Annotated in this window: 49 protein-coding genes, 1 tRNA gene and 7 pseudogenes (2 of these 57 cut by a window edge); 27 read left to right on the top strand and 30 right to left on the bottom strand. The window is 29.0% G+C overall.

Annotation, left to right across the window (positions count from 1 at the left end; genetic code table 11):
• The 19 genes from CD56_RS06540 to CD56_RS06450 form a co-directional block, all read right to left on the bottom strand.
• Nucleotides 1–70: the start of a Y-family DNA polymerase gene (locus CD56_RS06540; protein WP_047208565.1), read on the bottom strand. The gene continues 1,400 nt to the left of window position 1, outside the view; only the first 70 of its 1,470 coding nucleotides appear in the window; it begins with the start codon at nt 68–70; the stop codon falls past the left edge of the window.
• Between the two features lie 84 nt (nt 71–154).
• Nucleotides 155–244, bottom strand: a tRNA-Ser gene (locus CD56_RS06535).
• 49 nt (nt 245–293) lie between these two features.
• Nucleotides 294–848, bottom strand: a complete 555-nt coding sequence (locus CD56_RS06530) for a membrane protein (RefSeq protein WP_039619073.1) — start codon at nt 846–848, stop codon at nt 294–296.
• Between the two features lie 63 nt (nt 849–911).
• A complete protein-coding gene (gene pssA, locus CD56_RS06525) occupies nt 912–1,622 on the bottom strand; it encodes a CDP-diacylglycerol--serine O-phosphatidyltransferase (protein ID WP_047208564.1) in 711 nt (236 codons plus the stop codon).
• A complete protein-coding gene (locus CD56_RS06520; protein WP_047208563.1) occupies nt 1,619–2,236 on the bottom strand; it encodes a phosphatidylserine decarboxylase in 618 nt (205 codons plus the stop codon). Before CD56_RS06520 ends, pssA begins: the two co-directional genes overlap by 4 nt.
• Complete coding sequence (ftsH, locus tag CD56_RS06515; protein ID WP_047208562.1) at nt 2,236–4,155, bottom strand: ATP-dependent zinc metalloprotease FtsH; 1,920 nt, start codon at nt 4,153–4,155, stop codon at nt 2,236–2,238. The genes CD56_RS06520 and ftsH overlap by 1 nt, the downstream gene beginning before the upstream one ends.
• Nucleotides 4,155–4,991 carry a 50S ribosomal protein L11 methyltransferase gene (locus CD56_RS06510; RefSeq protein ID WP_047208561.1) on the bottom strand — a complete coding sequence of 279 codons (837 nt, stop codon included), beginning with the start codon at nt 4,989–4,991 and terminating at the stop codon, nt 4,155–4,157. Before CD56_RS06510 ends, ftsH begins: the two co-directional genes overlap by 1 nt.
• Before the next feature lie 12 nt (nt 4,992–5,003).
• A complete protein-coding gene (locus tag CD56_RS06505) occupies nt 5,004–5,381 on the bottom strand; it encodes a chemotaxis response regulator CheY (protein WP_039619063.1) in 378 nt (125 codons plus the stop codon).
• A gap of 111 nt (nt 5,382–5,492) precedes the next feature.
• Nucleotides 5,493–7,256 (bottom strand): UDP-N-acetylglucosamine 4,6-dehydratase (configuration-retaining), encoded by a 1,764-nt coding sequence (gene pglF / locus CD56_RS06500; RefSeq protein WP_047208560.1) that lies wholly within the window; start codon nt 7,254–7,256, stop codon nt 5,493–5,495.
• Between the two features lies 1 nt (nt 7,257).
• Nucleotides 7,258–8,418 carry a UDP-N-acetylbacillosamine transaminase gene (pglE, locus tag CD56_RS06495; RefSeq protein WP_047208559.1) on the bottom strand — a complete coding sequence of 387 codons (1,161 nt, stop codon included), beginning with the start codon at nt 8,416–8,418 and terminating at the stop codon, nt 7,258–7,260.
• On the bottom strand, nt 8,415–9,011 hold the full coding sequence (gene pglD, locus CD56_RS06490) for a UDP-N-acetylbacillosamine N-acetyltransferase (RefSeq protein WP_047208558.1): 597 nt from the start codon (nt 9,009–9,011) through the stop codon (nt 8,415–8,417). The genes pglE and pglD overlap by 4 nt, the downstream gene beginning before the upstream one ends.
• Nucleotides 8,998–9,600, bottom strand: coding sequence for an undecaprenyl phosphate N,N'-diacetylbacillosamine 1-phosphate transferase (gene pglC, locus CD56_RS06485; RefSeq protein ID WP_047208557.1), 603 nt, complete (start codon nt 9,598–9,600; stop codon nt 8,998–9,000). Before pglC ends, pglD begins: the two co-directional genes overlap by 14 nt.
• Nucleotides 9,593–10,720: a N,N'-diacetylbacillosaminyl-diphospho-undecaprenol alpha-1,3-N-acetylgalactosaminyltransferase gene (gene pglA, locus CD56_RS06480; protein ID WP_047208556.1), complete on the bottom strand. Its 1,128-nt coding sequence runs from the start codon at nt 10,718–10,720 to the stop codon at nt 9,593–9,595. Before pglA ends, pglC begins: the two co-directional genes overlap by 8 nt.
• Nucleotides 10,717–12,855 carry an undecaprenyl-diphosphooligosaccharide--protein glycotransferase gene (pglB, locus tag CD56_RS06475; protein ID WP_047208555.1) on the bottom strand — a complete coding sequence of 713 codons (2,139 nt, stop codon included), beginning with the start codon at nt 12,853–12,855 and terminating at the stop codon, nt 10,717–10,719. The genes pglA and pglB overlap by 4 nt, the downstream gene beginning before the upstream one ends.
• Before the next feature lies 1 nt (nt 12,856).
• A complete protein-coding gene (gene pglJ / locus CD56_RS06470; protein ID WP_047208554.1) occupies nt 12,857–13,957 on the bottom strand; it encodes an N-acetylgalactosamine-N,N'-diacetylbacillosaminyl-diphospho-undecaprenol 4-alpha-N-acetylgalactosaminyltransferase in 1,101 nt (366 codons plus the stop codon).
• Between the two features lies 1 nt (nt 13,958).
• Complete coding sequence (gene pglH / locus CD56_RS06465) at nt 13,959–15,023, bottom strand: GalNAc-alpha-(1->4)-GalNAc-alpha-(1->3)-diNAcBac-PP-undecaprenol alpha-1,4-N-acetyl-D-galactosaminyltransferase (protein ID WP_047208553.1); 1,065 nt, start codon at nt 15,021–15,023, stop codon at nt 13,959–13,961.
• The gene (pglK, locus tag CD56_RS06460; RefSeq protein WP_047208818.1) at nt 15,020–16,714 is read right to left on the bottom strand and encodes a BC-type lipopolysaccharide transporter PglK; all 1,695 of its coding nucleotides are present in this window, start codon (nt 16,712–16,714) and stop codon (nt 15,020–15,022) included. Before pglK ends, pglH begins: the two co-directional genes overlap by 4 nt.
• The gene (galE, locus tag CD56_RS06455; RefSeq protein WP_039626879.1) at nt 16,708–17,694 is read right to left on the bottom strand and encodes a UDP-glucose 4-epimerase GalE; all 987 of its coding nucleotides are present in this window, start codon (nt 17,692–17,694) and stop codon (nt 16,708–16,710) included. The genes pglK and galE overlap by 7 nt, the downstream gene beginning before the upstream one ends.
• A 58-nt stretch (nt 17,695–17,752) precedes the next feature.
• Nucleotides 17,753–18,532, bottom strand: a complete 780-nt coding sequence (locus CD56_RS06450) for a 3'-5' exonuclease (protein WP_047208552.1) — start codon at nt 18,530–18,532, stop codon at nt 17,753–17,755.
• Between the two features lie 66 nt (nt 18,533–18,598).
• Between CD56_RS06450 and waaC the strand changes: the two genes are divergently transcribed.
• The 4 genes and pseudogenes from waaC to CD56_RS06430 all read left to right on the top strand — a co-directional run bounded on the left by waaC (nt 18,599) and on the right by CD56_RS06430 (nt 23,220).
• Nucleotides 18,599–19,618, top strand: coding sequence for a lipopolysaccharide heptosyltransferase I (waaC, locus tag CD56_RS06445; RefSeq protein ID WP_047208551.1), 1,020 nt, complete (start codon nt 18,599–18,601; stop codon nt 19,616–19,618).
• On the top strand, nt 19,615–20,487 hold the full coding sequence (locus tag CD56_RS06440; RefSeq protein WP_047208550.1) for a lipid A biosynthesis lauroyl acyltransferase: 873 nt from the start codon (nt 19,615–19,617) through the stop codon (nt 20,485–20,487). The genes waaC and CD56_RS06440 overlap by 4 nt, the downstream gene beginning before the upstream one ends.
• An 8-nt stretch (nt 20,488–20,495) precedes the next feature.
• Nucleotides 20,496–22,043 (top strand): glycosyltransferase family 2 protein, encoded by a 1,548-nt coding sequence (locus tag CD56_RS06435; RefSeq protein ID WP_047208549.1) that lies wholly within the window; start codon nt 20,496–20,498, stop codon nt 22,041–22,043.
• A 3-nt stretch (nt 22,044–22,046) separates the two neighbouring features.
• Nucleotides 22,047–23,220 (top strand): annotated as a pseudogene (locus CD56_RS06430) (glycosyltransferase family 2 protein).
• On the opposite strand, the gene CD56_RS06425 reads toward CD56_RS06430, so the two are convergent.
• On the bottom strand, nt 23,204–24,199 hold the full coding sequence (locus CD56_RS06425; protein WP_047208547.1) for a capsular polysaccharide synthesis protein: 996 nt from the start codon (nt 24,197–24,199) through the stop codon (nt 23,204–23,206). The pseudogene CD56_RS06430 and the gene CD56_RS06425 overlap by 17 nt on opposite strands.
• Before the next feature lie 57 nt (nt 24,200–24,256).
• Between CD56_RS06425 and yibB the strand changes: the two genes are divergently transcribed.
• Both yibB and CD56_RS08475 read left to right on the top strand, forming a co-directional pair.
• Nucleotides 24,257–25,195, top strand: a complete 939-nt coding sequence (yibB, locus tag CD56_RS06420; RefSeq protein WP_047208546.1) for a protein YibB — start codon at nt 24,257–24,259, stop codon at nt 25,193–25,195.
• An 854-nt stretch (nt 25,196–26,049) separates the two neighbouring features.
• Nucleotides 26,050–26,142, top strand: coding sequence for a glycosyltransferase family 4 protein (locus CD56_RS08475; protein WP_141071507.1), 93 nt, complete (start codon nt 26,050–26,052; stop codon nt 26,140–26,142).
• Between the two features lie 778 nt (nt 26,143–26,920).
• Here CD56_RS08475 and CD56_RS08385 read toward each other — a convergent pair.
• The gene (locus CD56_RS08385) at nt 26,921–27,418 is read right to left on the bottom strand and encodes a hypothetical protein (protein ID WP_200897085.1); all 498 of its coding nucleotides are present in this window, start codon (nt 27,416–27,418) and stop codon (nt 26,921–26,923) included.
• A 116-nt stretch (nt 27,419–27,534) separates the two neighbouring features.
• A complete protein-coding gene (locus CD56_RS06405) occupies nt 27,535–29,052 on the bottom strand; it encodes a phosphoethanolamine transferase (protein ID WP_047208544.1) in 1,518 nt (505 codons plus the stop codon).
• Nucleotides 29,053–30,414: 1,362 nt separating this feature from the next.
• On the opposite strand from CD56_RS06405, the pseudogene CD56_RS08375 reads away from it, so the two are divergent.
• From CD56_RS08375 to CD56_RS06365, 8 genes and pseudogenes are all read left to right on the top strand, one after another.
• Nucleotides 30,415–31,211 (top strand): annotated as a pseudogene (locus CD56_RS08375) (alpha-2,3-sialyltransferase).
• Nucleotides 31,212–31,217: 6 nt separating this feature from the next.
• A complete protein-coding gene (locus CD56_RS06395; protein ID WP_080956340.1) occupies nt 31,218–32,231 on the top strand; it encodes an NAD-dependent 4,6-dehydratase LegB in 1,014 nt (337 codons plus the stop codon).
• Between the two features lie 7 nt (nt 32,232–32,238).
• On the top strand, nt 32,239–32,802 hold the full coding sequence (locus tag CD56_RS06390; protein WP_047208542.1) for a PglD-related sugar-binding protein: 564 nt from the start codon (nt 32,239–32,241) through the stop codon (nt 32,800–32,802).
• A gap of 2 nt (nt 32,803–32,804) precedes the next feature.
• A pseudogene (locus CD56_RS06385) lies at nt 32,805–33,927 on the top strand (N-acetyl sugar amidotransferase).
• Nucleotides 33,914–34,925, top strand: a pseudogene (gene neuB, locus CD56_RS06380) (N-acetylneuraminate synthase). Before CD56_RS06385 ends, neuB begins: the two co-directional pseudogenes overlap by 14 nt.
• Nucleotides 34,915–36,074 (top strand): annotated as a pseudogene (neuC, locus tag CD56_RS06375) (UDP-N-acetylglucosamine 2-epimerase). The pseudogenes neuB and neuC overlap by 11 nt, the downstream one beginning before the upstream one ends.
• A pseudogene (locus CD56_RS06370) lies at nt 36,071–37,101 on the top strand (nucleotidyltransferase family protein). Before neuC ends, CD56_RS06370 begins: the two co-directional pseudogenes overlap by 4 nt.
• Nucleotides 37,088–37,804, top strand: a complete 717-nt coding sequence (locus tag CD56_RS06365; protein WP_047208541.1) for an acylneuraminate cytidylyltransferase family protein — start codon at nt 37,088–37,090, stop codon at nt 37,802–37,804. The pseudogene CD56_RS06370 and the gene CD56_RS06365 overlap by 14 nt, the downstream one beginning before the upstream one ends.
• On the opposite strand, the gene CD56_RS06360 is transcribed toward CD56_RS06365, so the two are convergent.
• A complete protein-coding gene (locus tag CD56_RS06360; protein WP_047208540.1) occupies nt 37,784–38,608 on the bottom strand; it encodes a glycosyltransferase family 2 protein in 825 nt (274 codons plus the stop codon). The two genes, CD56_RS06365 and CD56_RS06360, sit on opposite strands and share 21 nt — an antisense overlap.
• Before the next feature lie 52 nt (nt 38,609–38,660).
• Between CD56_RS06360 and waaF the strand changes: the two genes are divergently transcribed.
• From waaF to CD56_RS06330, 7 genes and pseudogenes are all read left to right on the top strand, one after another.
• Nucleotides 38,661–39,581: a lipopolysaccharide heptosyltransferase II gene (waaF, locus tag CD56_RS06355; RefSeq protein ID WP_047208539.1), complete on the top strand. Its 921-nt coding sequence runs from the start codon at nt 38,661–38,663 to the stop codon at nt 39,579–39,581.
• A pseudogene (locus CD56_RS06350) lies at nt 39,582–41,080 on the top strand (MBOAT family O-acyltransferase). It begins immediately after the preceding gene.
• A gap of 8 nt (nt 41,081–41,088) precedes the next feature.
• Nucleotides 41,089–41,433, top strand: a complete 345-nt coding sequence (locus tag CD56_RS08120; protein WP_052768387.1) for a hypothetical protein — start codon at nt 41,089–41,091, stop codon at nt 41,431–41,433.
• A 146-nt stretch (nt 41,434–41,579) separates the two neighbouring features.
• On the top strand, nt 41,580–42,206 hold the full coding sequence (locus CD56_RS08115; RefSeq protein ID WP_144411996.1) for a hypothetical protein: 627 nt from the start codon (nt 41,580–41,582) through the stop codon (nt 42,204–42,206).
• 91 nt (nt 42,207–42,297) lie between these two features.
• Nucleotides 42,298–42,600, top strand: a complete 303-nt coding sequence (locus CD56_RS06340; protein ID WP_039619003.1) for an HU family DNA-binding protein — start codon at nt 42,298–42,300, stop codon at nt 42,598–42,600.
• A gap of 97 nt (nt 42,601–42,697) precedes the next feature.
• Nucleotides 42,698–43,600 (top strand): cysteine synthase A, encoded by a 903-nt coding sequence (gene cysK, locus CD56_RS06335; RefSeq protein ID WP_047208538.1) that lies wholly within the window; start codon nt 42,698–42,700, stop codon nt 43,598–43,600.
• A gap of 12 nt (nt 43,601–43,612) precedes the next feature.
• Nucleotides 43,613–44,998 carry a replicative DNA helicase gene (locus tag CD56_RS06330; protein WP_047208537.1) on the top strand — a complete coding sequence of 462 codons (1,386 nt, stop codon included), beginning with the start codon at nt 43,613–43,615 and terminating at the stop codon, nt 44,996–44,998.
• Here the strand turns inward: CD56_RS06330 and tpx are convergent.
• The 3 genes from tpx to CD56_RS06315 are packed head-to-tail and all read right to left on the bottom strand — an operon-like array spanning nt 44,995 to nt 48,030.
• A complete protein-coding gene (tpx, locus tag CD56_RS06325; RefSeq protein ID WP_047208536.1) occupies nt 44,995–45,513 on the bottom strand; it encodes a thiol peroxidase in 519 nt (172 codons plus the stop codon). The two genes, CD56_RS06330 and tpx, sit on opposite strands and share 4 nt — an antisense overlap.
• A 14-nt stretch (nt 45,514–45,527) precedes the next feature.
• Nucleotides 45,528–46,871, bottom strand: coding sequence for a magnesium transporter (gene mgtE, locus CD56_RS06320; RefSeq protein WP_039628803.1), 1,344 nt, complete (start codon nt 46,869–46,871; stop codon nt 45,528–45,530).
• Nucleotide 46,872: 1 nt separating this feature from the next.
• Complete coding sequence (locus CD56_RS06315; protein ID WP_047208535.1) at nt 46,873–48,030, bottom strand: peptidoglycan DD-metalloendopeptidase family protein; 1,158 nt, start codon at nt 48,028–48,030, stop codon at nt 46,873–46,875.
• A gap of 125 nt (nt 48,031–48,155) precedes the next feature.
• Here CD56_RS06315 and CD56_RS06310 point away from each other — a divergent pair, with 125 nt between their 5' ends.
• The 3 genes from CD56_RS06310 to CD56_RS06300 are packed head-to-tail and all read left to right on the top strand — an operon-like array spanning nt 48,156 to nt 51,060.
• Nucleotides 48,156–48,866: a plasminogen-binding N-terminal domain-containing protein gene (locus CD56_RS06310; RefSeq protein WP_080956355.1), complete on the top strand. Its 711-nt coding sequence runs from the start codon at nt 48,156–48,158 to the stop codon at nt 48,864–48,866.
• Nucleotides 48,866–50,248 carry an FAD-linked oxidase C-terminal domain-containing protein gene (locus CD56_RS06305; RefSeq protein ID WP_047208534.1) on the top strand — a complete coding sequence of 461 codons (1,383 nt, stop codon included), beginning with the start codon at nt 48,866–48,868 and terminating at the stop codon, nt 50,246–50,248. The genes CD56_RS06310 and CD56_RS06305 overlap by 1 nt, the downstream gene beginning before the upstream one ends.
• Nucleotides 50,248–51,060 (top strand): YihY/virulence factor BrkB family protein, encoded by an 813-nt coding sequence (locus CD56_RS06300; protein WP_047208533.1) that lies wholly within the window; start codon nt 50,248–50,250, stop codon nt 51,058–51,060. The genes CD56_RS06305 and CD56_RS06300 overlap by 1 nt, the downstream gene beginning before the upstream one ends.
• On the opposite strand, the gene CD56_RS06295 is transcribed toward CD56_RS06300, so the two are convergent.
• The 4 genes from CD56_RS06295 to CD56_RS06280 are packed head-to-tail and all read right to left on the bottom strand — an operon-like array spanning nt 51,007 to nt 54,938.
• The gene (locus tag CD56_RS06295; protein ID WP_047208532.1) at nt 51,007–52,263 is read right to left on the bottom strand and encodes a ComEC/Rec2 family competence protein; all 1,257 of its coding nucleotides are present in this window, start codon (nt 52,261–52,263) and stop codon (nt 51,007–51,009) included. The genes CD56_RS06300 and CD56_RS06295 overlap by 54 nt on opposite strands.
• Nucleotides 52,260–52,823 carry a DedA family protein gene (locus tag CD56_RS06290; protein WP_039618983.1) on the bottom strand — a complete coding sequence of 188 codons (564 nt, stop codon included), beginning with the start codon at nt 52,821–52,823 and terminating at the stop codon, nt 52,260–52,262. The genes CD56_RS06295 and CD56_RS06290 overlap by 4 nt, the downstream gene beginning before the upstream one ends.
• Before the next feature lie 8 nt (nt 52,824–52,831).
• The gene (gene rny, locus CD56_RS06285) at nt 52,832–54,385 is read right to left on the bottom strand and encodes a ribonuclease Y (RefSeq protein WP_047208531.1); all 1,554 of its coding nucleotides are present in this window, start codon (nt 54,383–54,385) and stop codon (nt 52,832–52,834) included.
• A complete protein-coding gene (locus CD56_RS06280) occupies nt 54,309–54,938 on the bottom strand; it encodes a 5-formyltetrahydrofolate cyclo-ligase (protein WP_047208530.1) in 630 nt (209 codons plus the stop codon). Before CD56_RS06280 ends, rny begins: the two co-directional genes overlap by 77 nt.
• A 67-nt stretch (nt 54,939–55,005) precedes the next feature.
• Between CD56_RS06280 and CD56_RS06275 the strand changes: the two genes are divergently transcribed.
• The 3 genes in view from CD56_RS06275 to radA are tightly spaced (at most 3 nt apart) and all read left to right on the top strand, a layout consistent with a single transcriptional unit that may run on beyond the window.
• Nucleotides 55,006–55,551, top strand: coding sequence for a TlpA family protein disulfide reductase (locus CD56_RS06275; RefSeq protein ID WP_047208529.1), 546 nt, complete (start codon nt 55,006–55,008; stop codon nt 55,549–55,551).
• Complete coding sequence (gene ftsY / locus CD56_RS06270) at nt 55,551–56,417, top strand: signal recognition particle-docking protein FtsY (protein ID WP_047208528.1); 867 nt, start codon at nt 55,551–55,553, stop codon at nt 56,415–56,417. Before CD56_RS06275 ends, ftsY begins: the two co-directional genes overlap by 1 nt.
• A gap of 3 nt (nt 56,418–56,420) precedes the next feature.
• On the top strand, nt 56,421–57,671 hold the 5' portion of the coding sequence (gene radA / locus CD56_RS06265; RefSeq protein ID WP_047208527.1) for a DNA repair protein RadA. Its footprint extends 90 nt past the window's final position; the window shows 1,251 of its 1,341 coding nt (coding positions 1–1,251); it begins with the start codon at nt 56,421–56,423; the stop codon falls past the right edge of the window.

Genomic DNA, 57,671 nt, shown 5'->3' with positions numbered 1-57,671 from the left:
CTAGATTTCTTAAAACACATTCAGCTGAAGCATAAAAAGATTTCAAATCAATAGAAGCGTAAATTTGCATAGTATTTGAGCTTGCCTTTAAATTTATTATAATTATAACAGTAAAAATTATTAAAATAGATGAAAGGAAATGAATTTTATAAGGTGGCGGACAGAGAGGGATTTGAACCCTCGAGACCCGTTAAGATCTGCACCCTTAGCAGGGGTGTGGTTTCAGCCACTCACCCATCTGTCCGTATTAAAAGGGAAAGTATATCTTATTGTTTATAAGATATACCTTAAATTTATACACTAAGATAAGCTATGATTAAAGTTATAACAAAACCAGCACCTAAAACCGCTATTTGTTTACCTCTGTCTTTGCGTATAGCTATGATAGTGATTAAAAGTCCTGAAATATAAAGGATTATCATAGCAAGTGCAAAAGCCAATCCAAGCACAGAAAAGTACCACATACCTTTGTCTTTATGAAGTAAAATCATATTACCAAGTAAGCTTCTTTCTTTTGTAATAATTTCATAGTTATTTTCATCTACTTTAACAATACTTGCAGTATAGTTTATGGCACCAAGCTCTATACCATCACCTTTTTTATTAAGTTTTGGTTCTAAAGATGAAGGAAGTTTTAAGTTATTTTTCTTTAAAAAATCAATTAAAAATTCAGCTTCAGCACCTTCTTGGATAATGGCTTGAACTTTTTGACTTTGAATTTTAGCTCCACTTTCTCCATCAAAACCAGCTATATAGGCAAAACCAGTAACAGCGTATAAAAATGCTAGTGGCAAGAAAAATAAGCTAATGTAAATGTGAATTTGTCTGAATAATTTGTTCTTATTCATTTTTTAACTCCTTTTTTAAAATAATAAAAAGTATATTATTAAAAAATGAAGTGAAAATAAAATTTAATCTTTTTTAAATTTACGTGCTAAGGTAAAAAAACTGCGTGCGATTCCATAAAACACATATAAGCTTGCAACGATTAATGCACTTTCTAAAAAATACAAATAAAGCATAGAAAATAAGACTACCAAAAGGATTAACACTTTTAAAACATTTGCACGTTTTAAATCGATTTTTTTAAAACTAGGGTATCTTATATTACTTACCATTAAAAAAGCTAAAAGTATTTGAATGCATACTATCATTAAAGAAAAATCATGTAAAAAATCATAATATAAATAAGCACTAACCCATAAAGAACTTACAACTGCAGCTGTTGGTATGGGAAGTCCTATAAAAACTGAAGGCTCATAAGTGCCTGTGGTGACATTAAATCTTGCTAAGCGTATGGCACCAAAAACTACAAACAAACCTGCTATTAAGGAGCCAAAACGACCATATTCATAACCTATGCTCATATAAAAAAGTATAGCAGGTGCAACACCAAAGGCTATTAAATCTGCTAATGAATCAAATTCAACTCCAAATTTAGAAGTTGAATTTGTAGCTCTTGCAACGCGTCCATCTAAGCCATCGCAAATTAATGATAAAATGATATAAATTAATGCTTTATCAAAATTTTGATTAATAGAAGCAATCACTGAAATAATGCCTAAAAATATAGAAGCAGCTGTAAAAAGATTAGGCAAAATATAAATTAGTTTAAAATTCATGGATTTAAATACCCTATCAATGCACCAATGCGTACTTTGTCATTTTCATTTACACAAATTCTAGTATCTTTTGGAAGCAATAAACTCACGCTACCATCAAACATAAAACCTATATTTTGTCCATGGTTTAAATGATGGCCAAAATCATCAATATGAGCTTTTCTATTTAAAGCACCAAAAATGATGCGTAATGCCCATTGTTTGCCTTTAGAGCGTGCTAAAAATAGCATTCTTTCGCCCATTAAATTTGTATTTTTCATAAATGGACATAAAAAAAGTCCGTGTCTTAGTCTAGTTTCTTCTATATCCATATCAAGTGGAGCTATGATATTGCCTTGATGAACGATATTATTTATAATTTGTACTTCTATACATTCGCCAAGCTCTTTATATGAGCTTGTTTTAATGCTTTTTATTTTTCCTTCTATGGGTGCTATGATAGTATTTGGATCTGCTATATAATCAACTTTACTAGTTCTAAAAAGACAAGCAAAAAGTATAAAAATACACCATAAAAGCCAAGAAAATCCCCATATAAATTGAGCTATTGCAAAAACTATAGCTAGAACTATGAGTAAATTCCAGCCAGCCTTTGCAATAAAATTTGTTTTCATTAGTTATCCTTAGTAGCTTCTTGCTCTTTTTCTTCTAAGCGCGTTGGAAGATTATTTTCTTCTTCATAGTTTTTAATAATCTCTCTTACTTTAGCACCATCAATAGTTTCTTCTTCATAGAGTGCTTGCACCATTACTTCTATAGCACCACTATAAGTTTTTAAAATTTCTTTTACACCCGCATAGCGTTCATCTAAGGTTTTCTTTACATACTCATCTAAATCTTGAGCCATTTTATCAGAATAATCTTTGATGGTTTGTCCGCCACTTAAGAAAGTATTTCTTTGTTTTTCAAGCACCATTAAACCCGCGATTTCACTCATACCATACATAGAAATCATAGCTTTTATGATATCAGTTGCACGCTCAAGGTCATTGCTTGCACCAGTTGAAATTTCTTTAATGAAAATTTCTTCAGCTGCACGCCCACCTAAAAGCACATCAACTTCAGCTAAAAGCTCATGTTTTTGCATTAAAAATTTATTTTCTTCAGGGGTATTGAGTGTATATCCTAAAGCTGCCAAACCACGCGGTATAACAGAAACTTTACTTACTTTTTTGGCACCTTTTGTGGTTTCAGCGATTAAAGCATGGCCGCATTCATGATAAGTTACGATTTTTTTCTCTTTATCGTTAATTCTACGTGATTTTTTCTCAAGTCCCGCTATAGCTCTTTCTACTGCTTCAACCAAGTCTTTTTGTTCTACATGTTTTTTAGAATCCCTACCTGCAAGTAAAGCTGCTTCGTTAATGATATTTGCTAAATCAGCACCCGCAAGTCCTGCTGTTAATCTTGCGATATCTTCTACCTTTACTTCAGGTGAAATTTTAACATCTTTCATATGAACTTTTAAAATATCACATCTACCTTTAAAATCAGGCTTATCTACTAAAACTTGTCTATCAAAACGTCCCGGTCTAAGCAATGCCGCATCTAAGACTTCAGGACGGTTTGTCGCTGCTAGTACGATTACTGGTGAGCTTTCAGTGCCAAAGCCGTCCATTTCTGCTAGAAGTTGATTTAAGGTTTGCTCTCTTTCATCGTTTCCACCCATCATGCCACTTGCGGCACGTGATTTACCTATAGCATCAATTTCATCTATAAATACAATAGCTGGAGCTTCTTTTTTAGCATTTTCAAATAAATCTCTAACCCTACTAGCTCCAACACCCACAAACATTTCTATGAAAGATGAACCTGATACGCTAAAAAATGGTACATCAGCTTCGCCTGCCACTGCTTTTGCAAGTAAAGTTTTACCCGTACCTGGAGGACCTACAAGCAAAAGTCCTTTTGGAATTTTTGCTCCAAGATTGATATATCTTTCGGGATATTTTAAAAAATCAACTATTTCTTTAACTTCTTCTTTTGCTTCTTCAACACCTGCAACATCATTGAATTTAACTTTTGGTTTTTCTGAATTTACAAGTTTTTTAGAGCTTCCTATACCAAGTATGGATCCGCCCATGTTTTTTTGCATACGAGAAGCTAAAAACATCCATATACCAAAGAAAATAAATACCGGTAAAACCCAAGAAAGCAAGATATCTATAAACCAATTACTTTCATTAAAAGCTCCATAAGAAACGCCTTTTGAATCAAGCAAAGGTACAAAAGTAGCATCATTTGGAACTTTTTTAGTAATATATACCATATTTCCTGTTTTAGATACAGCTTTTATAGTAGTTTGACCTATGTTAACTTGGGCAATTTGATTGTTTTCGATTAAAGTTTTTAATTCAGAATAAGTAACTTTTTTGGTATTTTCTCCGCCCATAATACCCATGCTACCATCATCTGAAAATCCTTTAAATAAAAGAATCATCACAATGGCAAAAATAGCGAAAATAAAAATAGGATTTTTATTAAAAAAGCTATTATTTGGATTATCTTTTGGTTCGTTTGGTTTTTTATTCATTATTTGTTTCCTTGTTTGTAAGCTAAACTCAACCACTCTCCTTTGTGTTTGCATTCTAACAAAGTCAAATCTTTGAATTTATCTTTAATTCTTTCTTCGTATTTGTTTAAAATACCAGATAAGATTAAAATTCCACCTTCTTTGGTTTTCTCTTTAAGATCTTTTTCTAGTATGATTAAAATATCAGCAATGATATTTGCCACAACTATATCATATTTATGTAAGCTTTTATTAATAGAACCTACCCAAATATCATCAAAGCTAACTTGATTTAATTTTGCATTTTCCTTGCTTGCAACTATGGCTAACTCATCTGTATCGCAAGCTTGCACTTTAGCTCCAAGCTTTGTCATGATGATGCTTAAAATCCCACTTCCACAGCCTACATCTAAACAAAATTTGGAATCATCTGTGTATTTTTGTAAAAATTCTATACAAGTATAAGTGCTTTCATGGTGTCCTGAACCAAAAGCTAAGGCAGGATCTATAATGATATTGATCTTATCTTGCATAGGTTTTTGCCAAGTGGTATGAATGTGAATATTGTCAATAGTTAAAGCTTGTATGCCTTTTTTATACTCTTCTATCCAGTTTTTATTTTCTTTTTTTTCTAAAGTAGAGTGAAAATAAATCTTAGTGTTAAATTTTTCACATAATTTTTGATGAAAATTTTGCAAGGCTATTTGAATGAGTTCTATGTCTTCTTCTGATCGTATATAAATACCATCGTTTTTTTCTTCTATGGCGTCTATATCTAGAGAAAAAATAAGATCAAGGAATAAATCTAAATATTCCTTGTCTGTTTGAAAAAAAAGTTCGTAATAATGTGTTTGCATAAAAACTTATAATTAGCCTTCGTTTGTTCCTAAAACATCTTCAAGTTTTTCTTTTAATACTTGAGGTGTAAAAGGTTTTACGATATAGTTATTTACACCTGCTTTTAAAGCTGTAATAACTTCTGCCTTACCACCTTCTGTAGTTACCATGATAATAGGCATATCAGCATATTTTTCTTCCGCTCTTACTTTTTTTACTAATTCTAAGCCATTCATTTCAGGCATATTCCAGTCGGTAATTAAAATTTTAATATCATCATTTTGTGAAAGTAAATCCCAAGCTTCAACCCCATGTTCAGCTTCTAAAACATCTTTATGACCTAATCTTACAAGAGTGTTTTTGATTATTCTTCTCATGGTAGAACTATCATCAACTACTAATAACTTCACTTTTTTTCCTTTATTTCGATGTAATTACATAAACGCAATTGTATCGTTTTTATTTTTATTAATCAATTAAAAGTATATATTATACCATTTTAAAATAAAATTAGAATTTAATTACTCTCCATTTTTGTTATGGTTAAACTCAGGCACAATTTCCTTTAAAACTTTTGCAGGATCTGTGCTTTGGAGTAATTTTTCTATTTCTTGATTTAAAATTTTCAAATCTTTAATTTCGCTAGTGGTAACAAAAATACTTTCATATTGAGTTTTTAAATCATCTTCATGGATTAAAAGTTCTTCATAAAGTTTTTCACCTTTTCTAAGTCCGGTGATTTTAATTTCTAATTTTTTATTAGAAAGCAAAAGCATTTTTTTAGCTAAATCCATGATTTTAACAGGCTCACCCATATCAAGTACAAATAATTCTCCGCCTTTTGCAATAGCCGCAGCTTGTAAAACAAGTTGCACAGCCTCATCTACTAGCATAAAATAACGCACTATATCAGGATGAGTAAGAGTAAGTGGCTCATTAGCTGCAATTTGAGCTTTAAATTTAGGTATAACGCTTCCACTTGAACCTAAAACATTACCAAAACGTACACAAGCTACTTCAAAATTTTCACAACTTGAACTTAGCGCATAAAGCTCACAAATTCTTTTTGTACAACCCATGATATTAGTCGGTCTTACAGCTTTATCAGTACTTATCATAACAAATTTAGCAACCTTGTAAGCTTTTGCAAGATCGATTAAATTTTTAGTGCCAATGATGTTATTTAAAATAGCTGAATGTGGATTTTGCTCACACAAAGGTACATGCTTATAAGCTGCTGCATGTAAAATCAAATCTATGTTTTTTTCTTGTAAAAGTTTTTCTAAAGCTTCTTTGTCTAATATACTCATCATAATAGGTTCGATTTTTTCTTTATGTAAGCTTAATTCTTCATTGATTTTATATAAATTATACTCACTATGATCAAGCATGATTAAGTGTTTTGCACCAAATTTAATGCATTGTTTGCAAAGCTCGCTTCCTATAGTTCCACCAGCCCCACTAACTAAAACTACCTTATCTTTGATAAAATCAATCACGCAAGCATTGTCTAAATCTTTTGGCTTACGTGCTAATAAATCTTCAATGCTTATATCTCTTGCTTCATTTTGCGTAAAAGAAAAAAGTTTTATATCATTAATCCCATAAGCAATAAGCTCATCAAAAAGCTTTTTGAGTTCTTCTTGTTCAAGTTTTAAAGCAATGATAGCAGTATGAATTCCTTCAGCGGTATATTTTCTAATAGCTTCTTTTTCTTCAACTATAAATTTATCACAATAAGTACCTATTAAATTTTTACGTTCATCTACCACAGCAACAGGGAAAAGTCCTAAGCTTCCTTCTTTAGCTCCTTTTAATAAATGTAAAGCCTTTGAAGTGGCACCAACTACTATACAAGGATGTTCTTCGTTGTATTTTGGCTTTCTAAAATCAACAATCATTCTTTTGCTTATACGCAAACTTCCAATTAGCATACAAGATAAAACAAAATCTATCCCTATAACGCTTCTTGGAAAAGGGTTAAAAAAATTATCATAAAAATAATAAATTGCTAAAAATACAAGCTCAGCTAAAGCTAAAGCGATAACTAATTTACGTGCCTCATTAAGTGAAAAAAATCTCCAAGCAACTTGATAAATTTTAAAAAAAGCTAGAAAAATGATTTTAAGTAAAATCAAAATCACAGCACTTTTAAACATACCTTCATAAAATTCACTTGGGATGTCTGCGCTAAAGCGTAAAGAAAAAGACAAATAAATACTTATAACAAAAAGTAAAATATCAGCGCCTAGGAAAAATCCTAAGCGTTTGCTTTTATAATCCATCTTAGTCCTTTAAGGTGTTTAAGATTAAAGTAGAAACTTCCTCTACATCAGCTTTACTCATAGTAGTTGCGCTTGGAAGACAAATTCCATTGCTAAAGAAAAATTCACTATTACCATTTAAGTAAGCATCGCAGCCTTTGTAAAGTTCTTGTAAATGCATTGGTTTCCAAAGCGGGCGACTTTCGATTTTGTTATCTTTTAAAACTTGTATGATTTTTAAAATTTTATCTTGAATTTGAACATTCTTATTTTCACATATACAATGTTTTTCATAAGTATTAAGTTTATTTAAATCAAAATCAAGTAAAGCAGTACTTAGCCAGCGATTTGACTTGGTATTTTCAAGCTCATCTAAAAAAGTAAAGGTGCCACTTAAAAATTCTTTATACCAGCTATAAATTTCACGCTTTTTATTCACTCTTTCTTCTAAAACTTCCATTTGAGCAGTGCCGATTGCACCTAAGATATTGCTCATTCTATAATTATAGCCGTATTCTTTATGCTCATAATGAAGGCAATTTTCTCTAGCTTGAGTGCTATAAAATCTTGCTTTTTCAAGATTGGTATGATTTTCACTTACAAGCATACCACCACCACCTGTTGTGATGATTTTATTACCATTAAAAGAATATACTCCAAAATCCCCAAAAGTACCTAAAGCTTTATTTTTGTAAAAACTTCCCAAAGCTTCAGCGGCATCTTCGATTAAAAAAATCTCATTTTCTTTACAAATTTGGACAATCTCATCCATTTTAGAAGCATTACCATAAAGGTGTGTTAAAATGAGAGCTTTTGGCTTTTTAGGACTTTCTTTGATAGCTTTTTTTAATAAATTGACATCTAAATTATAAGTTTCATCACAATCAATAAACACAGGCGTAGCATTCATGTAAGAAATGGGTGCTACTGAAGCTATGAAAGTAAAACTTGAAGCTAAAACTACATCACCTTCTTTAATACCCAAAACTCTTAAAGCTAGATGAATGGCTGCAGTGGCTGCATTTAGAGCAAGTGCATTAGAGCTTTTTGTATAATCTTTAATACTTTGTTCTAAGGCATTAACAAACTCGCCCAAAGGTGCTATATAATTACTTTCAAAAGCTTTGTGTATGTATTCTAATTCTTTTCCACTCATATGTGGTGCTGATAGAAAAAATCTCATTTTGCCTCCTTTATTTTCTTAGCAGGAACTCCAGCATAAATACCTTTAGAAGTTAAGTTTTTAACCACAACTGCTCCTGCACCTAAAGTTATATCATCATTTAAACTCATACAAGGAATAACGCTTGAATTAACTCCCAAAAAACAACGCTTTCCTATTTTTACATTTCCTGTTAGCTTAGCTCCAACGCTAATATGGCTAAACTCATCTACAAAACACTCATGCTCAATCACACAAGCAGTATTTAAAATCACACCTTTTGCAATGCTAGCTCTAGCATTAACTACGACATTTGGCATGATCAAAATACCCTCATCATCTAAAAAAGCACTTGAGCTAATAATAGCACTTTTGTGTATCAAATTTACTAATCTAAATCCATCTTCTTTTGCTTTTTTGAAAAGTTTTTCTCTAATAGAGTTTGCACCAATAGCAATAAACATATCGTGTTTTTCTAAGTTGGAGTGATATTTTAAGCCTTTATTGTCATCTAAAAAGATGATTTTTTCATACCCTAAATTTCTAGCTACATCAGCACAGACTAAACCATGCCCACTAGAGCCATATATATAAATACTTTTAGTTGTGTCCATTGAATTTATCCGTTGTAGCTACTCCTTCTTTATTAACCCCACTTCTTTTTAAAACTTTAACAATGGTCATAAAAAAGATTTTAAGATCAAATAAAAAAGAGCAATTTTGCACATATTCTACATCATATTTAAATTTTTGCTCCCAAGAAATAGCATTGCGTCCATTAATCTGAGCCCAACCTGTAATGCCTGGTCTTACATCGTGGCGTTTTTTTTGCTCTTGATTGTATAAGGGTAAGTATTCTACAAGTAAAGGTCTTGGGCCTATGAAGCTCATATCGCCTTTTAATACATTAAAAAGCTGTGGTAATTCATCCAAGCTCAAGCTTCTAACTAGCTTACCAAAAGGCTTTAGGCGTAATTCATCAGGAAGTAATTCTCCATTTTCATCGGTTTCATCACTCATAGTTTTAAATTTATAAATATAAAAAATTTTTTCATTTAATCCTGGTCTTGCTTGTTTAAAAAGCACACTTCCTTGAACGATTTTTAAAACAATGCCAATAAGCACTATAAAGGGTAAAAAAATAATCAATAAAATCAAAGCCAAAAAAAAGTCAAAAACACGTTTTAAACCATTTTTATACATTTGCAAAACCCCTATAAAAGTCAAGATATTTCAAAGCTATGATATTTTCATCATAATTTTGTGCTCTAAGAAAAGCATTTTGCGCTAAAGTATTTTTTAGTTTTTCATCTTCTAATAAAACTGCGATTTTTTCAGCTAAATCTTTACTATCTTTGCATTTGCAAATTAAACCATCTATGGCATTATCCACTGCCTCAATGCAACCTTCGGCATCACTTACCACACATGCTTTTTTACAAGCTTGTGCTTCTAAAACCGTTCTTGGATAGCCTTCTTTATAACTTGGTAAAACAAAAATATCACACAGGTTTAATAAATGTGCAATGTCACTTCTTGCACCAAGATAAAAAACATCACTTGAGTTTAAAAATTCTAATGGTGCGCAAGATTTATTATCATCTCTTCCGCCTACCAAAACAAAATTTGCCTTATCTTTTAAAATTTGGCTTGCCTCATAAAATTCTTTAATACCTTTATGCCAAAGTGCTCTTGAGATCATTAAAACTATAGGTTTATCAGGCATATTATGCTCTTTTAAAAAAGCTTGTTTTTCTTCTGTGTTAATTTTTAAAGGTAAAAATTGTTTTAAATTTAGTCCTACGGATTTGATGATTTTGATTTTTTCTTCTTTTAAGCCTAAATTTTTCATAAATAAAGCATTGCTTTCATTGACAAAAATAAAACCATTAGCAAGTTTAAAAGAAATTTTATAAAGTAAATTAATGCTCATTCTTACTAATTTGCTTTTAAAATCATCATCTATATAAAAACTTCCTAAGCCCTCAACCAAACCAAAAGTATATTTAATACCCGCCATTTTAGCTGCTATGATACCTGTTGTATTGCTTTTGTGGGCGCTTGTTTGTAAAAGATCTAAATTTAAACTTTTGAGTGTATTTTTTAAACTAAGTAGATTTTTAAAAACGACTAAAGGATTAACGCTTGATCTGGCTAAATCATAAAAGCAAACCTTATAGCCTAGCTCTTGTAATTTAATAGCAAAATCATCTTTTGGAGTGATGATTATAACTTCATGATTGTTTTTTTCTAAAGCCCTAATGAGTGCAAGACGAAAATAATACACACTCATTGCGCTATGGGTTAAAATTCCTATTTTCATCTTTTTAGCCTATAAATTTTTGCTCTTGCATCATTAGTGACTTGCTCAAATAAATCTTGATCATATTGATTTAATAAAAACATTTGTATATAAGCACTATTATAAAGACTTTCATCTAAAATCACAAAGCTTTTGTATTCTCTTAAAAAGAGCAAATAAATTTGAGCTTTTGAATCAATTTCATTGTAATAAAATTTGCCATTAGTGATGGATTCTATATCCACAAAAGCTTTTAAAGGTATGCTTGCACCTTCTACTTTTAAGGCTCTAAAATCATTAATAATTTCTACTCCATTATCAAGCATAACAGAACCTGTGGTTTTATCTTGAGCTATGGCATTAGCTTGAGAGAAAAATAAACTTTTTTCTTGCTCTCCATTGTCAGGATTTGTATTTGCAAATTGTGCCACCACAGGCATGATACGCAACATTCTATAAGGCATATAAATATATACATCTCTAGTTTTATTCGTATCAAATTTAAAATCTTTATCATTTAAACTTTCTAAAAAATCTTTAGCACTTGTTTGGTTATAATCTTTAACCATGGCTTTTAAAACATCAGGATAGTTTTCTTTGAAAGATTTTTCAGTGTATTCTACGCTAAGTCTTGCCATGTTAGCTGCTGGAATTTGCTCTTTACTTAAGACAAAAGATGAGAAAAAATTATCTTTTCCTAGGTGTTTTCCACCATCGATTAAGGTTTTTACATCGCTATAATAGCGTATTGGATAACCATAATCCCACCAAGCAACGACATAATCTTCTCTTTGAGCTTTATTTTTTAAATCATTTAAAATACTAGCTTCATAAGAAGTAAAAACAGTAGAGGATTTATAATAATAAATATGCATCAAAGCAGGGCTTATACTAAAAAATGCAATGAGTATGAGTAAGATATTTTTATTTCTTAAACTAAGTTTGATTTGTTTTTTTTCTAAAAAATTAAAAAAAGTATATAAAAAATACCCAAAACCCAAAGCCATCACAGGAACTGCATAAATGGTAAATCTAAGTCCAGCTCTTAAAGCCATAAAACCTAGTGCAAGCATAGGTAGAGCTAAAAGCATGCTTTTATGATCTTTACAAAGTAAGATAAAACCTATAAAAGAAAGGATAAATACTAAAACACTAGAGCTAATCCTTTGCATAAATACTTCAGGATCGATAGTATTTACTTCCATAATGGTTTCATTGACATTAAAATACACAAAGGCAGCATCTTTTAAATTTTGCACATCTGAAGCTTTAAAAACATAAAATTTAAGTTGATATAAAACAGGATCTAAGCCACCGCTTAAATGTAAAATCAAAATGCTAATAAAAATCAAAGCCCAAATCATATAAAAATTAATTTTTTCTTCTTTAAAAGCAAAAATAGCAAATAATAATACAATCAAAGCAAGTTTATATTGCCATGCTAGCATACTTAAAGCTATGATCATCAAAGCAATAGCTAGATAAAAAATCTTTTCTTTTCTATGAAATACTAAAGTATAAAGTCCAAAAAGTCCTATCATGGCAAAATTTAAAGAATAACTTGATGGATACCACCACAAATAAATCATGATAAAAACCGGACTTAAAAGTAGGGTGAAAATGTCTTTATTAATAGTTAAGCGTATAAAAGTAAGTAAAATAAGCATTGGTAAAACTAACACTAGCATATCTGTATCATAATATCCACTCATAGTGCGGTTATAATAACTATTTGCAATGCTTCCAAGTAAGGCTGCTATAAAGCCATAAGTAGTGAGTTTATACTCTCTTGCGATTAATATAATAGGCACAACAATTAAAGAAGCAAAAAAAGTACTCATATATAAAATAATACTTTCAAAGCTAAAAGGCAAAATACTATAAAGCCAGTAAGTCAAAGTAGAAAGTGAGCTTCCAAAATAAGACAAGTCATTAGGTTGATGAAAACCTGCTATCATATCCCTTGCACCTTCTGCAAAAGCATAGCCATCGTTAGTGGTAATCATGAGTTGATCATTAAAGAAAAACTCATAAAACTCACTTGCCCAAGCCACCCAGTATAACCTACACAAAACACTAAAAGCAAAAGCTATAAGGATTAAAATACAGGTATATTTTATAGAATTATTATCAGTGAAATTTTGTTGCAGTTTCATTTTATGCCTTGTTGAAAAATTCAAATAATTGCTTTGCTATGCTAATTTTATCAAATTCTTTTGCACGCATAAAAGCCTTTTGTCTATATGAAGCTTTTAATGCTTCATCATTGCACATTTTTTCTAAGCCTTCTTGCATGGCTTTTTCATCATCTACTTTTACTAAAAGTCCAAACTCATCATCTAAAAATAACTCCCTTGCGCCACTTTTATGATCAGTGCAAAGCACGGCAGTATTACAAGCTAGGCATTCGATTAAAACATTAGAAAAGCCTTCAAAACTTGAAGCAAAAGCAAAAAAGTCACATTTGCTCATGTATTTATAAGGATTTTTATCAAAACCTAGTAAAAAGACTTTGTTTTTTAAATTTAAAGTTTCTATTAAAGCTAAAAGCTCATCTTTTAAAATGCCCTCGCCTAAAATGACTAATTTTAAATCAGTTTTAACTTTTGCATAAGCTCTTATAAGCATAGCATGATTTTTACCATGATCAAGCCTGCCAACGCTTAGTATAAAAGGATCTTTAAAGTTTATTTCTTCTTTAGATTTTTCTATAATACTTTCTAAATCTATGGCATTGTATAAAATATCACATTTTTTTGCTTCTATGTTGAAATTTTGTATTAAATCTTCTTTGTTTCCTATGGAATTTGCCAAGATTAAATCTGCTTTATTGTAAAGTTTTTTAATAAGAAATTTATTGATAAAAGAATTTAGATTATTATGCTTGTAAATCACACTTGGAGTAGTGCATTCATTGATAATAAGGGTTGATTTAAGTCCTAGAGATTTTGCCATTAACGCAATATAATTAGGTCTATTTAGTAATACAAATTGCAAATTGATTTTTAAATCTTCACAAAGCTTTTTGTATTTCATAGCTAGCAAGGGTAGTTTTAAAAATTTAGCTAAGTTACTTTCGCTTGGATTTGATTTTTCAAGGTAGTGGATATTGACCTCAGGAATATCATATGATATTTTATCATTCATTAAAATCAAATGTACTTCATATTTTAAATTTAACACAGGCAATAGAGTAGATACAACCCTTTCAGCACCACCACTTCCTAAAGAATAAATAAAAATTGCTAGTTTTTTCATGTTAAACCCTTACTTCTTTGATCAAATCAAGCCATTTTTGTGCTACATTGGCCACTTCATAATCTTTACATCGCTGCTGTGCATTAAGCGCTAGTGTTTTTCTTAAATTTTCATCTTGCATTAAAAGGGCGAGTTTTTCGCTTAAAGCCTTTTCATCATCTAAATCTACTAAAAATCCATCTTTTCCATCATTAATTAAATCTTTATGGCCACTTGTATATTTAGTGCTAATGCGCGCTACTTGATAATATAAACTTTCAAGTAAAACTGTTGGTAAGCCTTCTATGAAAGAGCAAAGGCAGATTATTTTTGCTTTTTCATAAAGTTCTTGCATATTTTCAACTTTACCTAAAAAATTAACTTTAATATTTAAATTCTTAGCTTCTTGTTCTAAATCTTGTCTTAATTCTCCATCGCCTGCTATAAAAAAACGATATTGATTTTGTAGATTGATGTCTAGCCTTGCTATGGCTTTTAAAAACATAGAAGCATTTTTATTATGATCAAGCCTGCCTACAAAGATGACATTGTTTTCTTTTTCTAGCTTTTCTTCTGTGAGGTTAAAATGGCAAGGATTTGGCATATTGACAACTTTTTTGACAAAGTTTTCATAATAGCTTTTATCATCATTACTTAGCACGGTTAAAGCATTTGCATATGGAAAGCTAATACGACGTAAAAATTTCCAAATTTTGGATTTTAAATAAGTATGAGAGCTATGTTCGCTGATGATTAAAGGTGTGTTTGAGCCTTTATTCGCCCAAATACAAGCGATATTGGTAGTGTCTAAAAATGAGATAAAAACATCACTCTTATGCTCTTTGAGTGCTTGTTTTAAGGCATTGAATTTTTTAATACGTGAAGCTATTTTGTTATAAAGCGTAGAAAAATCAAACTGTTCTAGAGTAAAAAGTTTGATTTTTGGATCAAGCTTATAAAATGAGTCTTCTTTATGAAATTTGATAATATTTATTTCATGGTTTTTACAAAGTTCATTAGCCAAAGTAACCAAAACCCTTTCAGCGCCACCTGAATTTAAAGTAGCTATAATGAAAGTGATTTTCATATTTTTTCCTTTAAATACCCATGATTTACTTCAAATACTCTATCACAACCTTGTATAGTTGAAAGTCTATGAGCTATGATGATAAGGGTTTTGTCTTTTGAAATTTTATAAATTTCTTCCATGATTTTTGCTTCACTTTCTTGATCAAGTGCGCTAGTTGCTTCATCCAGAACTAAAATTTCAGGTTGTTGGTAAAGTGCTCTTGCTATGGCTATTCTTTGTCTTTGACCCCCGCTTAAAAAAGAACCCGAATCACCCACTTTTGTATGTATTCCCTCTTCAAGCGAATTCACAAAGCTTTCAAGATTAGCTTGTTTGATCACCTTGTGTAAAAGCGCTTCATTGATTTCTTCTCCAAAGCTAATGTTTTTTGCAATAGAATCATTAAAAAGATAAATTTGTTGAGGTATGTAGCCAATTTTACTTCTAAAACTTTTGATGTTATTTTCATCGAGTTTTACCCCATCTACTAAAATAGCTCCATCACTTGGTTTTAAAAGTCCTATGATAAGATCAACTAAAGTACTTTTACCACTACCGCTTTTGCCTATAAAAGCGATTTTTTCATTTTTCTTTAGCTCAAAATTTAAATTTTTAAATAAATTTTTCTTACCCTTATAGGCAAAGAAAAGATTTTTTAAAGTGATTTTTTCTTTAAATTCGATACTTTCATCGCCTAACTTTTCTTCTTTTTCATTAAGCATATTATAAATAATATCTAAAGAGTTTTTATAATATGTGATTTCATTATAACTTGTGATGATGCGATTAGCACTTGGCATAAGTCTATAAAGAGCCACTACAAAAATAGTAATGGTTGCTAAGATAGAGGAAATATCACTTTCATATCTTAAAACCAAATACACCACAATAAAACAAAGCATACAAAAACCTATACCTTCAAGGTAAATTCTAGGTATGCTTGCCATGCTTTCGTTGCTAATGTTTGCTTTGGCAAAGAGTCCACTTTGAATTTCATAAAGTTTTTGCGTGCTTTGTTCTTTGGTTTTGAGTTTGATGATTTTAAGATTGTTTAAATTTGCATTTAAAATTTCAAAATAATTTTTCATCGCTTCTTCTCTAGCTATGGAAGCTTTTTTTACTAAGGGCGAGAGGATTTTGATCAAAATAAAAGCATTTAAAAGTAAAAAAGCACTTAAAGCTAGGGTGATTTTATAGTTGATAATTAACAATAAAGCATAAAGTAAAAACACCACAAAACTTTCGCTTAACATAAGCAAAAAAGCACTAATTAAAGTACTTAAGTGAAAAACTTCTTGAGTAATGGTTTTTAAAAGTTCTGACTGGTTTTTATTGGTGAAATTTTCATATTCAAGATGTAGATATTTGTCAAAAATACGACAAGCAAGGCTGTGATAACGCCCTTTAGAAAAGCGTGCTAGTAAATGAAAATAAAAAGCATTTAAAAAGGCTCTAAAAATATAAAAGGCAATTAATATACAGCCAAAATAAGCAACGATCTTGTAACTTGGTAAATTAAAATACTCATATATAGGTTGAAAATAAGAGCTTTTTTCTAAAAGCTCAAAATTACTTGCTACTGATACAAAAGGCATGATCAAAGAAATAGCAAAGCTTTCTATAAATCCTATAAAAATAGAAAAAATTAGCAAAGCAAATAAAAATCTTTTATCGTGAGCATTGAGTATAAAAAAAAGTTTTTTTAACACTGTTTTTCCCACTCATAAGCACTTTTGCAGATTAGTTCTAAATCATCATATTTTGGTTTCCAGTTAGTTAGAGTTTTGATTTTATCCGCATTTGAAATAAGCACAGAAGGATCTCCGGCTCTTTTTGGTGCAAGTTCTACTGTAAAATCTACCCCGCTTACTTTTTTCATGGTTTCGATCACTTCTTTTACGCTAAAACCGTGTCCATATCCTACGTTGAAGATGTTGCTTTCGTTGTTTTCTAAGTATTCTAAAGCAGCTAAATGTGCGCTTGAAATATCATCAACATGGATAAAATCTCTAATACAAGTACCATCTTTGGTATTATAATCATCGCCAAAAATATAAAGTTTTTCTCTTTTTCCTGTGGCTACTTCAGCAGCAACCTTGATAAGCAAAGTAGCTTTTGGATAGCGTTGACCTATAGGATAACTCATGCAAGCACCCGCTACGTTGAAGTATCTTAAAATGCAGTATTTAAATTCAGGATTTGCCATATTAGCATCTTGTAGGACTTTTTCGCTCATAAGTTTGCTTTGTCCATAAGGATTGATCGGTGCTAATGGGCTTTGTTCATCTACGATAGGAGTTTGTGGCTCTCCATAAGTCGCTGCGGTTGAAGAAAAAATGAATTTTTTCACACCTGTTTCTAGACAAGTTTGGATTAGATTACTTGTGTTTGCAGTGTTGTTCATATAGTATTTTAAAGGATTTTCCATGCTTTCAGGAACTTCAATGCTTGCTGCAAAATGCACAATTGCATCAAATTTTTCTTCTTTAAAAAGTTTTTTAATCCCAGCATAATCGCTTAAATCTTGCTCAAAAAATTTAAAAGGTCTGATTTTAGAAAGTTCATCTAAGCTTTTTTTACTACCTTTTGAAAGATTATCTAATACACAAATTTCATGATTTGTTTCTAAAAACTGTTTTAAAGTATGAGAGCCTATGTATCCTGCGCCACCGGTGATTAAAATTTTCATTTTTATCCTTTTTGTGATATTTAATAATAGTTATTTTAATATACTTTTCTTAATTAATTTAAAACTTGCTCTTTTCTTTTTCTATGGCTTCTAAAAATGGCTTTTGATAGCTTTTATCACTATGTTTTTGCAAAAGCTCTTCTTTGAAATTTTCTAAAATATTAAGATAATCTTCTTGGGTTAAATTAGCTTTGATGAGTTCGTATTTTAAAAATAACATATAGGTGTTTAATACATCACTCTCGCAATACTCGTGAATTTTTTCTAATTTGTTTTGATAAAAAAGTTCTAATACTTCATTTCCATGTACATCATACTTTCCAGGAAGTCCTGCCATAGCACAAAGTGTGTCAAGTCTTAAGCCTTTTTGGCCAAAACTTCCTAAAGATTCTAATAAATCACAATGTTTATTTTCTACAAATTTACTTTTATAATTATTCCATTTATCGCTTGCATCTAAATAAGCACTTGCGTTGATATTGTATTTTAATGCTCTTATAACAAGCAAAGGCATGTCATAGCTTTTGCCATTAAAACTTACAAGGCGGGGTTGGTGCTTGTCTATGAAGTTAAAAAATTCTTCTAGCATTTGTTTTTCGTTGTCGCCTTTGATTTTATTGACTTTGATGAAATTTCCAAATTGATCTGCAATCACTGCGCAAATGCTTACAACTTTATGAAAAGGCAGGGGTAAAAATTCACTTCCGCTTTCTTCTTTTTGTCTTTCTAAAGCTTGCTTGCTAATGCTTAAATCATCGCCATTAAAGCCATAAAGATGTTTTATCAATTCTACATCAGGAATGCTCTCACAATCAAAAACGCAAATATATTCTTGCATGATAAACCTTTTTTTAAAAAAATCTTTGTTAAAATCATAACAGAAAATTTAAAAATAAAGTAGCATATGAAAATAGGTTTGGTTAAGTTATCCGCACTTGGAGATATCATCCATGCGGTAATTGTTTTGCAATTTATTAAAAAGCATTATCCTAAGGCGAGTATTGATTGGTTTGCAGATGCAAGATTTGCAGGATTATTGCAAGATCATCCAATGATCAATGAGGTATATGCCCTGCCTTTAAAAGATAGAAAATTCAAAGAAGTTTTTGCTATGCTTTTTGAAGCTAGGCAAAATAAATATGATGTTGTGATTGACTTGCAAGGTTTGATTAAATCTGCTTTAGTAAGTAAATTTTTATGTGCTAATACTTTTGGTTTTGATCAAGAAAGTATCAAAGAGGGTTTTGCGAGTAATTTTTATACGCATAAATTTGCGTGTAATTATGAAGAAAATATTATCGTGCGTAATCTTTCTTTGGTAGCTTATGTGTTAAATGAACATTTTGATCATAGTGACATAGAGTTAAAACAAAGTTGTTTTAGCGTAGATGATGAGTTAAAAGAAAGCTTAGAACAAAGACTTTCTTTAAGTGAAAGTGCGCCAAATATACTCATACATGTAGGCTCATCTATGCCTAATAAAATTTACCCAAAAGAGCGTTTGATACTACTTTGTAGAATGCTTTTGGAGTATTTTACTAGTGCAAAAATCATGCTTGGTTGGGGCAATGTTAATGAGTTTAATTTTGCTAAAGATATAGTTTTAAATTTAAAGCATTTGAAAATAGAACTTGCGCCAAAATTAAGCTTAAGTGAGCTTTGTGCTTTAACTAAGGCAAGCGATTTGATTATCGGAAATGATAGTGGGCCCACTCATTTAGCCTTTGCACTAAACAAGCCTTCTATAACGATTTTTGGTGCTACTCCTAGTCAAAGAAATGCTTATGAAACAAATATCAATAAAACAATCAATGCAGGTAAAAAAATACTGCATTCAAAACATATAGATAAAAGTGATTTTTGCATACAAAATATCGATGAAAAAGATATTTTTAAACTAGCTTGTGAGCTTTTAGAAAAATGATAAATTATGTATATCTAAGCCTTTTTTACATGTTAAAAGTTCTTGTGAAGATTTTACCTTCAAAACTTTTAAGCTCTTTTGTAAATTTGGTTGCTTTAATCACTTATAAGTTAAATCATAAGCACCGTAAAATCATTGACACAAACTTAAAAATTTGCTTTCCTGAAAAAGATCAAAAATGGCGCGATGAAACTAGTCTTAATATTTATAAAAATTTTGCTAAATTTGGGATTGATTTTATCAAAAATCAAAATGCAAGCAAAGAAGAAATCATCAATAAAATTTGCTTTGATGATGAGGAGCAAATTTTAAATATAATGCAAAGTAAAAGACCCTTGATCGTAACTACGGCTCATTATGGTAACTGGGAACTTTTGGCTTTATCTTTTGGAGCTAAATTTCAAGGAATTTCCATAGTTGGAAGAGCGCTTGATAGTGTGATAATGGATAAAATTTTAAGTAAAAATCGCACGCAGTTTAACATAGAACTTATAGAAAAAAAAGGCGGGCTTAAAAAAATGCTAAAAGCCTTAAAAGAAGGTAGATCACTTGGAATTTTAACCGATCAAGATGCGGTAGATGGTGAAAGTGTAAAAATACAATATTTTAACCAAGAAGTAAATTTTATAGCAGGTGCAAGTGTGCTTGCTAAAAAAACAAATGCTATGATTTTACCTTGTTTTGTGTATCAAAAAGATGGGAAATTTTTTGTAAAAACTTTTAAGGCTTTAGACGCAAGTAAAGCAAGTGTAGAAGAGCTTACTAAGTATCAAGCAAAGTGTTGTGAAGAGATGATTAAAATTAAACCTGATGAGTATTTTTTCTTTCATAAGAGATTTAAAAGATACAATCATGAGTTGTATTTATAGGATATAAAATGGATTTAAAGCAAATTAGTGTGATAATGATTGTTAAAAATGCTCAAAAAACTTTAAAGGCTTGTTTGGAGTCTTTGCAAGAATTTGGTGAGATAGTTTTAATAGAAAATGATAGCAATGATGATACTTTAAAAATTGCTTATGAGTTTAGTAAAAACTATAAAAATATCAAGATTTATCAACATAAATTTATAGGTTTTGGACCTTTGAAAAATTTAGCCATAAGTTATGCTAGTAATGATTGGATTTTTAATATTGACGCAGATGAGCTTGCTAGGAAAGAATTTTTACAAGAGCTAAGGAAAATCGAGCCTAATAAAGAAGATATCATAGCTTTGCCAAGAGAAAATTTATACAATGGAGAGTGGATTAAAGCTTGTGGGTGGTGGCCTGATTATGTAATGCGGGTGTTTAATAAAACCCATACAAGTTTTAATGAAAATTTGGTGCATGAGAGTTTGATTTTACATGAAGATAGCAAAAAGATTAAGTTGCAAAATGGTTTGAGGCATTTTGCTTTTGAGGATATCGATAGTTTGTTAGATAAGCTTCAAAAATACTCTAAGCTTTGGGCTTTGCAAAATTTACACAAAGAAAGTAGTGTTTGCAAGGCATTGCTAAGAGGAATTTGGACTTTTTTTAGAAATTATGTTTTGAAAAAAGGGATTTTTTATGGTTATAAAGGCTTTATTATAAGTACTTGCAATGGACTTGGAGCTTTTTTTAAATATATGAAATTATATGAACTTAAAAAGCAAAAGCCAAAAACTTGTGCTTTAATCATCACAACCTATAATCAAAAAGAAAGGCTTGCTTTAGTGCTTGATAGCGTTAAAAACTTAGAACCTTTACCAGATGAGGTTTTAATAGCTGATGATGGAAGTAGGGAAGATACAGTTAAGCTTATACAAGCTTATCAAAAAGATTTTCCTTGTAAGTTGGAGCATATTTGGCAAGAAGATGAGGGATTTCGTGCTGCGGCAAGTCGCAATAAGGCAATTAATGCTTCTAATAGCGAATATATTATCTTAATTGATGGGGATATGATTTTAGAGAAAAACTTCATCGGTGATCACTTAAAATTTGCTAGTTTAAAGACTATTTTACAAGGCTCAAGAGCTATTTTAAATGAAAAAGAAAGCAAAGAACTTTTAAGCAAAAATGATTTTAGTTTGGCATTTAACAAAAAGGGTTTTAAAAATCAAAGAAATATTTTTTTAGCTAAATGTGTATATAAATTTTCAAAGTTAACTAAGAAATTTTTTAAAAAATCACAACTTGTTAAAGGTAGTAAAACTTGCAATATGAGTTTTTATAAAAGTGATTTTGAAGCCATTGAGGGATTTAATGAAAAATTTATAGGCTGGGGTAGGGAAGATAGCGAGTTTGTAGCTAGGTTTTTATTTAATAATGGAGTGTTTAAAAGACTTAAATTTAATGCCCTAGCTTATCATATTTACCATGAAGAAAATAGCAAAAATATGCTTGAAATCAATCATCAAATTTATCTTGAAACTATAAAAAATGAAAAAACAACTTGGAGATAAAGTATGAAAAAAGTAGGCGTAGTAATCCCCATATACAATGTAGAAAAATATTTAAAAGAATGTTTAGACAGTGTAATCAATCAAACTTATACTAATTTAGAAATCATACTAGTAAATGATGGCAGTACAGATGAAAACTCACTCAATATTGCAAAAGAATATACTTTAAAAGATAAAAGAATTATTCTTTTTGATAAAAAAAATGGTGGTTTGAGTAGTGCAAGAAATGTAGGTATAGAATATTTTTATGGTGAATATGAAACACAATATATTGAAAAAGAAAATGAATTAAATGTTTTTAAGATTATTGGCGATAATCCACAAAATATTTATAAAATTTATAAGTACAAAAATGCTTTAGCGAGTGATAAGCTAGAAATTTCAAAGATTGATTATATTATCTTTTTAGATTCTGATAATTATTGGGAGTTAAACTGCATAGAAGAGTGTGTTGCGAGAATGCAAAATGTAGATGTATTATGGTTTGACCATGCTTGTATTTATGATGATGGTATAGAAGATAAGGGTCAAAAAACAAGAATGAATGTATTTAATTTTACTCAAGAATGCACTATCACTCCAAGAGACTATGCTAAGCAAGCTATAAAAGTAGGTTCGAGGGATATCTCATTTAGCTGGGGTGGTATGATAGATTTTTCATTTTTAAAACAATTAAAACTTAAATTTATCAACAAAATCATCAATGAAGATATTCATTTTGGCATGGTTTTGTTTGCGAGTGCTGATAGTATCTATATTTTACCAAAAAGATTGTACTTATGCCGTTTGAGGGCAAATAGTATATCAAATCATGATAAAAAAGTTACAAAGGCAAATGTGTCAGAGTATTTTAAAGACTTGTATGAATTTTTTGGAGATAATGCTAAAGAGGCAAAAAACTATTTAAAAGCAGCAAGTAGGATGATAACAGCTTTGGAGTTGATAGAATTTTTTAAAGATCAAAAAAGTGAAAATTCTCAAGCCATAAAAGAGGCTTTTTTGCCTTTTTATGTAAAAAAGGCTTTGATGATTAAAAAATTTAAAAAAGATCCTTTAAATTTAAAGGAAAAATTACCTATAATCAAACCTTTTATCCAGACAAAAATCCCTTATGATCTTTGGAAAATTTGCCAAAAAATAAAAGGTATTTTTAGATAAAATCAACTTTGCAAGATGATTTTATCTATCATTGAATCTTTTTTTATAGATTTAAAATGCGTGAGTTTGTGTAAAAAACTTTGTTTTTGAATTTCTTCCCAAAGAGTTGAATTAAATTTTTCTTTGGCGCTAAATTGCAATAAATGACATTCTATATCGCTCATGTTTTTATAAGTATCATTTATAAAGCCATGTTCTTTTAAAAGTTCAAAGATAATTTGAAAAGTAAAATAATAAAAGTTATTAGAATTTTTCTCATTTGACCAATAGTATATAAGTATGTCTTTCATAGCTTGGATATTTTTATGATGAGATTTTGAGATTATAAAACTATTTAGCATTTTAACCTTAAAATCATCATTCCAATTAAAATATCCATAAGAAAAATATCCACTTTTAATAAATTTTTTCAATTTTTCTTTGCTAGGTTTTATTTTTGATCTTTCAAAGGTAAAAAAGTCTTTATCGCAAAGTTCACTAGGAATTTTAGAGCTTAAAAATATACTTGCATCACACCATATGCCACCATAAGTTGCAAGCAAACATACTCTTAAAAGATCTGAAAAAAAAGTTATAGTTTTTTCTCCAAAAAAATTATTTTCTAATTTTTCTATAACAAATGGTGGAAAATCAAGGTAATCTTTTATATTATCTTTATCTAAAATGATGATTGTGTAGTCATCTTTCATTTGATTTTGCACTGAATTGAAACATTGTTGTATCATATGTGAAGCTTGATTTTTACCTTGATACCAAAATTGCCAAATAATTTTATCGTTTTTAAAATGATGTTTTTTTTCAAAATCAAAATGAGGAATTCTCCCTTCTAAAAAAGGATTGACATAATTTTTTGAAAGATAACTAGCTACTTTAGGGTGTTCTAACTTATATTGGATATGATTTCTTAATTTTCTTCTTGTTGATTTAATGGGTATAAATGAGCTTAATTTTTTTGTTAGATTATTATAAAGCAAATGGTTGTTTTGATATATTTGCATAATAAATTCCTAAAAAGTTTTTTTGATATAATATCAAAAATAATTAAGGTGTATTATATGCAAAATGAAATTACTATTGTTACAGCTTTTTATAATATTGGTAGAACTACAAGGAGTAATGATCAGTATTTATCTTATTTCGATTTTTGGTCAGGGCTTAAAAATCATGTAATTATTTATACTACAGAAGATATGAAAGAATTGATTTTAGAAAAAAGAAAACAATATTATTTAGAGGGTAAAACCACAATTATTGTAAAAGAATTAAATGAATTTGATCTTCAAACTTTAAACAAAATCAAGGAAACATTTAAGAATTATAATCAAACTTTACATCGTAAAAATCCTAACAATATAGAGTGTATTTCTCCGCTATATTGCTATCTTATGTATTTAAAACCGTTTTTTGTTTGTGATGCAATAGAAAGAAATCTTACAAGCGAAAATATAATGTGGCTTGATTTTGGTTTTAATCATGGAGATGGCTTTTTTATTAACAAAGAGCAGTTTAATTTTTTACTTGAAAAACAAGAAAATATAATAGATGATAAAATCAACTTTTTTTCTATAAAAGATCAAGAAGCAAACACTATTCCTGAAATTTATTACAACATGGAACCATTTTTAATAGGTGGTTTAATATATGGGGGTAGTAGAGCTTGGAGTAATTTTAAAAAAAATTTGTATGAATGCATGCAATGTTTTTTATCGTTTAACATAGTAGATGATGACCAAATTATGTTTTTGTGGTGTTCAAGAAATTATCCACAAAACTATAATATAGTTAGATGCTACGAATGGTTTGACTCATTGTTTAATTTCATACCTAATGATATTAAGCATACTATTTTGTTTAAAAGACAAAGTAGTAAATATTATAAACTTATCAAAGAAAAAATAAAAAACTCCAAGGATAAAGATTTTATACAAAAAATGAAGTTATATTTTGAATATATATATTATAAATTTATAAATAAAAAAAATATAAAGCTGTAATCTAGAGGAAAATTATGAAAATTTTATTATTAATACACGATTTAGGTCGTTCTAGGTGGAGGTGGTAGAGTAGCTTCTAATACGGCAAATGCTTTTTATGAAGATGGACTTGAAGTTCATATTTTAAGTATATAAAGAAAATAAAAATAAATCATGTTTTTTATTCATCCTGATATTAAGGTATTGTTTTATTATGATTTTGGTGTAAGTTATTTTGATAAATATAAATACAGAAATTCTAAAAATATATTTAAAAGTTTATATTTTAGAAGTATTCAAAAGAGAATTAGGGATTTTAAAGTAAAAAAATAGCAAACCAATATGATATGGTAATTTCTAATAATGTATTTTTATACAACTCTTTTTTAAAAATAAAAACACTTGATGTATAAAAATTATGCATGTTGTATTTCAAAGTTATAAAGCAAAAGATCTTAAAAGAGATAAATTTTTTAATACTATAGTTTTGCTTTCTGAAAAAGAATTGAATAAATATCAAAAATATTTCAAAAATATGAATATTATTCCGAAATTTATAAATATCCATTCTAAACAGACAAATCATTCACAGAAAGTCGTTTTGAGCGTAGGCACCATCTCTTGTGAAAAAGGTGTTTTAGACTTCTTGATATTTGGAAAAAAATACAGCAAAATCCAAAAAATCACATATGGAAACTTTGTATAGTAGGAGAAGTTGGTGAAAAAGAAAAGCAAGAACTAAAAAATAAAATTGAAAATAAAAATCTAACTTCTTGTGTGGTTTATAAGCCTTATACAAAAAACATCAAAAGAGGGTTCAAGTGTTAGTGTTTATGTAATGACAAGCTACTCAAGAGGGGTTTGGGATAGCATTATTGGAGGCAACAATCTATGCACTTCCATGTATAGCATTTGATATTAATGCAGTTCCAAGTGATATTACAGAAAATGAAAAAATGGATTTTTAATTAAAGATGGAGATTTAAAAGAATTCGAAGATAAATTGCAAATTTTAATGTGCAATAAAGAGCTTAGAAGTGAAATGGGATTTTATGGTAAAAAACTAATTGCAGAAAAAAATTCAAAAGAAAGAATTATTCAAGACTGGCTCAATTTAATTAAAAACAGGAATGGTAAAAGATGTTGAGATAATGTCTAAGGATTTAAAATTTACTCACAATAAGTCGTATTTAACAGACAATAGTTTTAGATTAAAATTGATTTTTTTATTCTTAGAGATTTATGATACGCTTTGTTGAAATTATTTTTATAGAAGGTAAATATACTGATACAGCATGTTGGTTATAAGTGTGAAAATAGAATATAGAATACGTAGCTTTTTAAGGTAAAGATAAAAATTTATTAGCATTAATATATATGACGTTTTATTTTGCAAATCAAAAACAAAATTTTACTTCCTTGTAAAAAGAAAACAGTTAAAGCACTAGTGATATTTTTATAATTTACCATTCTATTGTTTGACTATACTAAGAGATTTGTTTTGTTAGAGTTAAATTCACAAATATGAAAACATATTATTTATCTAATTTTATTTATTCAGTATGTCTTTTGTATTATACAAAAATGATTACAATTGGTCATATTTCAAAGTGTTTATAATTTAACTGAAGTTATTAGAGTGCATAATAAAGTTAACTTAAAAAGATAAGTCTATTTTGTATAAATTTTTACAACACATTCATTTTCTAGAAGAGTAAGATATTATTACCTAAAATATACAATATTTTATCTATAAATTCCTTTTTCTCCGCTAAGTATAATTTTAACTTGAGGATCAAAAAAAGCTTTTATGCTCATGTTATAAAGCAAATCTTTGCTTTCATTCCAAGTTAATATTTCTATATCTTGATTATTTATTTTAAATTTTGACTCTTTTATAAAGTGGTATATATTTTCTCTATATGGAAAACTAATAGCGTTAAAATTTTGACTATTAATTGCTTCTTGAATTTTGTTTTTTAATTCTTCTGTTAATTCCATATTTTCTATATTTAACAAGTAATAGCTTGTATAAAATCCTTTATTTTTGAATATATTCAATAAGGTGTAGTTTGAACTTTCTATTATTAAATTTTTTTTATTGAATCCCGTTTCTTTGCAAATGTTTAAAAGCACCAATAAAGATTCGTGCGCATTATTTGTATTAAGATTTTTAAAATCAATCCAAAATTTAGTTTGCAGAGGTATTGTTTTTTTATCTCTTTTTAAAGCAACTATTAACATATCTTTTAAGTTTAAACCTATTGAGTCTTTTTCGCCATCATGTCCTACATCAAAATATTTTTCTTTGCTAAAATAATGAACATCTACCTCAAATCCTTGATATTTCTTTTCAAAATCTAAGATTTTTTTAGCTCATTGGTTCTATGTAGCCAAATCTTACTTGGAGATTTAAAAAAATATTTATTTTTTTCTAAATTATTGTGTAGTTTAAGCTCTTCATCATAATTTTTATTTGCAAATATTCTAACTCTTTCTTTATTAAAATTATTGCTGAACAAACTACGATCTTTTTGAAAGTCATTTATAGTTAACCCTATTATATCCAAGAAAGCATGTAAAAAATCATCACTCATAAAAGGTAGATTTTGAGCTTTCTTTATCTGTGATATAATATTTGGATATTTTTGTTTTAATTTGTCACTAAGGTAGATTATAAACGGTATTTCAGCCATATATCTTGAACCTATGGTTTCTGTGTGCCCAAAAAAATCTCTAAAATCATATACTTCATCTCCGTGGTCACTAAGATAAAATATAATTGTTTCTTCATTTTTAAAATGGTTGATAATCTCATTGATAATATAATCATTGTAATAAATGGCATTTAAGTAATGTGATTTTATTTTAGCTTGTTTAGTAGTCAATTTTTTATTCTTATTTAGATGATCTAAATTATTATTTTTAAGATCATTTATATTGAATTTTTTAAATTTATTAGAATAACGCCTGCTATAGTCCATATGGGTACCTTGTAGATGTAAAATATAAAATTCTTTTTCTTTGGGAGGTATTTGTTTTAACTCTTTTATAATTTGCTCATCTCTTGATAATGATATACCTGTAAAAATTTTATCTAAAAATATTGTTTTGTTTGATAGTCTCGCTAAAGCTTCTGGAGCATTGCCAGGAGTGGAAACTGATTCTTGATTGCTTATCCAGTAGGTATAATATCCAGCTGCTTTCATGATGTTTACAATATTTTTCTGTTTAAACCAAGGTGTTGATTGATTTTCATAGTTAGAAAAAGTAAAAATTTTAGAAATTGCTTGGTTGGTGTGAGAGTGAGGAGCAATAACATCTTTAAATTCAAAAAGATTTCCTTGCATTTTTAGTTGATTTAAGTTTGGAGTTGTTTCTAAACTATAATTATAAAGACTCATATAATTTCTTTGAGTTGATTCGCCCATTATTATAACAATTTTTGATATCTCAATGTCTTTTGTCTTTGTTATATTGTAATTTTTTATTTCTTTATTTAGTTCACTTTTTAAATTATTAAGTTCTATTGTGTATTCATTGATATTTTTTTTAAGATTTTTTATAGCATCAAACCAACTATATAATAAAAAATCATCAATAAAGTATTTATGAGGTTTTCTGTATATTGAAATAAAACAAAAAATGAAAAGTAAGATTTTAAAAATATATAAAACATGAAATTTATCTGAAATTAAAAATAAGGTATTATAGGGAATTAGAAAAAATGTAAATGAAAATAGTATAAAGATAGATAGAATAGTTATTGTTTTTAAATCAAAATAGCTTAATAAAAATTCTTTTGATTCGGAAAGTGTGGTAAATGATACAGTTTCTAAAAATGATGAATTTAAAAAAGAATTAAATTTATGATACAAAAAAATATTTACAATGCCTACGGTAAAAAATAAACAAATTAAAGTTGAATCTAATATTAACCTTATAGATTCTGGAAAAAATTGATAATAAAAAATACTATATAAAATACACTAAAATTATGTCTAAAAACTTGAGATATTTTTTTAGAAAATGTTCTTAAATCAGAATAAACCTATTTTGATAAATATACCAAAGAAAATAAAATAATATTTACACTTAGTATATAAAAAAAACTTTTTGTAAAAACAAAATCCAACATTTTATCACGCCTTTGCTTGTTGTTGTGTTTAAATTTATAGTAATTAAATACATTATAACAAAGAAATGATATCAGTATGTAAATATTTTTAAAATTAACTTTTGCACCATTAGTATGCTTTATATGACATAATTTTTAGTATAAAAATTTATATTATAAAATTATAATATATTTAATAAAAATTTATTTTTAACTAGATAAGTTTAAATGCATTTAACACCTTCTTAGCTATAAAACCAGTATCTTTCATTATATTAATCCAAAGAATATTGATTGATAAAGCTAACTTAGGAGTATTTATCAAAATTTAGGTAAGGAAAGGTTATGTTATTTATTAAAACTTTTTTAAAGAAATAAAGTCAAAATTTTCTAGTGTTTCTACTATGGCAAGAATCATTTCTAAAGATAAATTATAATAATATCTACAAGAGTTAACTATTACAGAAAAACAAAAAATTTTAAAACAACTCATATGAAGATTTGAGCAATGGATATTATAGGATATGTCAATAACAAAAATAGGAAGATATTGCTCACTATGTATAGATTTAGATACAAGAATTGCTTATGTTGTGGTTTTACCTTCTAAAAAACAAAATATACTAGTATATATTTAAAAGTTTTATTGTTATCTTTGGAGATTAATAATATTCATAAAAGAATTTTCATACTTACAGATAATGGCTGCGAATTTAAAAAAAGACTATAAATATTAATTAAAGAACTTAATATCGCTCATTATTATACTTACCCAAAAAATCCTAGAATGAATACTCATAATGAAAGATTTAATAGAGCTTTAAAAGAAGATTTACTATAATTATTGTAATGATTTATTACTTGTAGATTTTAAAGAATTTAATCAAGAAATAACTAAATGGTTAGACTATATGCTACCTCGCCACATTTAGCTTTAAATTGTAAAACTCTATTATAATTTACTTTAAATAAAGATAATAAAAAGTGCTAAAATGCTATGGATGGATATAATTATTGCGATATTTGTTTTGGTATGATATGATATTAATATGCAAATTAGACTGAAAGGTGGTGCTTTGAAGAATGCAGTTTTGGTTGCTGGAAATGGACCTAGCTTAAAAAAATTGATTATGCAAGGTTACCAAGTGAATATGATGTTTTTAGGAGTAATCAATTTTATACGGAAGATAAATATTATACAGGCAAAAAAATTAAAGCTATTTTTCATACTGTGGATTTTTTCTTTGATGAGTACTTTACTTCGCATGAAATGGTAAAAAATAATGAATATCAGATTGAAAATATAGTATGTAAAATGTATAATTTTGCTAGCAGGAAAGAAAAAATATTTCAAGAAAATTTTAAATTTTTTTTCCATCGGCTTTAAACGGTTATGATAATTTTTTTTACAAACTTAAGGAGTTAAGTGCTAAAGTTGATTTTGATGCATGTTATTTAGGAAGTAGGATTGAGATGTTGACAGGTACTTACGCCATAGCGTGTGCCGTTGCTTGTGGATATAAGGAGATTTATATAGCTGGAATGGATTTTTGTGATGAAATATATAGTTATGCTGACGGAAGAAATATTGATGAGTGTTGTTTGCATCATGCAAATTATGATATAGAAATCTTGAATTTTTTAAGAGATGTATACAATGCTAAGATATTTTCAGTATGTCCAGATAGTAGTATTAATAAGTATATATTACTTCATGATGTGCAAAATCCTTCAAAAACATTAGAGATCGAAACTAAAAGCCAAAATTCGATAAAAACAAGATTAATGCCAAATAAAAATTTGCGTAATAGATATAAAAGAATATATTTAGAAGCAAATCCTTTTATAAATCTTTTTTATGGATTCTTAAGAACACCTAGAGCATTAAAGCATTATTTATCAAGTAAATTTTATAGATGAGATTTAATTTATGAAAAAAATATATTAATCACAGGTGCAGATGGTTTTATAGGTTCACATTTAGTTGAAATGCTTTATAAAGAAAGTAAGGATAAAACCTCTCTATTTTATGGTTATAAAATCAAAGCTTTGAGTCAGTATAATTCTTTTAATTATTGGGGTTGGCTTGAAGATATAGAGTGTTTAAATGATATTGAAGTAGTTTGTGGAGATATTAGAGATCCACATTTTTGCAAAAACATCACTAAAGATGTAGAAATTATCTTTCATTTAGCAGCTTTAATAGCCATACCTTTTTCTTATGTTGCTCCAGATAGTTATGTAGATGTTAATATAAAAGGTACTTTAAATATCTGTCAAAGTGCATTAGAAAATAATGTAAAGCGTATTATTCACACAAGTACAAGTGAGGTTTATGGTACGGCTTTGTATGTGCCTATTGATGAAAAACATCCTTTGCAAGCACAAAGTCCATATTCAGCAAGTAAAATAGGTGCTGATGCTATGGCAATGAGTTTTTATAATGCTTTCAATCTCCCACTGACCATAGCAAGACCTTTTAATACCTATGGCCCAAGGCAAAGTGCAAGAGCGGTGATTCCAACTATCATCACTCAAATTGCAAATGGAGCTAAGCAAATAAAGCTTGGAGATGTAAGTCCTACTAGAGATTTTAATTATGTAAAAGATACTTGTTTAGGGTTTTTAGAGTTAGCTAAATGTCAAAAGGCTATAGGTGAAGTGGTAAATATAGGATCAAATTATGAAATAAGCATAAAAGATACTTTAGAACTCATTAAAAAACTTATGAAATCAAATGTAGAATTTATCACAGAAAATGAACGCATAAGGCCTGAAAATAGTGAAGTATTTAGGCTATGGTGTGACAATAGCAAGATCAAAAACCTTACTAACTTTTCACCACAATATGATATAGAAAAAGGCTTAAGTCAAACTATAGAATGGTTTAGTAATCCTTTAAATTTAAAAAAATATAAAAGTGATATTTATAATATTTAGGATTTTTGTGAAAGAAAAAATAATCATTATTGGAGCTGGAGGACATGCAAGAGCGTGTATGGAAGTTATAGAGCTTGAGGGTAAATTTGAAATTGCTGGTTTTGTGGATAATGGTATAGAAAGTGCGTATTATCCATTGCTTGGGAATGATGATGATTTAAAAAAATTATTTAAAGAATATAAATATGCCTTAATTGGTATTGGACAAATTAAAACTTCATTGCCAAGAGTGCAAATTTATGATAAGTTGAAAACTATAGGTTTTAGATTGCCAACTATTATTTCGCCGCTTGCTCATGTGTCAAAAAGATCTTTTATTGATGAGGCAAGTATAATAATGCATCATGCCTTGGTAAATACAAATGTCAAGGTAGGTAAAGGTTGTATAATAAATTCAAAGGCATTGGTTGAACATGATGTTATAATTGAAAATTTTTGTCATATTAGTACAGCTAGTGTTGTTAATGGGGGTTGTTTGATAAAGCAGCATAGTTTTTTAGGGTCAAATACTCATTTAAAACATGGTAGTATTTTAGATGAAAATAGTATAGTATATATGAAAGGAGTATAACGATGAAATATTGTGATTATTGTGTGATGCCAGATACGAGACCAGGAATAAAATTTAGTAAAGATAAAAATGGAAAAAATATTTGTTCAGCTTGTGTAAATCATCAAAATAAAGAAAATATTGATTATGAAGCTAGATTTAAAGAATTAGAAAAACTTTGTGATAAATATAGAAGAATGAATGGTAAGTGTGAGTATGATTGTGCTATTGCGGTAAGTGGGGGTAAAGATTCTCATTTTCAAGTACATATTATGAAAGAGAAACTAGGAATGAATCCTATTTTATTTAGCGTAGAAGATAATTTTACTATGACTGAAGCTGGGAAGAAAAATTTAAAAAATATTTCTGAAGAATTTGGTTGTCATCTTATAAGTTTAAAACCTGATATAAAAACTCAAAAAAAAGTTATGCTGAAAACCTTTGAAAAGTATGGAAAACCTACCTGGTTTATAGATAGATTAATCTACTCTTACCCTTTTTGCTATGGCTTTGAAATTTAACACACCTTTGCTTGTCTATGGAGAAAATATTTCATATGAATATGGCGGGAATGACAACGTCGAAACTCCTGATGCAAGTGGTATTTTTTTAAATGGGGTAGCGAGTGATTTGGATATTAATGAATTTATAGATGATGAAATAAAGGAAGAGAATTTGCAATTGTTTTTTGATCCACAAAAAGACGATATAGGTAATCTTCATCCTATATACTTGAGTTATTTTGTTAAGTGGAATTCTTATTCTAATTATGTTTTTGCTAAAAATAGAGGCTTTAGTGATTTAAATGGAGAATGGGACAGGAAACATTGTGCTGAAAATTTTGATCAAGTTGATAGTATTGCTTATTTAATTCATCCATGGATGAAATACCCAAAATTTGGCCATGCCATGGCTAGTGATTATGCGGCTAGATTTATAAGATATGGACTTTTAAGCAGAGATGAAGCCGTAAAAATTGTAAAACAAAAAGATCATAATTTGGATAATAAATGTATAGAAGATTTTTGTGATTTTTTAGGTATTTCAAAATCTAAATTTTGGAGTATAGTAGAAAAGCATTATAATAAAGAGTTATTTTATAAGAACGAATTTGGAGAATATAAATTAAAAAATGAAATACAATAAAACCTTAATCATAGCAGAAGCTGGAGTTAATCATAATGGCGATATAAATTTAGCCAAAAGGCTTATAGAAGTAGCTAGTGAAGCTGGGGCTGATTTTGTGAAATTTCAAACTTTTGTAGCTAAAAATTGTATAAGCAAAAATGCTAAAAAAGCAGAGTATCAACTCCAAACTACTGATGAAAATCAAAGCCAGCTTGATATGGTTAAAAAATTAGAACTTTCTAAACAAGATCATGAAATTTTAATAGAACATTGTAAAAAAATTTAATATTAAATTTCTTTCTACTGCTTTTGACTTAGAAAGTATTGATTTGCTTGTAAAGTTTGATATAGAAATTTTTAAAATTCCAAGCGGAGAATTAACCAACCTTCCTTACTTAAAAAAAATTGCTAGTTTTAATAAAAATATCATCTTATCAACTGGAATGGCTACTTTAGGTGAGATTGAAAAAGTTTTAGATATTTTGGTGCAAAATGGAACCCAAAGAGATAAAATCATCATTTTACATTGTAACACTGAATACCCTACGCCTTTTGAAGATGTAAATTTAAGGGCTATGCAAACCTTAAAAAAAGCTTTTTGCTTGCCTGTGGGATATTCTGATCACACTTTGGGTATAACTATACCTATAGCAGCTGTAGCTATGGGGGCTTGCGTGATAGAAAAACATTTTACTTTAGATAAAAGTATGCAAGGACCTGATCATCAAGCATCCTTAGAACCTGAAGAATTAAAAGCTATGATTAAATCTATAAGAGAGTTAGAACAAGCTTTTGGAGATGGTATTAAAATTCCAAGTAAAAGCGAAAGCAAAAATAAAGTCATTGCTAGAAAGTCTCTTGTGGCTAAAAAAGCTATAAAAAAAGGCGAATGTTTTAGCGAAGAAAACCTTACTACAAAGCGACCAGGGGATGGAATTTGTGCTATGGAATATGATAAATATTTAGGTAAAATTGCTAGTAGAGAATATGCTGAAGATGAGTTAATTGATGAATAGAAAAATTTGTATTATTAGTGGCACTAGAGCTGAGTGGTATTTGTTAAGAAATTTATGCAAATACATCAAACAAGATAATGAATTAACTTTGCAGCTTATTGTTACAGCAGCTCATTTAAGTCAAGATTTTGGTTTTACTTATCAAGAAATTGAAAAGGAATTTAAAATAGATAAAAAAATTCCCATTTTGCTTAATGGTAATAATAGTGTAGGTATTTGTAAAAGTATGGGGCTTTTGCAAATTTCACTTTGCGAAGCTTTTGAAGAATTAAAACCTGATATTGTAGTGATATTGGGCGATAGATATGAAATGCTCTCTTGCGCTAGTACTTGTTTGCTTATGCAAATTCCCTTAGCACATCTTTGCGGAGGAGAGCTTACTTTGGGAGCTATTGATGATAGCATTAGGCATGCTATTAGTAAAATGGCGCATTTGCATTTTGTTAGTACTCAAACTTATGCAAATAGAATTTTGCAACTTGGAGAAAGTGAAGATAGAGTTTTTAATGTAGGTTCTTTAGGTGGAGAAAATATCAAGAATATGATTTTTCTAAGTAAGGAAGATTTGCAAAAAGAATTGAATTTTATATTTACTGAAAATATATATTTAATAACTTATCATCCTCAAACGATACAAAAATCAAGCGTTAAAAAAGAAATAAAATTATTGCTTGAATTTTTAGATAGTTTGGAAAATTCTACTTTAATTTTTACGAAAGCAAATGCTGATGAGAATGGTTTATATATTAATGAGCTTTTAAATGAGTATTGTATAAAACAATCTCATAAGGCAAAGTTATTTGATAATTTGGGCTCTAAAAGATACTTAAGTTTAATGAAGATAGCAAATATGCTTATAGGAAATAGCTCTAGTGGAATTTGCGAAAGTCCTTTTTTAAGAATTCCTTGTATCAATATAGGCAACAGGCAAGAAGGAAGAATTTTGGCCGATAATATTATAAATTGTGATATTTATCATTTAAAACAAGCGTTTTTGCATGCTAATACTAAAGAATATCAAAATAAGCTAAAAATTTCATTAATCCTTTTGAATGTGAAGGTAAAAATACAAGTCTAATGATAAAGGATATTTTAAAAAATATTTCTTTGGAAAAAATTTTATATAAAAAATTTGTGGATATGCAATGAGTATTGAAAAATTAAAACTTACTAAAAATGCAAGTATTCAAGAAGCTTTAAAAATTATAGGTAGCGAGCGTGTTAGAATAGCTTTAGTGGTAGAAAATGATAAATTTTTAGGTGTAATTAGTGATTCTAACATTAGAAGGGCTTTATTAAATGGTAAAAAGCTTGAAGATAGTATAGAAACAATTTATACTAAGAATTCGCTAACTATTAAAGAAAATATAAGCAAAGAAGAGCTTTTAAAATTAGCTAGTCAAACTGATATTTATGATTTTCCCGTCTTAAATAGTGAAAATGAAGTTATAGCTATAAAATCTATTGCTTCAATTCTTAAAGAAAAAGTTTTGAAAATGAAGTAGTTCTAATGGTTGGAGGTCTTGGAAGTAGATTGGGTGAACTTACTAAAAATACTCCAAAACCTATGTTAAAAATAGGTAAAAAACCAATACTTGAAAATATTGTTTTAAATTTCAAAGAGCAAGGTTTTAAAAAATTTATATTTTGTGTAAATTATAAAAAAGAAGTTATTTGTGATTATTTTCAAGAAGGTAAAAGTTTAGGTGTTGAAATTTCTTATGTTAAAGAAAAACAAAAACTTGGTACTGCTGGAGCTTTGTCTTTGATAAAAGATATGAAAAAATCATTTATTGTTATGAATGGAGATATTTTAACTAAGCTTGATTTTGATCAACTTGTTCAAGAGCATAAAAAAAGTAAAGCGATGATGAGTGTGGTACTTAGAGAATTTGAGTATCAAATTCCTTATGGTGTTGTGAAAATTTCTAACAATGATATAAAAGATATAGAAGAAAAGCCTATGCAGAAATTTTTAGTTAGTGCTGGAATTTATGTATTAGAACCAGAAGTTTTAAAGTATATCAAAAAAGATGTGTATTTGGATATGCCTAATTTGATTAAGCGATTGTTAGATAAAAAAATAAAAATAAATTCTTATATATTGCAAGATTATTGGATTGATATAGGAAGGCTTGAAGAATACGAAAAGGCGATTATTGATGCAAATAATTGAGAATGATTTAAATAAGATTTTGGCTATCATTCCCGCGCGTAGTGGAAGTAAGCGTCTTGTTCACAAAAACATTAAAATTTTAAAAAACAAACCTTTAATTGCATGGAGTATTGAAGCTGCTTTAAAGTCTAAATATATAAAAAATGTTATAGTTAGCACAGATTCTCAAGAATATGCAAAGATAGCAATGCAATATGGAGCGCAAGTGCCTTATTTAAGAGATAGATCTTTATCAGATGATACATCATCTTCTTTTGATGTTATAAAAAATATTATTGATTTTTATGCTAATAAAAATATAAGTTTTAAATATATTGTTTTGTTACAACCTACAAGTCCTTTGAGAAATAATAAACATATTGATGAGGCATTGGATTTATTTTTTAAGAAAAAAGCTAATTCTGTAATTAGCGTTTGTGAGTGTGAACACTCTCCTCTTTGGAGCAATACCATACCAGAAAATGGTGCTATGGATTTATTTTTGTCTTCAGAGATTAAAAATTTACGCTCACAGGATTTAGAAAAATATTACAGACTTAATGGTGCTATTTATATAGCAAAAATAAAAGAATTTATGCAATATAAAGGTTTTTTTATGCCAAATAGTTTTGCTTATAAAATGGAGTCTATTTATTCTATAGATATTGATACGGATTATGATTTGAAAATGGCTAGTTTGTTGTTAAAAAGTGAGTATATTTAAAATCCTACTCTCTAACCCTAAAATTTCTTGTTCTAAAACTTTTAATATTTTTTTATTAAAATGCTTATATGAAAAAATATTAGCTAATTTTTTAATGCATTTTAAACTTTGTTTTTTATGCTCGTAATTTTGCCATAAAATTTCTTTATTTTTGTTTTCATATCTACCATTTTCATTAAATTCATAGCGGTATATACATTCTTTCGATATAAAAAAACTCTCACTAATCATAAAATTTATATAATTAAAAAGCACATCCTCTCCATAGCAAAGTCTTTCTTTAAAATCAACATATTCAAAACTTTTTAAAATCAAATTTTTCCTATATACTTTTGCCCAAACACTCCAGCAAAAATGCTTTTGATTGAGTAAGAAATTTAAAAATTCATCTTTATTAAAAAGCTCATCTTGTTTAAATCTATAAAATTTCTTAAATTTCACCCTATGTACATACGCATCAAACACTACCATATCTACATTTTTAATTTTTTCAAGCCCAAGTTTACAAGCATTAAGCTCTAAATAATCATCAGGATCTAAAAACATTATATAGGGTGATCTTGAATTTAATACACCTATATTCCTACTAGCAAAAGTTCCTAAATTCTCTTCATTATGTATGATTTTTATTCTATCATCTTTACTAGCATATTCTTTAGCTATAACTATACTTTTATCATTACTACAATCATCTACTACAATGATTTCTATATCTTTAAAAGTTTGGTTTATACAACTTTCTAATGCTCTAGCTATATATTTTTCCACATTATAAGTTGGTAATATGATAGAAATTTGACTCATTTTAGCTCTTTATTTTTTGATATAATTATAGCTTTTATTTTTAAGGAAAATCATGAATATTTTTATCAACCTTCCTACTTGGCTTGGCGATGCTGTGATGGCTAGTGCGGCTATTTATGCTATAAAAGAAAAATACCCCCAAGCTAAATTTACTTTTTATGGTTCTTTTGTGAGTACAGAGCTTTTTAAACGCTTTGAAAATGCTCAAATTTTAGTAGAAAATAAAAAGCAAAGATATAGGCAAATTTTACAAGCTAGAAAAAATCTTGGTAAATTTGATCTAGCTTTTTCGTTTCGCTCGGCATTTTCAAGCAAGATTATTTTAAAACTAATCAAAGCAAAGAAAAGATTTTATTTTGATAAAAATATTCTAAAAGAAGAACATCAAGTTTTAAAATACTTAAATTTCATAGAAAAAGCTTTAAATTTTAAAGCCACTTCAAATGCTTTAAAACTCCCTATAAAAGCAAAATCAACTCAAAAAATTTTAGGTATAAACCCAGGTGCACATTTTGGAAGTGCGAAAAGATGGGAAGCAATCTATTTTGCAAGGGTAGCAAAAGAATTTAGCTCCACGCGTCAAATTTTAATCTTTGGAGTAGAAAGTGAGAGAGAAATTTGTGATGAAATTGAGCGTTTTCTTTTAAAAGAAGGCATAAAAGCAAAAAATCTTTGTGGTAAAACTAGTATTTATACTTTATGTAAAAATATTTCTATGCTTGACTTGCTCATCACAAACGATAGTGGTCCTATGCATATAGGCGCAGCTTATGGGGTAAAAACGGTGGCTGTTTTTGGCTCGACTAAATTTAGTCAAACCTCGCCTTGGCAAGAAAATGCTAAAATAGCTCATCTTGATCTAGCTTGTATGCCTTGTATGCAAAAGGTCTGCCCTTTAAAACACCACAAATGCATGAAAGATTTAAAGCCTGATGTGGTGATAAATTTAGCAAGAAATTTTTCAGGAGTATAAATGGTTTTTAGTTCTTATGAATTTATATTTATATTTTTACCTATAGTTTTAATTATATTTTATATGCTTAAAAAATTTAATCATATTCAAAGCGCAAAATTATTTTTAGTCTTAGCAAGTTTATTTTTTTATGCTTTTTGGAAGGTTGAATATGTTTTGATTTTATTGCTTTCTATGGGTGTGAATTTTTATCTTGCAAATTTAATTTTACTTAATAGAAAAAAGTAAAATTGTTATTTTATAGTGGTGTGTTTTTTAATTTAGCTTTACTTGCTTTTTTTAAATACACTGATTTTCTTTTAGAAAATTTTAATGTATTTTTTCAAATAGCCCAACTAGATTTTAATATTCCTTTGCCGCATATATTACTACCTTTAGCTATATCTTTTTTTACTTTTCAACAAATTGCTTTTTTAGTAGATTGTTATAAAAGAACAAATATAGAAAGTTTAAAAAGTGAAAATACATACAAAATAAATATTTTAGATTATGCTTTGTTTATAACATTTTTTCCTCAACTTATAGCAGGTCCAATAGTACATCATAAAGAAATGATGCCTCAATTTAAGAGTATGCTTTGGAATAATTCTATTCTTATCAATTGGGAAAATATAGCTAAAGGATTATTTATATTTTCTATGGGTTTATTTAAGAAAGTATATATTGCTGATTCTTTTGCGCTTTGGGCTAATGTAGGATTTAAGATAGTTGAAAATGGAGGTACTTTAAATATTTTTGAAGCTTGGGCAACTTCTTTATCTTATACTTTTCAGCTTTATTTTGATTTTAGTGGCTATTGTGATATGGCTATAGGTATAGCTTTATTTTTTAGTATAAAACTTCCTATTAATTTTAACTCTCCTTATAAAGCATTAAATATAAGTGATTTTTGGAGAAGATGGCATATAACATTAGGTAAATTTTTAAAAGATTATTTATATATACCTTTGGGTGGTAATAGGGTTTCTAAGATTATAAATTTAAGAAATCTTTTTATAGTGGCTTTTGTAAGTGGAGTATGGCATGGAGCTGGATGGGGTTTTGTGATATGGGGAGTGTTGCATGGACTAGCTATGGTACTTCATAGAATATATTCATTTATAACCCCAAATGCAAAATTTAAAGAAAGCATCATTTATAAAATATTTGCATGGTTTGTAACTTTTAATTTTATTAACCTTGCGTGGATATTTTTTAGAAGCGAAAATCTTCAAGGTGCTATAAATCTTTTAAAAGCTATGTTTGGTATAACTTGGATGGAATTGCCATATAAATTTAAAGCAGGATGGCTTTTTAGAGAGATTGATGGCAATGATAAAATGGTGGGATTTTTATTGATCGGATTTATTTTGTGTTTGTTTTTTGGAAATAGCATAGAAAAACTTAAAAATTTTAAAGCTAGTTATATAAATTCTTTATTAGTCATGCTTTTTTTATATGTAGCTTTGATAACTTTAGGAGTAGTTCCTTATACTGAATTTATTTATTTTAATTTCTAAGGATAAAAATGTTTAAATCATATAAAAAATTTGTAATTTATTCTTTATTAATACCTTTGCCTTTTGTATTATTTTTGGGAGTTTTGCTTTATGTGTACGATCCATTACAGCTTTATCATGAACCTTGGTTTAGAAAAAAAACATATCACGATGATATGAGAATTCAAGCAAAAGGTATTATAGATCATAGTAGTTTTGATTCTATAATTCTAGGTACTTCTATGTTGGGTAATACTTCTGCTAACGAAAGTCAAAAAAAACTTGGAGGAAAATGGTTAAATCTATCATTGCCTGGCAGTTTCTTGCATGAAAGAAACGTTATTTTAAATTATATTTTAAAAAAAATAATTTAAAACAGATAATTATTTCTATAGATTCTTTTGCAATATCTAATCCTATATTGAAATCAACAAGAGGATACGAATTTTTATATGATAATAATTCGTACAATGATTTCAAGATCTATTTATCAAATAAATTTTTGAGATGCGCATTGGTATTGTCAACTGATAAAAAATGCATAGGTATAAAAAAACAAAATAATAACTATGTTCTTGAAAAAAATATATATGGTTTCAGAAATTGGAAGTTATCTAACAGTCACAAACAACTTAAGGAGCTTTATAGAGCAATATTAAATGTCAAAGAATTTCATACTCAATCTCTTATCAATAATCAAAGTAATAAAGAGTATGTCAAAGAATATCTTTTGAATGTTATAAAAAGTAATCCTCAGATTGATTTTTATCTTATAATTCCAACTTATTCTAGATTAGCTTATAGGATAAATATATCAAATGAATATCCCAACCAAAACAATATTTTATTTTATAATTTTCAATATTCCATAAAGTGGCTTATCGAGGAGACTGATAAGTTTACCAATGTTAAAATATATGGTTTTGATAATTATGATTATGCGGATGATTTAAATAATTACAAGGATCCATTTCACTATAATACAGATATGAATTCAATGCAACTTGATGCTATTAAAAACCAAACAAATATTTTAACGCCTGAAAATATGGATGAGTATTTTAAAATCATGGAAGAAAAAATCAAAAATTATGATTTAAATCCTTTAATTGAGCAAATAAAAGCAAGTGGTATTTTAGATAAATAGTGCTAAGAAAAGCTTTTTTGCATGAAAACCTCTTGCAAAAGCTTGATAAATGTGTTAAACTTAACAATCATTTTTAATCAAGGAGCTTTTTATGACTAAAGCAGATTTTATTTCTCAAGTTGCTCAAACTGCTGGGCTAACTAAAAAAGATGCAACTGCGGCTACTGATGCAGTAATCGCTACTATTACTGATGTATTAGCTAAAGGTGATAGCATTAGTTTTATTGGTTTTGGTACATTTTCTGTAGCTGAAAGAGCTGCTAGAGAAGCTAGAGTGCCAAGCACTGGTGCTACTATCAAAGTACCTGCTACTAAAGTTGCTAAATTTAAAGTAGGTAAAAACCTTAAAGATGCAGTTGCTGCTGCTAAAACTGCTAAAAAAGCTAAAAAATAATTCTTTGCGCAAAAGTTAAAAAACTTTTGCGTTTTTCTTCATAGATTAAGTATTAATTTTCTTTTGATATTGTTTTTAAAAAATTACAAGGAAAACAATGTCAGTTTATAATAATATCTTAGATTGTATAGGTAATACCCCGATTATTTCTTTAAAAGAATTTGCTCCAAATCTTTATGCTAAATGTGAGTATTTTAATCCAAGTCATTCTATAAAAGATAGAGCGGCTGTGGAGATGATAAAACAAGTTTTAAATGAAAGCAAGATTAATCAAGAAACAACCATTATAGAAGCCACAAGTGGAAATACCGGCATAGCTTTAGCAATGATTTGTGCAAGCTTAAAGCTTAAACTTATCATAACTATGCCTGAGTCTATGAGTATTGAGCGTAGAAAAATGATGAGTTTTTTTGGTGCAAAGCTAGAGCTTACTCAAGCAAGCAAAGGTATGCAAGGAGCGCTTGATAGAGCTAATGAGCTTTTGAGTGAAATTCCAAATTCGTTTATGGTAAGTCAATTTGAAAATATCAACAACAAAAACGCACATAAAAAAAATACTGCTTTAGAAATTTTAAAAGCTTTACCTGATCTTGATATTTTTTTAGCAGGTTTTGGCACAGGTGGGACTATTAGTGGGGTAGGAGAAATTTTAAAAGAACACAATCCTAAAATCAAAATCATAGCTTTAGAACCTGCATCTTCGCCACTTTTGAGTCAAAATACCGCTGCAAGCCATAAAATTCAAGGTATAGGTGCAAATTTTATTCCTAAAATTTTAAATCAAAAAATTATAGATGAGATAGTTTGTGTAAGCAATGAAGATGCTATAAATACAGCCTTAGAGCTTGGTAAAAATGGCATAATGGCAGGAATTTCAAGCGGAGCAAATGTATATATGGCTAGAAAAATTGCTTTAGAAAATCCAAATAAAAAAGTCTTAACTATGTTAAATGATACAGCAGAGCGATATTTGTCAACTGATTTATTTGCAAATTTATAATTTGGAGTATGTATGAGTCAAAATAATGAGCATTTTGATTTAGATCTTGAAAGGGCGATTTTAAGTTCTTGTATATTCAGTGAGGATTCTTTTTTTAGCATTTCTTCAGATATTGAGATTAATGATTTTTCACTCAAAGCTCATCAAGATATTTATAAAGCTATTTTAGCTTGTGTGAATGCAGGCGAGCCTATAAGTGCAAGTTTTATAAGAAAACATAAAAAAATAGATGAGCAAATTTTAGCTGAAGTTTTAGCCACTACTTCCATAGCAGATGTGAGTAAATACGCTTATGAGCTAAGAGAAAAATCCATTAGACGCCAACTTTTAAATTTTGCTTATACTATACCTACAAGGGTAAATGAAGATAAAAGCATTTCTCAAATTTCAGATGAAATAGGCAAAGAGATTTTTAATCTTACCAACCGTGTAAATAGTAATAGTATTAAAGATATGACTATGGTTATGTCTGAGCTTATGGATGAGTTTAAAAAGCAAAAAGAAGCCGAAAACAAAGATATTTTAGGGCTTGATACAGGTTTTAGCGAGCTTAATAAAATGACAAAAGGCTTTAAACCTGGCGATCTTGTAATCATTGCTGCGCGCCCAGGTATGGGAAAAACTACAATTTGTCTTAATTTTATAGAAAAAACACTAAGACAAAATAAAGGCGTTGTGATGTTTTCACTAGAAATGCCTGCTACACAAATCATGCAAAGATTAATCAGTGCAAAAACTTCTATTCCTTTGCAAAAAATTCTAATCGCAGATTTAAACGATGATGAGTGGAGTAGAGTGGGTGATGCTTGTAATGAATATGCGCAAAAAAATCTTTATATTTACGACAGTGGCTATGCTAGTATAGCTGATATTCGTTCGATTCTACGCAAAATCAAGGCTCAAGATGAGAGTATTGAGCTTTGTGTAGTTGATTACATCGGTCTTATGATGAGTAATTCAGCTTTTAATGACAGGCATTTACAAGTGAGTGAAATTTCAAGAGGCTTAAAGCTTTTAGCAAGAGAATTAAATATGCCAGTAGTGGCACTTTCGCAATTAAATCGTTCATTAGAAAGTAGGGCAAATAAGCGTCCTATGCTTAGTGATTTAAGAGAGAGTGGCGCTATAGAACAAGATGCAGATACGATTTTATTTGTATATAGAGATGAGGTTTATAGAGAGCAAGAAGAAAAAGAAAGAGAAAATAAAGCCAAAAATGAAGGCAAAACTTATGAGAGAAAATTTATGCCAAATCCTGTGCAAGAAAAGGCTGAGCTCATTATAGGTAAAAATAGAAATGGTCCTGTAGGACATGTGGATTTGCTTTTTTTAAAAGAAAAATCATGCTTTATTGAAGCTCCAAAAGAAGATTTTGTGGTTACAAACTTTGAAGGTTAATTCAAAGGGTAACCATAATTTTTATGCATAAAAAGCTCTAAATCCTTAAAATCGATTTTTCCCATTAGCTCTTCTACGAGTTGCTTATACACTATTTTTCCATCTTTGACTACAAAGGCTGCTCTTGCTAATAATCCTGCAAATACACTATCGCCTATTAAAACTCCATAATTAATACCAAAATCTTTAAAAGCAAAATCACTTGCTACAATAATATCATTAACCCCTTCGGTAGCGCAAAAACGATCCATAGCAAAAGGTAAATCCATGCTGATAATAATAACTTCGATATTTTTCATAGAAGCTAATCTTTTATTGGTTTCTCTTGCTTGTTTAGAGCATACTTGAGTGTCTAAACTAGGAAAGGTTAATAAAATTTGAGTTTTTCCAGGTGGTGCTATTTCTACTGGGGCGAGGTTTTTGGTTCTTAGAGTTATTCTTGGAGCAGTATCGCCAACTTCTAGCTCATCTCCTATAAGCTCTATTTCTTGATCTTTATATGTAATGCTTGCCATAATTTTCCTTTTTTTTATAATAAAATCATTTTTGCTAAAAGTAAAAAACTAAAAAATCCCAAACCATCAGTAATTGCAGTAATCACTACACTCGATCCTACTGCAGGATCGATTTTAAATTTTTTTAAAGTTAAAGGTACAAAAGAACCTACAAAACCGGCTAAGGCTAGATTAATTAGCATTGATAAGGCTATAACAAGCCCCAAAAGAGCTGTTTTAAACCATATAAGAGCTATAATACTCATAATACTAGCAAAAATAAGCCCATTAAGTAAAGAAATTCCACTCTCTCTTAATATAACTTTTTTAGCATCTTTAAATTCTACTTCATTGAGTGAAAGTTTTCTAACTGTTACTGCTAAAGCTTGTGAGCCTGTATTACCTCCCATAGAAGCTACGATAGGCATGAGTACTGCTAGAGCTACAAGTTGTTCTATTTCGCCTGAAAAAAGGCTGATGATGTTAGCTGAGATTAATGAAGTGGTAAGGTTAATCATAAGCCAAAAAGCTCTTGCTTTGGCTGCTTTAAAAGCACTTTCTTCTTCAGCATCCTCATCAACTCCGGCTAAGTTATAAATTTGCTCTGTTGCATTTTCTTGGATTAAATCATGGATATCATCATAGGTAATTCTACCTAAAAGTACTCCATCATCACTTACAACCGCTAAAACACTCAAATCATAATCTTCTACTATATCAATAGCCTTTTGTATATCTTCATGATCTTTAATGCTATAACATTTATATTTTTCGCTATTATTTTTAATAATATCTGCAAAACTTAGTTTAAAATCCCAAATCAAAAGATCACTTAAGTTGATAGCATTACAAAGCTTTCCTTGATTATCTATGATATAAACTTGAAAAATTTGATCTACTTGTCCTGAGTGTTTTAAAATTCTATATCTTTTAATAGCCTTTTCTATACTCTCATCAATAGAAGCTGTGAAAATTTCTGTTTGCATATAAGCACCAGCAGTATTTTCATCATAATTTTTAAGACGTAAAATTTCTTCTTTATCTTCGGAGCTTAAGCGGTTTAAAATGGCTAAAGTTTTTTGCGGATTTAGCTCTTCAAAACGCTTAATCAAATCTGTTGCATCATCACTTTCAAGCTCTTCTACCGCTTTTGCAATCTTTATAATGCTTAAGTGTTCTAAAATATCTTCTAAGATATGTTCAGGTGTTATAGTAGCTACATTTGCAAGTGTGTAAGTATCAAAAGATTTAAGAGTTTGCAAATAAAGCTCTTCATTATATCTTTTGATAGTCTTTAGGGCTTCATTGGTTTCATAGGTGCTTTGATCTTTGGAAATATTTTTTAAAAGTTCTTGTGCTTCTAAAAAATCATTCATCATCTCAAAGCTCCATAGAATTTTCTATATTTTGTTCTTTTGGTGGATTTTTATAGTTTTCATCAATGCTTTGCAAGCGATTTTCATACTCTTTTGCCATTTTTAAAAATTCTTCTTTATTTTTACCGCTTAGGCTTGATTTTGGAATTTTTACTATGGTTTCAGGATTAATTGCTTTGTTATTTAGATAAAGTCCAAAATGTAAATGTGGCCCAGTACTCATACCAGTAGAGCCTACATAGGCAATTACTTGTCCTTGCTTAACTTTTTGGCCACGTTTGATTTTTGCAAAGCGACTAAGATGAGCATATAAAGTCATATAGCCTGATACATGTTTTACTTGTACAACCTTACCATAACCACCTTTTGTCCCAACAAAACTAATCGTCCCATCTCCTGCACTCTTAACTGGAGTACCCGTTGGAGCAGCATAGTCAATACCTAAATGCGCTCTATAACGTTTTAAGATAGGATGATATCTTGCTCTAGTAAAGCGATCTGAAATTCTTGTGTATTTAACAGGTTTGGTTAAAAAGAAATTTTCAAGTTCTTTTCCCTGAGCATTATAATAAGAATCTTTATATAAAAATACAGAATATTCCTTACCTCTAATGTTAGCTAAAGCTGCTTGGATGTTAATGTCGCCAAAAAGTCTTCCTAGTCTTCTTTTTTGCTCATAAATTAATACTACACTATCGCCTTTTCTGACATTTTTAAAATTAACACTATTTTTAAAAGCTCTCACCATAGCTCTTGCTAAGGTTACACTGCCACTTTCATCATAAACATCTTGATAAGCTGAGTTGTTAATAGCTACGCGAATAGTTCTTTTTTCTTTAGTGTAAGAAATAGGGGTAAAACTCAATACGAATTTGTTTTCTATATTTTTGTAAATATGAATTTGTAAATCATCACTAATTGGGATTAAAACTTGCTCGAGCTCACCTTGCTCATCTTTTAGCATTTGGTATTTAATGCCACTTGCAATTTCTGCGCTTAGTTCTTTATCTTCGGTGTCAAGATTATAATATAAATTAAGTGGTATAGAATGATCTTGTAAAAAATCAAGTAAAGTTTTGCCATTTTCCCAAGAAAGTTCTTCAACACTTGAAATAGCAAAAAGTTTTATGGATATAAGTAAAGATATGAAAATTTTTTTCATGATAATCTAAAGCCTTCTAAAATTTAAACATAAATTTGTATTTTACTTAATTTTTCTTACAATTTTGTAAGGAAAAAACAATATAATTTATTTTTACACTTTTTAAGGAGTATAAATTGTCAAGAATTATTTTAGTGCTTTGCTGTTTTTTAGCATTTTTACAAGCTAAAAATTTTGATTTAATACAAACAAAACTTGAAAAAGTAGATGATATTTATGGTTATATAAAAGATGATCCTAGGATTTTATTGCACTCAAGTGGTATAGTTGTACATGAAATTGATACACAAAAATCTATCATTGCAAGAGTTAGTGTGATAGGGCGTGAAAATGGTTTGGTTAAATTACAATTTAAAGTTTTTGATATGCTAGCCCAAGATGCTATGCCTTTACCAAATGTATTGCCACAAGTAGGCGATAAAATAGTTTTGAATTATTTATACGATAGAGCTTTGATTATAGCTCCTGATAAAAGCGTGTATGATTTTATAGCTCAAAAATTAAATGGAATTTATTTTTTACATCCTGATTTATTTGGTGCTCATATGATACAAGAATACCGCCAAACCCCAAGAAGATCAGATTTTAGATCTTTTTGTTCAAAAAATGCTGTTGGGCTTTTAGTGGTAGCTTTAGAAAATAAAGCTGAGATAGTTGATTGTCAAGACTTTGGCAAGATTGAAGAATTTGCCATACCTCAAGCTCAAAGTTTACAAATTCCATTTTATTCAAGAATTACAGGCTATAAAAGTGATATTTTTAGCTTAAACGATGAGGCTATTGGAAATTATTATGTATATTATGAAAAACTAATTAGCTTAACTAGAGAAAAATAATGCAAGAAATTCATCAAAAATTCTTTCAAGATCTTTTAGGGGTTGAAAATGCACATTTTGATCCTATCCATAAAAGAGCGTATAGCTATGATGCTACTAAAAAGCATTATCTGCCTGATGGGGTGCTTTTTCCAAGAGATGAAAATGATATTAGTCAAATTCTAAAATATTGCAATGAAAATAAAATCATCGTTATTCCTAGGGGTTCAGGTAGCGGATTTACCGGTGGAAGCTTGGCTGTTAATGGTGGAGTGGTGCTAAGCTTTGAAAAACATATGAATAAAATTTTAGAAATTGATCTTGAAAATTTAGTTGCAGTGGTACAACCTGGTGTAATAAATATGGCTTTACAAGAAAAAGTAAAAGAATATGGCTTATTTTATCCACCTGATCCTGCTAGTATGGAGTATTCTTCTTTAGGGGGCAATGTAAGCGAAAATGCAGGGGGTATGAGGGCTGCTAAGTATGGTATAACTAAAGATTATGTAATGGCCTTAAGAGCAGTTTTACCTAATGGAGAAATTATTAGAGCAGGCAAAAAAACCATAAAAGATGTAGCGGGTTATAATCTAGCTGGAATTTTAATAGCAAGTGAGGGATCTTTGGCTGTGCTTAGCGAGATTACTTTAAAACTAGTAGCTTTGCCAAAGTTTAAAAAGACAGCTATGGGGATTTTTAATAGCATTGATGAAGCGATGAATGCAGTTTATAAAACTTTAGCTAAAGGTGTAACTCCTGTATCTATGGAATTTTTAGATCAACTAAGCATACAAGCATTAGAGCAAAAATTTCAAAAAGGCTTGCCTATGGATGCGGGTGCGATTTTAATCGCTGATGTAGATGGTAATGTAGAAGAGGCTTTGGAAGCAGATTTAAAAATCTTGCAAGAAAGTTTTTATGAATCTGGCGTAAGAGAGTTTAAAATAGCAAAAGATGAGCAAGAAGCAGCTGATATTTGGTTTGCTAGAAGAAATTGTTCTCAAAGCATAGCAATGTATGGAAATTTAAAACTTAATGAAGATATTACAGTACCGCGTTCAAAACTACCTGAGCTTTTAAAAGGCATAGCTGAAATTTCTAAAAAATATGGTTTTAAAATCCCTTGTTTTGGTCATACTGGCGATGGGAATGTGCATACTAATGTAATGGTAAGTGATAAAAACAATCCTGAATTAGTTAAAAAAGGTTATGAAGCTGTGGAAGAGGTGTTTAAGCTTACGGTCTCTTTAGGTGGGACTTTAAGTGGAGAGCATGGCATAGGCATTTCAAAAGCTCCTTTTATGAAGCTTGCTTTTAATGAAGCTGAAATGGACTTAATGAGAAATATCAAAAAAGCATTTGATCCAAATAATATACTCAATCCTTTCAAAATGGGACTTTGATGAGTTTTAAAAACTTATTTAAAATTCTTTTAGCTTTAAGAGATAAAGAAATTTTAAATTATGCTGCGGCCTTGAGTTTTTATACTATCTTGTCTTTAATACCACTTTTGTTTTTGTGTTTTTGGGTTTTTACCCAAATTCCAAGTTTTGAAATTTATCAAGAAAGAATTAAAAATTTAATTTTTACTTTTTTAATCCCGACTCAACAAGAATTAATCATACAATACATCAATACCTTTTTAAAAAACAGTGTAAATTTAGGACTTATAGGACTTTTGGCTATGGCTTTGACTTCTTTGGCTTTTTTTTCAGGTTATGATTATGTGATTAATAAGCTCTTAGAAGAAGATTCTAAAAGTCTTTGGCACAGTATAAGCTCTTATTGGACTTTAGCAACCTTAACCCCACTTGGGCTTGGGGTGAGTTTTTATATTTCAGGTTTTATACAAAAAACCTTAGATGATTTTAATATTGCTTTAAATTTTTTTGAGATTTTACCTTATGTGATTATATGGGCTTTGTTTTTTGTTTCTTATTCAAGTTCGGTAAGCAAAAAAGGCGATTTAAAAACCTTACTTATTAGTTCTTTTGGCGCTTCTGTAATTTGGTATATTTCTAAGATGATTTTTGTGTATTATGCTGTATATAATAAAACTTATTTAAATGTATATGGTTCTTTTTCTGTAATATTATTTTTCTTTTTGTGGATTTATATTTCTTGGATTATTTATCTTTTGGGATTAAAGGCTTATTTGCTTTTAAATCAAGAAAATAAAGGGAATAAACCCAAGAGAAATTACAAAAAGAGCTAAGTGTTTATTAAATATAGCGATTAAAGATAAAATTAAATAAATACAATAAAACACAAAAGGTATTGATAGATTAATTGCATGCATTTTAAACTCAAAAAAATGCATTAAATATAAATCTAATAAATTTCCATAAGAAAAAATATGCAAGATTAAAACCAAAGGATAAAATACCACAAAGGCTAAGCTTAAAGGTATGGCTAAAAATTGCTGAAAACTAAGTAGAGGAAAAAAGTATAATACAGGGATAATCATTGCTAAAAAGGTCCAAATATTTAGCAAAAAAACATGAGTAAAATTTGAAAATTGATCTTTAAAATGGTGAAGATACAAATAAATATAAAAAACTCCCAAAATAGAAAATAAAAAGCCAACACTAAAAAGAAGTTTTGGAAAAATACTAATACAAAATGCTATACTTAAAAATAAAAATTTAAAACTGAGTATTTTAATATTTTTACTAAATAAATAAAAAGCAAAAATGCTCATTAGTAAAGCTCTTGTATAAGAAGGGCTAAAATCTATTAAAAATATATACAAAATTAAAAGCAAGAAAGCAAAAATGCTAATGTCAAGTTTTAAACTTCTATAAGGAAAATATCGTTTATGAAAAAAAGCGTATAAAGGAGCAAAAATCAAAAAGCAAAAGCTAAATAACAAGCCCAAATGATACCCGCTAATAGCAATTAAATGCGCGATATTATAAAAATTTACATCATTTCTAAGTTCACTTGATACATTTTTTGCAAAAAATAAAGCCCCGTAAAATTCTTTGATTTTTTCATTTTGATGTTGATTTAAAAAATACCTTATTAAGGTATTTTCTTTTTGTGTTTTGGTTTTGTTAAAATCATAACTTGGTGCATAAAAACTTTTACTAAGATAATTTTTAAAGTTAATATTTTTAGTGATAATTCTAAGATTTATCACATCATTTTTACTTAAATTTAGATCTTTAAAGCTAGTAGTGTAAAAAATAAAATCAGAATTTTTAAGTTTTAAAACTTGATATTTTTTACCTTTTTTATTAGTTTTTTCATAAGAAGATAAAACGATATTATCTTTAAGTAATAAATGTTTAGTAAGTTTAAAATTTTGATATTTTTTATACTCATAGATGAAATTTAAACTAAAAATTGCTAAAAAACATAATAATAAAATAAAAAATTCTCTATAAGTTTCTTTTATAGAGAATTTTAAACTCATTTTTTCTTAGAAAAGCGTGATAAATATAACCATATAATAAAAATTAAAGTGATTATAAAAGCAGGAGCTATGTAAGGATAGTTGGTAAATACTTCAAAAGCCTCTTTTAGAGTATTTCCAAAAATAAAACCAGCATAGCCTAAAATAACAGCCCAAATCAAACTAGCTAAGGTATTGATGATAAAAAATCTTATAAAGCTAAATTTACAAAGACCTGCTGCTATAGGAATGATAGTTTTTACTCCATAGATAAATTTTTGCACCACTAAAAGCAAGTCACCGTATTTTTTGATTTTCATCATAGCAAGAGCAATTTTTCTTCTATGATTTTTAAAATAAGGCATTATGTCTTTTTTGTAGTATTTTCCTAAGATAAATAACAAGGTTGATCCTATGGTATTAGCTAAAAAGGCTAAAAATATACATAAATGCAAATCAAGTTTAGTAGAACTTGCACAAAGCACTCCTGCAGCAAGTATAGCAACCATACCTCCACCAAAAGAATAAAAAAATAAAATCAAATAGCCATAAGTGCTTAGATTATCTATCATTTCTTGCATGAAAAACCTTATCTTGCAAAATCAATAGCTCTAAGCTCTCTGATGACATTGACTTTTATTTCACCAGGATATTGTACTTTTTCTTGAATTTCTTCAGCTATTTCTTTGGCTAAAAGCACAGATTCATCATCATTGACTAATTTTGCATTAACAATAACTCTAATTTCCCTGCCAGCATTAATAGCATAAGCCTTTTTAACCCCTTCTTTGCTCTTTGCTATATCTTCAAGCTCACTCACTCTTTTTAAGAAGGCTTCTAAAACTTCACGTCTTGCACCAGGGCGTGCAGCGCTTAGTGTATCTGCTGTACAAACTGCAGCTGATTCTATACTTATAGCTTCTTCATGCCCATGATGAGCATAAATTGCATTAATTACAACAGGATGTTCTTTGTATCTTTTACAAAGTTCAGCTCCTAAATCCACATGAGAACCTTCAAATTCATGCGTTAAAGCCTTGCCTATATCGTGTAAAATCCCAGCTCTTCTTGCTAATTTTTCATCCCCACCACACTCAGCTGCTATGATTCCAGCTAAATGTGCTACTTCTAAAGAATGTGCTAGAGCATTTTGGCCATAACTTGCTCTATATCTTAATTTTCCTATTAATTTAACAATTTCAGAGTGTATATTATTAAGTCCTAAATCCATTACTATAGTTTGACCTTCTTCTAAGATATTATCTTCAAATTCTTTGCAAACTTTTTCATGAATTTCTTCTATTTTTGCAGGTTGTATTCTGCCATCTTCAACTAAAAGCTCAATTACTTTTGTAGCAATGGCGCGTCTATAAAGATTAAAACAACTTACTATAATCGCTCCAGGTGTATCATCGATGATAATATCAACACCCAAAACCATTTCTAAGGTTTTAACATTTCTCCCTTCTTTGCCTATAATACGACCTTTTAGCTCATCATTTTTGATATTTACTACATTGATTAATCTTTCAGCAGCAAATTCCCCTGCAAATCTTGAAGTAGCTTGCGCTAAGATAAAGTTAGCCTTTCTTTTAGCTTCATTTCTAGCTTCTTCTTCGTATTTTCTAACAATATGGGCAATCTCAGCTCTTGAGTTTTCTTCTACTTTTTGTAAAACTATATTTTTTGCTTCTTCTTGTGTAAGACCAGCTGAATGTTCAAGAATTTTTAATACCTCACTAAGCTTTGTTTCATAATTTTGTTTTAAATTTTCATTTTCCTCATGTAAAGCTTTTATAGCTTGCTGTTCTTTTGCTAGCTTGTTTTTATTTTCCTCATGAAGTTTTTCTTGATAATGAAGATTTTGTTCTTTTTTATTAAGCTCTTCTAGTTTAATAGAATGCTCTTTTTGAAGTTTTTGAATTTTTTCATCAAATTTTTTCTTTGCTGCAAATTCAGCTTCAGCAACCGAATTTTTAGCATCTTTAAGTGTTAGTTCAGCTTCATATTCAATGGCTTTTGCTTTTGCTTTTGCTTGCTCTAAAAAGATATTGAAATTTGCATCATTAATCTTTTTGGCGACTATATACCCAATCCCTCCGCCTATAAAAACGGCTATTAATGCGACTAATATTTCTATCATTGTTTTTAACTTTCCTAAAATATTTTTTATAAGGGTTTATATAAAAATTTCCTTTTATATCATGATCTTGGCTAAAAAATTGATCAGATTTTGCATCTATCATTTGCGTAAAAATAACCAAAGGTTTTTTATAAGAAATGCTTTCAAAAAACCTATCGTAAAAACCTTGACCATGACCGATTCTTCCTAATTTTGCATCTACACCTATTACAGGAATAATTGCAACATCAATGTGAGTTTGCAAAAAAGAATCTTTTGGCTCATACACCCCAAAGCTCTTTTTTTCAAGAGCTAATCTTAATTTTACTACCTTTAAACTTTTATCTTGCATAAATGGGACGAAAATTTGATATTTTTTTGTTAGAAAATGTCTGAATTTATAAAGATTAATTTCATATTTTAAAGGGATATATATAAGGATATTTCTACAATTTTTGTATAAATTTAGAATTTTCTTTATTTCTTGAAAAACCAAAAAATCCCTTTTGTATTGATACTTTAATTTTAAATGCATTTTGGATTTTTGTTTTATTCTAAAATTGTTTTTTATCAAGGCTTTCCTTAAAGTTTTTAACTTTTTATGTTATACTTTTAAGCTTAAAAAATCATAAGGATAAGAATTGAAATTTAAAATTTTTTTAGTAATTTTTATCGCGGTATTTTTTGCTTCATGCTCTAGTGATAAAGAAAATTCTAGTACTGAAAATACAGACAATGCGAGTTTGACTCAAAGTGAAAATATTGATTTTACTTTAAAATTTTTAGATGGTAGGAAAATGTATGTGAAATATCATGAGCAAGCATTTAATTTTGATGATACGGCTAAAGCTAAGTTGTTTGTTTTTTTTACAAGTTGGTGTGCACCTTGTAAGGCTCAAATTCCACATTTAAATAATCTAAATAACAAATATCAAGAAAAATTTGAAGTAATAGCGCTTTTTTTGGAAGAAAATAAAGAGCAAGAAATATTAACTTTTATAGAAGATGAAAAAATTAAATTTCCAGTAGTTATCGGAGAAAATAATTTTGTTTTTTCTAAAGTTTTAAATGTTAGTTCTATACCAACAATGGTGTTGTTTAATGCAAGAGGCGAAAAGATTAAAGAGTATTTAGGGATAATCCCTGAAGAAATGTTAGATATAGATATACAAAAAGCGATAATGTAATGTTTGGATTTTTAAAAAATGGTTTGAAAAAAACCTTAGAAAGTATTCATTTAGTTAAGGCTTCAAATAAAATCATTACCAAAGATTTGCTTGAAGAAATGCTTTTAGAAGCTGATGTGGCATATGAGATAGTTGAAGAGATTATTTATTATCTTCCTCCAAATGATGAGGTTAAAAAGGCCGATTTAGAGCGTGTTATGGGGACTTATTTTATTTATGATAGACCAGAACTTGCTAATGCCAAGCCTTTTGTGGATTTGATTTTAGGTGTAAATGGAGTGGGTAAGACTACAAGTATTGCTAAAATGGCGCATTTGCATAAAGAAAATGGCGAAAAAGTTATACTTGGAGCTTGTGATACTTTTAGGGCAGGAGCTATAGAGCAGTTAAAATTATGGGCGCAAAAATTAGATATAGATATCATAGCTACTTCACAAGGACACGATCCTTCAGCAGTCGCTTATGATGCTATTTCTAAAGCTTTAGCAAAAAACTATGATAGGGTTATTTTAGATACAGCAGGACGCTTGCAAAATCAAAAAAATCTTGCTAATGAGCTTGAAAAAATCGTTCGCATAAGCGATAAAGCTATGCAAGGAGCTCCTCATAGAAAAATTCTTGTGCTTGATGGTACTCAAGGTGTGGCAGGAATTTTGCAAGCAAAAGCTTTTAATGATTTAGTAAAACTTGATGGAGTGATTATTACAAAACTTGATGGAACCGCTAAAGGTGGAGCTTTATTTAGCATAGCAAGAGAACTTGAGCTTCCTATTTTATATGTAGGAGTAGGGGAGCAGCTAGGACAAATTCATGAGTTCAACCCTAGTGAATATGTTAAAACTTTAGTTGAAGAGATTTTTGCTTAATTTATGGCTAAAAAACACATTTTATTTGAATGTCAAGCTTGTGGAAATCAACAAAGCAAATGGCTAGGAAAATGTCCTGAATGTGGTTCTTGGGATAGTTTTGTTGAGTTAAAGCAAGAACAAATTAAAGTTTTAAAAGAGTTAAACTCGCTTTCAAGCACTCCAAGTTCTGCTGTATGTATTAACGATGTTGTGGCAGAAAATTTTACGCGTATAAGCACTGATGATAATGAGCTTGATTTAGTTTTAGGCGGTGGGCTTGTTGTGGGCTCTTTGGTATTGATAGGAGGTTCCCCAGGAGTTGGAAAATCTACGCTTTTGCTAAAGATTGCTTCAAATCTAGCTAAAAGTGGTAAAAAAGTACTTTATGTAAGTGGCGAAGAGAGTAAGTCACAAATCAAACTGCGTGCAGATCGCTTGAATGCAAATTGTGAAAATTTATTTTTGCTCACAGAGCTTTGTTTGGAAGATATTTTGAGTGAGCTTTCTAAAAAAGATTATGAAATTTTGATTATTGATTCTATACAAACTTTATATTCTAACAAAATCACTTCAGCAGCAGGTAGTATCACTCAAGTTAGGGAAATTACTTTTGAGTTAATGCGCTATTCTAAAGCAAATAATATTAGCACTTTTATCATAGGGCATATTACTAAAGATGGAGCTATAGCAGGACCTAGAATTTTAGAGCATATGGTAGATGTAGTGCTTTATTTTGAAGGTGATGCTAATAAAGAAATAAGAATTTTAAGAGGTTTTAAAAATCGTTATGGAAATATTTCTGAAGTTGGTATTTTTGAAATGACTTCTAAGGGTTTAATTAGTGCTAAAGATATAGCTAATAGATTTTTTACGCGTGGTAAGGCAGTAAGTGGTAGTGCCTTAAGTGTGGTAATGGAAGGAAGCAGAGCTTTGGTGTTAGAAATTCAAGCCTTAGTTTGTGAGAGTGCTTATCCAAAACGCAGCGCAACAGGTTATGAAAAAAACCGTTTAGATATGCTCATAGCTTTACTTGAGAGAAAGCTTGAAATTCCTTTGGGACACTATGATGTTTTTATTAATGTAAGTGGTGGGGTAAAAATTAGTGAAACTGCGGCAGATTTAGCAGTAGTTGCGGCTATTATTTCAAGTTTTAAAAACCGCCCTTTAAGTAAAGATAGTGTTTTTATAGGTGAGCTTAGCTTAAATGGTGAAATCAAAGAAGTATTTTCACTTGATGTGCGTTTAAAAGAAGCTAAAATGCAAAAATTTAAA

The organism is Campylobacter lari, from assembly GCF_001017575.1.
GTDB classification, from domain to species: Bacteria; Campylobacterota; Campylobacteria; order Campylobacterales; family Campylobacteraceae; genus Campylobacter_D; species Campylobacter_D lari_C.
This window is presented reverse-complemented; position numbering and strand designations above follow the sequence as displayed.

Excerpts from the sequence above, each read along its gene's own strand:
- ftsY (WP_047208528.1), top strand. The coding sequence starts at position 55,551 with ATGTTTGGATTTTTAAAAAATGGTTTGAAAAAAACCTTAGAAAGTATT.
- galE (WP_039626879.1), bottom strand. The coding sequence starts at position 17,694 with ATGAAAATTTTAATCACCGGTGGCGCAGGATACATAGGCTCTCATACT.
- CD56_RS06435 (WP_047208549.1), top strand. The coding sequence starts at position 20,496 with ATGGATTTAAAGCAAATTAGTGTGATAATGATTGTTAAAAATGCTCAA.
- pglB (WP_047208555.1), bottom strand. The coding sequence starts at position 12,855 with ATGAAACTGCAACAAAATTTCACTGATAATAATTCTATAAAATATACC.
- rny (WP_047208531.1), bottom strand. The coding sequence starts at position 54,385 with ATGATAGAAATATTAGTCGCATTAATAGCCGTTTTTATAGGCGGAGGG.
- mgtE (WP_039628803.1), bottom strand. The coding sequence starts at position 46,871 with ATGATGAATGATTTTTTAGAAGCACAAGAACTTTTAAAAAATATTTCC.
- CD56_RS06425 (WP_047208547.1), bottom strand. The coding sequence starts at position 24,199 with ATGCAAATATATCAAAACAACCATTTGCTTTATAATAATCTAACAAAA.
- pglA (WP_047208556.1), bottom strand. The coding sequence starts at position 10,720 with ATGAAAATAGGAATTTTAACCCATAGCGCAATGAGTGTGTATTATTTT.
- waaC (WP_047208551.1), top strand. The coding sequence starts at position 18,599 with ATGAAAATAGGTTTGGTTAAGTTATCCGCACTTGGAGATATCATCCAT.
- CD56_RS06295 (WP_047208532.1), bottom strand. The coding sequence starts at position 52,263 with ATGAGTTTAAAATTCTCTATAAAAGAAACTTATAGAGAATTTTTTATT.
- cysK (WP_047208538.1), top strand. The coding sequence starts at position 42,698 with ATGTCAGTTTATAATAATATCTTAGATTGTATAGGTAATACCCCGATT.
- CD56_RS06300 (WP_047208533.1), top strand. The coding sequence starts at position 50,248 with ATGAGTTTTAAAAACTTATTTAAAATTCTTTTAGCTTTAAGAGATAAA.
- CD56_RS06360 (WP_047208540.1), bottom strand. The coding sequence starts at position 38,608 with ATGAGTCAAATTTCTATCATATTACCAACTTATAATGTGGAAAAATAT.
- tpx (WP_047208536.1), bottom strand. The coding sequence starts at position 45,513 with ATGGCAAGCATTACATATAAAGATCAAGAAATAGAGCTTATAGGAGAT.
- pglH (WP_047208553.1), bottom strand. The coding sequence starts at position 15,023 with ATGAAAATCACTTTCATTATAGCTACTTTAAATTCAGGTGGCGCTGAA.
- CD56_RS06440 (WP_047208550.1), top strand. The coding sequence starts at position 19,615 with ATGATAAATTATGTATATCTAAGCCTTTTTTACATGTTAAAAGTTCTT.
- pglJ (WP_047208554.1), bottom strand. The coding sequence starts at position 13,957 with ATGAAAAAACTAGCAATTTTTATTTATTCTTTAGGAAGTGGTGGTGCT.
- pglE (WP_047208559.1), bottom strand. The coding sequence starts at position 8,418 with ATGAGATTTTTTCTATCAGCACCACATATGAGTGGAAAAGAATTAGAA.
- CD56_RS06290 (WP_039618983.1), bottom strand. The coding sequence starts at position 52,823 with ATGCAAGAAATGATAGATAATCTAAGCACTTATGGCTATTTGATTTTA.
- CD56_RS06340 (WP_039619003.1), top strand. The coding sequence starts at position 42,298 with ATGACTAAAGCAGATTTTATTTCTCAAGTTGCTCAAACTGCTGGGCTA.
- CD56_RS06510 (WP_047208561.1), bottom strand. The coding sequence starts at position 4,991 with ATGCAAACACATTATTACGAACTTTTTTTTCAAACAGACAAGGAATAT.
- CD56_RS06330 (WP_047208537.1), top strand. The coding sequence starts at position 43,613 with ATGAGTCAAAATAATGAGCATTTTGATTTAGATCTTGAAAGGGCGATT.
- pglC (WP_047208557.1), bottom strand. The coding sequence starts at position 9,600 with ATGTATAAAAATGGTTTAAAACGTGTTTTTGACTTTTTTTTGGCTTTG.
- CD56_RS06520 (WP_047208563.1), bottom strand. The coding sequence starts at position 2,236 with ATGAAAACAAATTTTATTGCAAAGGCTGGCTGGAATTTACTCATAGTT.
- pssA (WP_047208564.1), bottom strand. The coding sequence starts at position 1,622 with ATGAATTTTAAACTAATTTATATTTTGCCTAATCTTTTTACAGCTGCT.
- CD56_RS08385 (WP_200897085.1), bottom strand. The coding sequence starts at position 27,418 with ATGTTAATAGTTGCTTTAAAAAGAGATAAAAAAACAATACCTCTGCAA.
- yibB (WP_047208546.1), top strand. The coding sequence starts at position 24,257 with ATGCAAAATGAAATTACTATTGTTACAGCTTTTTATAATATTGGTAGA.
- CD56_RS06365 (WP_047208541.1), top strand. The coding sequence starts at position 37,088 with ATGCAAATAATTGAGAATGATTTAAATAAGATTTTGGCTATCATTCCC.
- pglD (WP_047208558.1), bottom strand. The coding sequence starts at position 9,011 with ATGGACACAACTAAAAGTATTTATATATATGGCTCTAGTGGGCATGGT.
- ftsH (WP_047208562.1), bottom strand. The coding sequence starts at position 4,155 with ATGAATAAAAAACCAAACGAACCAAAAGATAATCCAAATAATAGCTTT.
- waaF (WP_047208539.1), top strand. The coding sequence starts at position 38,661 with ATGAATATTTTTATCAACCTTCCTACTTGGCTTGGCGATGCTGTGATG.
- CD56_RS08120 (WP_052768387.1), top strand. The coding sequence starts at position 41,089 with ATGTTTAAATCATATAAAAAATTTGTAATTTATTCTTTATTAATACCT.
- CD56_RS06530 (WP_039619073.1), bottom strand. The coding sequence starts at position 848 with ATGAATAAGAACAAATTATTCAGACAAATTCACATTTACATTAGCTTA.
- CD56_RS06315 (WP_047208535.1), bottom strand. The coding sequence starts at position 48,030 with ATGAAAAAAATTTTCATATCTTTACTTATATCCATAAAACTTTTTGCT.
- pglF (WP_047208560.1), bottom strand. The coding sequence starts at position 7,256 with ATGGATTATAAAAGCAAACGCTTAGGATTTTTCCTAGGCGCTGATATT.
- CD56_RS06450 (WP_047208552.1), bottom strand. The coding sequence starts at position 18,532 with ATGCAAGAATATATTTGCGTTTTTGATTGTGAGAGCATTCCTGATGTA.
- CD56_RS06305 (WP_047208534.1), top strand. The coding sequence starts at position 48,866 with ATGCAAGAAATTCATCAAAAATTCTTTCAAGATCTTTTAGGGGTTGAA.